This is a genomic window from Alloprevotella sp. Lung230, assembly GCF_014385435.1.
In the GTDB taxonomy this organism is placed as follows: Bacteria; Bacteroidota; Bacteroidia; order Bacteroidales; family Bacteroidaceae; genus Alloprevotella.
In genome coordinates this window covers 1-57671 of record NZ_JACSUD010000008.1, presented here as the reverse complement: position 1 = coordinate 57671, position 57671 = coordinate 1, and the positions used below count along the sequence as shown (strand labels likewise).

Sequence of the window (57671 nt, the reverse complement as noted above, 5' to 3'; positions counted from 1 at the left end):
GGGATTTGTGCGATTTCGTGTCCCGCCGAGCAGAAGCTACTTATGAGTGGGTTGTCCACGGCCTTTTGCGCCTTCTTTTTGCCGGTTATCCGCAGATTTATCCACAGCTGTGAGGGCGATGAAAAAGGCAGGTTCTTTCGCCTGCTTCTCTCATCGTAGTGGGGTGTCCTCTCTGCCGACTTTCGGACTGAGCGCCGGAGATTGGGGAAGAAGAGCGGAATTTCTCTCTCTCAGAGAAATTCTACTCCGGCTGCGTCCTAAACTTCTCTACATGGCTTGCAAACTATAAACCAAACCTTGGTTTATATAATTCAAGGTTTGGTTTATATAAACCAAACTTTGGTTTATAGATTTCGAAGGAGAGCGTTGACTTTTTCCGGCTTGGAAAAGAAAATAAGAGAGAAGCGTCTAAAAAGAAAAGTGAAACTGAATTATCTTATCGTTTTGATAAGTTTAGTTTTCAAAATCGGGGGGGGTAATTATTTTTGTTTGATTTTTGAAGATTTGTTTTGGGATTTTGGGAAGTCTTTTTATCTTTGTTCGCAGCACAACCCTGCCTTTGCGCAGAGGACAAACCGAAAAATTGAATCGAAAACCGATATGAAACACTCCTTCTTTCTTCTTGCGCTCCTTGCGACGTGGTTCGCCCCGAGCGCCCTGGCTCAAACCGAGCGGGTGGGCATCAACACCCGCACGCCGGTATCGACCCTCGATGTCCATGCCACCAACAGCAGCACGCCGCTGCAATACTGGCGCGACAACTACTCCAACATCCTCGTTTCCATCCTCTCTTCCGGCAATGTGGGCATCGGCACCTCTACACCCACCACCAAACTTGAGGTACAGAGCAACACGCAAGGTGCAGTGAAAATTATCGACGGCACGCAAGGCGATGGGAAAATTCTAACCAGCGATGCCAATGGAGTAGGCACTTGGCAGGCGGCGAAAACGGATATTATATTGGGAACTTTGGGAAGTGGTCAAAATATACCGGTAGCAAGACCTGAGTGGTACTACACCAATAGTTACATAGACCTTCCACCGGGAAGGTGGATAGTATATGTAACGATGGTCTTAGATTGCCGAAGCGTGCCGAATCGTAGCTTTGACATATGGTTGCGTTCTACCTTTCAAGACAACACCTTTTCTAGTACCCTTCAGGCAGGGATTACTCATCGTTCATCGGATATTAAGACCAATGCTTATCTTATTTGTGGATTTATCAAAGCAAATTCAGGATATGGACTTGTCACTGGAAGTGTATTAGTGGACAACACTTCGACGGCAATCAAAAGATATTACTATGTAGCTGGTTACAGTGATAGATTCGGTGATCCTTTTACTCCTATGGACATTCCCTATTTTGGAGGTGGTTTCGCCGGTGAAAACATCATGTACGCCACTCGCGTCAACTAAACTCGCTACACATTATATTCTATAAGGTTGAACTTCTCAAGCAGAAGTTCAACCTTTTTATGTACTGGTGGGTATATACTTGTCTACTCTTACCCATTTACTCATCATATCCAATAGAAATGCAACTTTTCTTCTTTTCTTCTGACAATCTGCTTTAATTTACCTAAAAATAGGTATTGTCGCATCAATAAGAAGAATGTAATTTTGCATCGTTATTTAAGGTTGCGAGCAATGAACTTGGCTTTTGGGCTACTTTCTATCTCATATTTACGTTTGGAACGCCGATAGTTCACCCGATATTCGCCCCCTTCGGGGACGCTCCGCTGTGCACTTGTGTTCCGTAGGTTCGTCGCCTTTCGTCCTCCTCACCTACGGTTATTGAGAGAAGCCCCCTTCGGGGACTGCCCCGCGGTTCATTACGTGACAACCGTCCTGCGATATTCGCCCCTTTCAAGGATGCTCCGCTGTGCACTTGTGTCCCGTAGGCTCGTCGCCCTTCGTCCTCCTCACTTACGGCTATTGAGAGAAGACCTCTTCGGGGACGGAAGTAGCGACAGGTACGACCTCTACACCGCAGGGGAGGAGAGTAATCCCGATGCCGCAGGGTTGCCCCCGAAGGGGGTGTCTTTTATTAACCGTAGGCGAGGAGGGCACAGCCCGACGAACCTACGGAAAGCCCAATACTGCAGAGAACGCCCCCGAAGGGGACGCCTATCGGAAAAAAAAGCTGTCGGATTTTGAATATCAGAAAAAAGCATTCCACAAAAAAATCAGACCAATATCAATTTATAAAACAACTTTCAAAAGTATGTATCTACAAAAGACCTTTTTCTCCCTTCTTTTAGGGGGAATCCTGCTTTGCCTCTCCTCTTGTGCAAAGGAAGACGAATTTGAGTTGCCTACGTTGGTGCTTTCGGAAAATCAAGTGACGTTTGACAAAGGCGTCAGCGAAAGAAACATCAGCGTCACCACCAACCAAAGCAGTTGGGTGGCATCCTCTCCCCAAGAAGGCGAATGGCTCTCGCTCGTGCAAGAAGGCAACCTGCTCAAAGTGAAGGTGGGAGAAAACAAGAAGGGAACGGAGCGCACAAGCTATGTCCTCGTCAATGCCAATGGGGCTGCTGGAAAAATCGAAGTCAAGCAGAGTGCGGCAGACGTGACGCTGGACGTCATCCCGGGCGAAATCTATCTCCCGCAGATGGGAGGCGAAAAGACGGTGGACATCACCACCAATTCATCGGCTTATACCGTGACCCCGAGCGAAGAGGTCGACTGGCTCAAAGTCATCCCCTCGGAAGAAGAGGTGAAATTAGTGGCCGAACGCAACGACACCTACCAAAAGCGCGAAGTGAAACTCTATGCCAAGAGTGGCAACGTGACGCGTGAGATTGTCGTGTCGCAGTCGGGCATCCAACGCTATCTTCTCCCCATCAATCCCGGTGCACCGCAGGATGTGCACAAAATCATGGAATTTGAACTTGGACGTGGCAGTTACCTACGCGAATATCAGTCGGCCATGCCGGCTTATAGTATTGAGGAAACGTATACTTTCATTACAGCTTCTCCTATATTCACGCTGATGCAGTATTGCAGTCCCGACGGCATCACCCCTTCGCAAATCATCACCATCGGCGACGGCAACAAAGCCATTGCCGCTGTCAAGGACAAGGCGTTTGAGAAATTTCTCACCGACAACGGCTATGTGCGCAGCAATTCTGAATCGAACAAGGAATACCGCAACGAAAAGGAACTGCTGTCGCTGAAAATCTACATCTCCGAAAAGGCCAACAATGAGGGCGTCAACCTGACTTTCACACCCATTGTCAAGCAGGTGGGCACCTACAAGACTTTCGACAAAATCCCTTACTATCCGCTCGAACTCCTGCAATCTGACAAGGTGAAGTTGGCGCAAGTGGAGGACTACGAGAAGCAGGCAGGAAGCCAAGAAGAAGAGCGCACCATGAACGAGACGAAGAACACGGAGGTGTCGCAAATCCAGTATACGCTGAAAAAGACTTCCGATGCCGAAGCGGCTTACGGACGCATCCACATCTTCTATACCACTGACAAGGATGGGAAAGCTCCTGCCAAGTTGGGAAGTGTGCAGATTGGCGCACTACTTTTCAAAGACACGGGCCTCGGCGTGTGGAAGTATGGAAACAAATGGCTCTACACGCAAGAGATTGCCAAGAAATTGGGAGAAGAAGGTTTCTCTTTCCTCCGCTCTTCGGGCAACAATCACTTCTTTGTGCGTGAGCGCGACCACTTGGTCATTGCGGTGACCTGCGTCGTGGACAACAATGTGCCGGTTCTCGCTTTGCTCTACAACTATGATGCTTCTGTGTCGGGTGCAGGCCGTAAAGCCGTAGAGGCTCAAAATCGGATGGTCAAAAACTTCTTGGCCGCCAAGAAGGCTTTGAAATTGTAGTCAAGTGATTGTACCTTTACTTAATTCTTTATCCGATATGTCTATCATAAAATTATATCAGTGGTTGCGACTCTCCCTGACGACTATGGTTTTGGCTATCGTGGCGGGATGTGCCGACAACGACGTGTTTGAACAACCGCAGTTGACGGTCTCTGCACAGGAAATCTCCTTTTCCAACCAACTCGGTGAGCAAACCCTGACGGTGAGCACCAACAGCAAAGAATGGATAGCCACGACCCCTAAGGCGTGGATTCACCTCCGCCAAAGTGGCAACGAAATCTCCGTGCAGGTCGATGCCAACAAGACCGGTTTGGAAAGAAACAGCTATATCCTTGTAGATGCTGGGCTGGCCGTTCGGAAGGTTGTGGTCAAGCAGAGTGCTGCCGACCTTGCGTTGGATCTTGCTCGTGGGGAAGTGGTTTTGCCCCAAGCAGGCGGCACGACGACCGTAGATGTCAATGTCGAAAGCAGTGCCTACGAACTCTTGGAGTATCAGCAGCCCGAATGGTTGCAAGTGGTCAAGAAAAAGCATGGCTTGAAGTTAATGGCCAAGCCCAATCATAGTGTGGCGGAAAGAAACTTGAGCCTCACCCTCTCCTTGGGCGGCAAGACCCACAATATCGTGGTCAAGCAGCCGGGCATCTCCACCTTCATCTTGGCTTGCAATCCGGGCAACCCTTTCAGTCTTCATAAGATGATGGATTTTGAGCATCGCCGAGGCAGCCTACTTAAAGAATATGGTGCTCCGGACACAACAAACGGAATATATGAAGAGAGCTATTTCTTCAAAACACCTTCGCCCTTGTTCAAAGACGTTGTTTATGTTCATGATACGCAGCACTTCACGCCTACCCGCATCTATACACGTTCGCTCGTTAAGGAAGGGGTTGATGCAGTAAAGTCGCCGGCTTTCCAAGATTTTCTGAAAGCCAACGGCTATGTACGGGACGAGAAAGACCCCAATCACTATGTCAATGAGAAAGAACTTTTCACCATGGACGTCGACATCTTGGAAAACAACAACAGTGTTGTCTTGTTCTTCAATCAGATGCACGTGCAGGACCGCGACTATGAAACGTTCAAAAGTCTCGATTTGGGTCCGTTGGAACTCCTGAACAAAGCCGACCAGAAGATAGCCGCTGTTGAATCCTACGAAAAACTGCAAAACAGTGAAGAGACGCAACGGCAGATTTCCAAAAACCGGGAAATCGAAGCCATCGTTTACAAAACGACCGACCCAACGTTGGTGGCGCGCACTTACTACTTCTACACACGTGGTGGAGAGAAGCCTGCCCCTCAAGGCATGCTGGGAAGTGTCGAACAATATAGTATGAGTTTTAGCCGCCCGAATTTAGGGATATGGCAACACGGCAGAGAATGGTCCATCACTCGTGAGTTTGACCGACTCCTCACTTCCCACAACTTTGAGTTTGTCGGTTATAGTGGACAGCACCATGTCTATGCTCGGCGCTCTGATTTTCTGACTTTGGCCATTTCCGGCGGTAAGTTTTCCGATGTCAACAACGGACAGCCGGTCATGCAGATGAGCGTACTTTACAAGCCCTCTGTGTTTGAAGGAAGTAAGCAGGAAAGGATGGCAAAGGTGGAACGCCTGCTGAAGAAACACAATCCCAGCCAATCACGTTGAAATAAACAACCATGAGAAAAACAACCATATACCTATCGGCGTGTGTCCTCTCCGGTCTGATGCTCGCAACATCGTGTCAAGACAACTTGGAGATGGAAGCCACTCACGCCAACACACGCTCCGTGAGCCTTGACAAGGATATTTTTGCCGTGAAAGGCTGCATTCATCTGAAGCTCGCAGCGAGCGCTCAGCAAACGATATCCACCACCCGCAGCGGCAACGTAGAGATGCAGAGTGTGCCATCGGCCATGGCCTCGGCCCTGCAATATGCTTCGGCCTACAAGATGGAAAGAGTCTTCAAGCCCGCAGGCATCTATGAAGCCCGAACGGTGGCCGAAGGTCTCGACCGCTGGTACACCCTCTATTTCGACGAGAGTAAAGATGTGGCAACGGTGTTGCAACAGTTCAACAAGGTGAAGGGCGTAGAGTGTGCAGAGCGCGTCCTCCCCATGGTGCGCCCCGCAACGATGGTAAAGTCCTATGCCGATGCGACGACAAGCAGTGCACCCCGAAAGGCGGCTCCCGGCGGTTTTGACGACCCTCTTTTGGCCAAGCAGTGGCACTATTATAATGACGGCTCGGTCAATGCACGTGCCGTCAAAGGAGCCGACTGCAACGTCAAACCCGTGTGGGAGAAGTACACTACCGGCAAGAAGTCGGTCATTGTGGCCATTGTCGATGGCGGTATTGACACGACCCACGAAGACTTGGTGGACAATCTCTACATCAACGAAAAGGAAAAGAACGGACAGCCCAATGTCGATGACGACGGCAACGGATTTGTCGACGATGTCTATGGCTATAACTTTGTGGAAGCCAAAGACGTGGTCGGGGGCAAAATCGAGCCCGATGATGAAGGACACGGCACCCACGTGGCCGGCACGGTCGGTGCACGCAACAACAACGGAAAGGGTGTGGCCGGTGTGGCCGGTGGCAACGGCACGGCTGATAGCGGTGTGCGCCTGATGAGTTGCCAAATCTTCCGAAAGAAGACCGAACAAGGAGATGCCGCCGCTGCCATCAAATATGCCGCCGACAATGGAGCCGTCATCTGCCAGAACTCTTGGGGATATTCTTCTACATCCGGTGTCACGGAAATGCCCCAATTGCTCAAAGAATCCATCGACTATTTCATCAAGATGGCGGGCTGTGATGCCACGGGACAGCAACGTGCAGACTCTCCGATGAAAGGCGGTGTGGTCATCTTTGCTGCCGGCAATGAAAACAAAGAGTTTTCGGCCTATCCGGCTTGCTATGCGCCCACGGTATCGGTGTCGGCCATGGCTTGGGATTTCACCAAGGCCAGTTACAGCAACTATGGCAAGTGGCTGACCATCATGGCCCCGGGTGGCGACCAAGACCGCTTCGGGACGGAAGCCGGTGTGTTGAGCACTGTGCCGAAGAGCAAAGTCGCTTCGGGCTATGCCTTCATGCAAGGAACGTCAATGGCTTGTCCCCACGTTTCGGGCATTGCGGCCCTTATCGCTTCCTACTTCGGGCGGCAGGGCTTCACTAACGAAGAGTTGAAATCGCGTCTGATTACTGCCTATCGGCCTTACAACATCGACGAACAAAATCCGACCTACAAAGCCAAGTTAGGAAGAGGCTACATCGATGCTGAGGCGGCTTTTGAGACCGACACTAAAATTGCGCCCGAAAAGGTGGGAGCCCTCACTCTCACCCCCGACTTTGTGGACATCACTGCCGAATGGAACATTGCGAAGGACGAGGACCAGACCGCGGCTTTCTATCGCCTCTACATCAGTTCCAACGAACTCACGGCCGACCAGCTCCAAAACATGAACTACACCGAAATCAACGGTATGGGCCATCGTTTGGGCGAAACGCTGAAATATACTTTTGAAGGGCTCAAAGACAACCATATATATAGTGTTGCCGTGGTTGCCGTAGACCGTTGGGGACATCTTTCCGTCCCGGCCATTCAGAAATGCACGACCAAACTCAACCACGCTCCCGAGGCCACTGACTTCCCCGAAGGCGTGATGGAAGTGAGCGAGGACGACAACAAAACCTTCACTTTCCAAGTGGCCGATGCCGATGGACACAACTGGGACGTCAAGGCCGTCGGCGAGACCAAAGGAGTGTCTTACACCGTGAAGGGCAACACCGTGACCGTGCGCCTTGTGCCGGTGCTGGCAGCCGGCACTTACACCTGTACGTTTGTGATCTCCGACGATTTGGGGGCAAGTGTGGAGAAGGCGTTCACCTTTAAGATTCTCCCCTATCTCCCACCTCGCCTGGAGAAGCCCTTCGACGACTATATCATCGGCTTGGATGAGGGTGTGGTGACGCTGCCTTTGCAGGGACACTATGCGCATAGTGGTCGCAGCACGCTGACTTATAAGGCACAAGCCACCAACAGTAGCATTGCCACGGTCGCCGTCAGCAATGACCATCTGCAACTGAAACCCCTCGCCAAGGGCATCACCCGCATCAACGTCTCTGCCTCAGATGGCCGACAGACGGCCTCCGACGGTTCTTTCCAAGTCCGTGTGGTCGAAAAGAAGTCGGCTCCGGTTTATGCCGTCTATCCCATTCCGGTGAAGAGAGACATCAACGCTTTGCTCAATCCCGAAGTGCAGCAGGCTGAGTTCTTGATTACTTCCACCGTAGGCGAGCGCGTGATGACTGCTACTGCAACGCCCGACAAAAATCATGTAGCCACGCTCAACCTTTCTAAATTGTCTCCGGGAACTTACAAACTTACGGTACATACCAATAAGGGCAAGCACACCCAGATGTTCATCAAACGATAATGGCCAAAAAAATGAACCTAAAACATATCCTCCTTATCGCCGGTGCAGTACTTTTAGGTGCTGTGCAGGTTGATGCCCAAGGGCAGAACCTCTCCATCTTCACGGCAAATCCCGATGCACGGACTGCGGCTATGGGCAACGCCTCGGCAGCGGCCGAAGGCCTGTACCTCTACAACAACCCTTCTGCTTTCTTGACCACAGACAAGAAACTGACGAGCGATGTTGCTGCCTCCCTCTATGCCAAAGAAACAGGCATTGACGGCACCTTCGGCCTCTACACCGCTACTGTGGGCTACCGCTTGGCCGCGCGCCATGCTGCATTTGCCGGTTTCCGCTATGCCGGCGGATTGAAGTTGAAAGGATTTGACTTGCTTGGCAATCCCACCAAAGACTATCTCCCCTACGACTGGACCATCGACTTGGGCTACGCCTATCAGATGGGTAAAGGTTTTGCGGCCTATGCCATCGGAAGCGTCATTTTCAGTCACCTTTCCAAGAATGCCACCGGTGGTGCCTTCACGCTCGGGGCTTCCTATCAGAACCGCGCGGTGTCCATTGCCGACAAGCCGGCCCACCTCGTGCTTGATGCCAAAGTGGGTACCATAGGGCCTCGTCTCGACTACGGAAACGGCAGCAAGGCTTCAATGCCCACGCATGTGGCTGTGGGCGGTGCTTTGTCAGTTGATGTGGCCGACCGTCACCAAGTCGGGACAGCCTTGTCCACCCGCTACTTCTTCCAACCCTCAGATTCTAAAGTATTCATGTTGGGCGGCGGACTCGAATACACCTATAATAAGAGCGTAGCCCTCCGTGCCGGCTACGAATATGGCGACCACCAGCTCAGCCACTTTACGATGGGGGCAGGCATCCAATGCCACGGCTTCCGCCTGAACGCAGGCTACCTGTTGAAAACGACCGACCAAGGCAGCAACTATTGCACCATTGGTCTCGGATATGATTTCTAATCAAACATCATTTATTTCATCTAACATTTCAGATTATGAAAAAAACTTTACTCTCTCTTTGTGCTTTGGCAATGAGTCTTACGGCTTCCGCACAGCTGACGACCACTCCCGAAGGAAAACTCATCGACAACATGTATCGTTCCAGCGACTCTTGGGTCAAGAAGGGATGGATTGGCAAAGAACCCGGTAAGTACGAAGGATTGGTTTCCAAAATTGTGGAAGGCAAGGACGGTAATATCTATGTCTACAATCCTCTTTCAGGACTCAACAGCAAGTCGTGGTTGAAACTCGAGAAGGGTAGCAACGGCAACTATAAGGCTGTTTTGCCACAGGCCATTGACAAAGACAATTACGGTGGCGACGATGACGACGAGTCGGCCAACACAGAGCGCATCTTGATGCTCAACCGAATGATCAACAACGGCAGCGACAAGTACGAAGTTGTTTCTTCCGACAAAAACTTCATGGAATTTTCTTGGGATGGTAAAACCCTCAAAATGCTGGGTGTCGGGACAAAAAACGAAATGTTGGCTTTGACCTATAATAATGTGTTGGAAGGTAATTATGGCGACTGGGGTTTGACCATCGAAACGCTCACCACCCCCCTCATCACACCGCCCGAATCTGCTGAAAAGAAGCAATACACCCTCACTTCTAAAGAGGGTACCTCACCCCGAATCATCGATGCCGCCATTAGTGGCGAGGACATCTACTTGAAGGGGGTATTCAAAAGTGCTAAACTCGCCAACATCTGGGTGAAACTCACCAAAGAAGGCAATAAGGCTGTGATGCTCACTAACCAATACCTCGGCACAACCGTCAAGACGGATTTCATGAGCTATTCCAGCGACAAGTCGGAATACCACACTTATGCTGCCGCTTTTAGTGATGACAAAACCGTGGCCGATCGTCTCGAATTTACCATCGATGCCGCCACAGGTGTGCTGACCACCGACAAAATCCTCAAAATTGTCATGGGAAAGAGTAGTGCCGCCAATCTTCCCAAAGACGACCTCGAAAGTCTTGAGAATATCGTGCTGACTCCCTACCAGCAAAAGGCCGGAAAGCCCGCGACTCCCAAACTCCACTACTGTTCGTCCACTCCAAGCTACGACTATACGACGACCACCATCACTTTGGCTTTCTATGCAAAAAATGTAGATGTTGATGGCAACTACCTCAATCCTGATAACATGTACTACAATGTCTATATCAACGAAAATACAGAGCCTTTCAAGTTTGAAAAATCTAAGTTCTTCTATTTGGAACAGGATATGATCAACATTCCTTTCAACTATAAAGACAAGAAGAACGACGACATCAAGATTGTAGACGACCAGCGCATCCTCCACTTCTACGACACTTCCATCAAGAAACTTTCAGTAGTGATGGTTTACGAAGAAGGTGACAAGAAATATGTAAGCGAACCTATGACGGCTCAACTTCCTGCTACCACCGGCATCGACGCTACGACCAACAAGAACGCTGCCGAGCAATACTTCTCCATCGACGGCCGCCGTCTCCAACACTTGGAGAAGGGCTTGAACATCGTCAAGTCGGCCGACGGAACCACTCGCAAGGTGATGGTCAAGTAAGCCGCCTTATCCTAAGAGCATGAGGACATCTCACAAACGAAATGCCCTTTCTACAAACTAAAAAAAGAACAGCCATATCAAAGCATCATCTGCTAAGATATGGCTGTTCTTTTGGTTGTGATTGAGAGGGGCGAGTCCGCGACTTAACGCTGATGGCTTTCCACCCAACGGCGGGCATTGACAAAGGCTTCGAGCCAAGGTGTGCAGTCGTCGTTGCGGCGGTCGGCAGGATAGTAAGGCGTTTGCCAGGGAAGGAAGGCACGTTCCAAGTGAGGCATCATGGCCAAATGGCGGCCGTCGGCACTGACGATACCGGCCACGCCATAGTCCGAACCATTGGGATTGGCGGGATAACCCTCGTAACTGTATTTGAGTACCACGTTATACTGATCTTCGGCAAGGGGAAGCGAGAATTTACCTTCGCCGTGTGCCACCCAAATGCCCAGTTCATCGCCCGAGAGCGAAGCCAGCATCACGCTTTGATTGGGCTGTACCTTCACGCCCACAAATCCGCTTTCAAACTTGTGGCTGTCGTTGTGGAGCATGTGAGGACGGGGCGAATGGTCGGGATGAATCAGACCGAGTTCGATCATCAATTGGCAGCCGTTGCACACACCCAAAGAGAGGGTGTCGCGACGGGCGTAGAAGCGGTCGAGAGTGGCTTTGGCCACGGGGTTGTAGAGGAATGCACCTGCCCAGCCTTTGGCCGAACCCAGCACATCGCTGTTGGAGAACCCGCCGCAGAAGACAATCATGTGGATGTCGTCGAGCGTTTCGCGACCGGTGATGAGGTCGGTCATCGTGACATCTTTCACGTCAAATCCCGCGAGATAGAGTGCATAAGCCATTTCACGTTCGCCATTGGTACCCTTCTCACGGATGATGGCGGCTTTCACACCCGACGGCGTGCGGCGGTCGGGGCTGATGCCAAGACTTTCAAAACTGCCGTTGAAAGCGGGATGGAAATGGGTGTGGAGAGGCTGCTGCTTATAGTTTTCAAAGCGTTCTTCGGCCTTGCCGTTGAAACTCTGTTTGGTGTCGAGGAGGTGGGAAGTGCTGTACCAAACGTCACGCAACCGGTCGATGTCGAAGGTATGCGATTGGCCGTCCTTTTCGACAAAGATGCGGCGTTCGGCACAGGGGCGGCCGATGGGGGCAAAGGCAATGCCTTGAGCTGTGAGCAGCGACTCAAATGCACCCCGCTGCGCATCGCTCACCTGAACGAGCAAAGCCGGATTTTCGGCAAAGAGAACTTTCACCAAGTCATGGTCGGCAAAGGCATCGAGTTGCAACGACAAACCGCCTTCGACGTTGGCAAAACACATTTCGAGAGCGGCTGTGATGAGACCACCGGCGCTGATGTCGTGGCCGGCGAGAAACACACCCTCTTGCACCAACTGCTGGAGGCTGTTGAAGGCATCGCGGAAGTATTCGGGATTTTTCACCGTGGGAACGTCGCTGCCCACCTTACCCAAACTCTGAGCAAAGGCCGAACCTCCCAAGCGAAGGCTGTCGAAGGAGAAATCAACGTGGTAGAGGGTGCTGGCCGAATCATTCACCATGACAGGACGCACCACCTTGCGCACATCGTTCACTTCGCCACCGGCGCTGACGATAACCGTACCCGGGCTGATGATTTTTTCGCCCGAAGGATATTGCTGGGTCATCGAGAGGGAGTCCTTGCCGGTAGGAACATTGATTTGGAGCGCGCAACAGAAGTCGCTGAGGGCTTCCACTCCGGCATAGAGGCGCGCGTCCTCACCCTGCTGTGAGCGGCAGGGCCACATCCAGTTGGCAGAAAGGCTCACGCTGTCCAGACCCTCTGCGAGAGGAGCAAGAACGAGGTTGGTGAGCGACTCTGCCACGGCGAGCACAGAGCCTGCGGCAGGGTCGGCAAGGCCGGCTTGTGGGGCGTGGCCGATGGCGGTGGCGATACCGGCGCGTCCTCGGTAGTCGAGCGCCACGATACCGCAGTCGGCGAGAGGAAGCTGCAAGGCACCTTGTGTCTGTTGGTGCGCCACTTTTCCCGTGACAGAGCGGTCCACTTTGTTCGTCAACCAGTCTTTACACGCCACGGCTTCCATTTGCAGCACTTGGTCGAGGTAAGTGTCGAGTTGTGCCGGATCATAGTCTACGTCTGCATAGCGGCGTTCGACAGTCTTGTCCACCATCACCGTCTTGGGAGAGTGTCCGAACATCTGTGCCACATCAAGGTCGAAAGGACGCACGCCGTCGGCTTGTTCAAAGGCAAAATGCGCATCGCCGGTGGTTTCGCCCACTACGTACATTGGTGCACGTTCGCGCTCGGCAATGCGGCGCACGTGGTCAAGGTGTTCCTCTTTGATGAGGAAGCCCATGCGTTCCTGACTCTCGTTGGCAATGATTTCTTTGGCGGAGAGGGTGGTGTCGCCGATGGGGAGTTGTGCCATGTCGATGACCCCGCCGCACTCCTCGACCAACTCAGAAAGACAGTTGACGTGTCCCGCACTGCCGTGGTCGTGGATGGAAACCACAGGATTGATTTCTTCTTCGCAGAGGGCGCGCACCAAGTTGTTGGCACGTTTCTGCATTTCGGGGTTGGCACGCTGCACGGCATTCAGTTCAATGCCCGAAGCGTAGCGACCGGTGTCTACACTCGACACCGAACCGCCGCCCAATCCGATGCGGTAGTTGTCGCCACCCACCACAACGATTTTGTTACCTTTTTCAGGTGTGCCTTTCAAGCAGTCGCGCTTTGTGCCGTAGCCCACGCCGCCGGCCAGCATAATCACTTTGTCGTAGGCATATTTCTCACCATTTTCTTCATGTTCGAAGGTGAGTACGGAGCCTGTGATGAGGGGCTGACCGAACTTGTTGCCGAAGTCGGAAGCACCGTTGGAGGCTTTGGTGAGGATTTGTCGGGGTGTTTGGTAGAGCCATTCACGTGCCGGCATTTGGTTTTCCCAAGGACGGCCTCCTTCAAGGCGGGGATAGGCCGTCATGTACACTGCCGTTCCGGCGATGGGCCAACTTCCGACACCGCCCCCCATACGGTCGCGGATTTCACCTCCCGTACCGGTCGATGCTCCATTGAAAGGCTCGACGGTGGTAGGGAAATTGTGGGTTTCGGCTTTGAGGGAAATGACGCTTTCGATGTCGCGAATCACGAAGTAATCGCTGGTGGCGTGTTCTTTCGGAGCAAATTGTTCTACCACAGGACCTGCTGAAAACGCTACATTGTCCTTGTAGGCCGAAAGAATGTGATGGGGATTTTCCTGTGTGGTCTTCTTGATGAGGGCAAAGAGGCTTGATGCTTTCTCCTCGCCATCGATGATGAAAGTACCTCCGAAGATTTTGTGCCGGCAGTGTTCGGAGTTGAGTTGGGCAAACCCGAAAATTTCAGAGTCGGTCAGCGGACGTCCCAACTGACGTTCCACGCCGTGGAGATAGTCGATTTCGGCAGGAGAGAGGGCAAGTCCTTCCTGTTCGTTGTAGGCTTCCAAGTTTTCTACGGTCTGGATTTTGGCCGGTTCGTGATGGATGGTGAAGATGTCTTGATCCAGTCCGTCGTACATACGTTGCAGCATCGGGTCGTGGTCGGCCTCGGCAGATTCCACGGGGAAGAATTCCTCAATGCGACTGATGCCGGTGAGGTTCATGTTTTGCGTGATTTCCACGGCATTGGTGCTCCACGGCGTGATCATCTCGCGGCGCGGGCCGACAAACCAGCCGCTGAGCACAGACTCGCTGCACAATTCGGCCTCGCCATAGAGCCAACAGAGTTTTTGAACTTCATCGCTCGAGAGTGCGTGGTCGACACCGGTGGCAATGATGCTTTTCGTAGGAGTACGGAAAAAGAAAATCATGGGGGAAGGATTTTGATGAATGATAGCGCAAAGGTACGCATTTTTGAGTGTTTAGAGAAATGCCGTGCCTTTCTTTTGCATTCTTCTTAGGGAAAAAACAAATCTGCGATGGCTGGACTTTCGCCTACAAGGCTTCGCGTTGTTTTTTTCTTCTGAGCCGGTGGAGTTTTCACCACGTTGAAAATTCTTTTTCACCACGTTGAAAACTCTTTTTCACCACGTTGAAAATTCTTTTTCATTACGTTGAAAATTCTCCGGGATAACGATGCGGCACCGCTGCCTCTATACAAAAAGTGTTCCGTAGGTTGGTCGTCCTTCGTCCTCCTCGCCTACGGAACACGAGTGCATAGCCGTGCGTCCCCAACGGGGGGAGAATATCGGTTGCATGGTCGATAAGGATATGGTCGAGACCCTTCCTTTTCTTCTATTACAAAAAAAGAAGCACCCTGAGGTGCTTCTTTTGAAAAAGGGGCGGGGGCGGTCAGCCCCAAATGTGTCGGAAAATGATGTCGCCGGCACCGGCATTGTCGTGGATGTAGGTGCCGGCAGCATGGCCGGCAGCATCGACGCGATCGGGATGGGCGGAGAAATCATCGAGGAGGGCGTTGAAATCGTCGGCCGTATGGATTTCAAACGCACCGCCGAGGGAGAGAAGGTCTTGGGCCTCGCGAAACTTCTTGTTGTTCGGCCCGAACACCACCGGCACACCGTAGACCGCCGCTTCGGGCACGTTGTGGATGCTCACGCCAAATCCGCCGCCGATGTAGGCCACGCGGGCGTAGCGATAGATGGAGGAGAGCAGTCCGTAGTTGTCGATGATGAGGCAGTCGTAGTGGGCGGCTTCCTCGGGTGTGGTGTGGGAGTAGCGCACCACGGGGCGCTCCATCTTTTGTTCGATTTCGGCAAGGTGCTGTTCGCTCACCACGTGGGGGGCGATGACAAGGCGCAGTTCGGGATGGCGGTTGAAATAGTCGATGATGATGTCCTCGTCGGGCGCCCAGGTGCTTCCTGCCACCAGCACGCAGTGGTTGGCGGCAAAGGCTTCGACGAGCGGCAGGGGGCGTGCAGCGCGGTGGATGTCGAGCACGCGGTCGAAACGCGTGTCGCCCACAATGGTCACGTTGTCTGTCACACCGATGGTGGCGAGGAGGCGGCGAGAAACCTCGTTTTGCACGAAAAAGTGGGTGATGCGGCGCAGGCAACGGGCGTAGTTGCGGCCGTACCAGCGGAAGAACACTTGGTTGGAGCGGAAGATGCTGCTTACGCTGTAGATGGGGATGTGGCGGCGGTGGAGCACATCGATGTAGTTGCGCCAGAACTCGTACTTAATCAGCACAAGCATTTCGGGTTGTGCTGCTTTGATGAAACGACGTACCGCCGTGGGGGTGTCGAAAGGCAGGTAGCACACCACATCGGCCACATCGTAGTTTTTGCGCACTTCGTAGCCCGAAGGGGAGAAGAAGGTGAGCAGGATTTTGCAGTCGGGTTGCTCGCTGCGCAGGCGCTCCATGAGCGGCCGCCCTTGCTCAAACTCGCCCAGCGAAGCGGCATGAAACCACACGTAGCGTTCGTCCTCGCGGATTTGGTGGCGGAGGATGCGCCACGTCTCGTGCTGGCCGCGCACCATAAGTCCGGCTTTCCGATGGCCGAAGCAGGCGAGCAGGCGCACGATGAAGGCATAGAGATAAATGCCGAAACTGTACATAGACTGAGGAGAGGGGTTGTCGGGAATTAGAGGTTGTCGATGGCAAAGCGGATGCGGCGGAGCGTTTCTTCTTTACCCAAGAAGGCCGACAACTCATACATGTCGGGGCCTTTGCCTTCGCCCACGAGCGCCACACGCCATGCGTTCCAAGGTTTGGCTCCGGTGGCTTCGCACCAAGGGTCGATGACGGCCTTTTGCGCTTCTACGCCGAAGTCGTCGAGCCCTTCGAGCAGACGGGCCACTTCGCTCATCACGGCGGCCGAGTCGTCTTTCCAGTTTTTCTTGACAAACTTGTCTTCGCGGTCGAATGACGTGGGGGCGATGAAGCAGAAGTCGCAGAGCGGCCAGAGGTCGGCAATGAAGCTCACGCTGCGCTTTTTGGTCTGTCCGCTTTGGGCGTCGACGTACTCCACATTTTTCGTCTTCATCATGTCGATGACGGCTGCCGCACGTTCGGCAGTGGTGGTGATGCCGTGCTGTGCGAGGAGGTCGACGAAGGAGGGGGCCAACTTCAAGGCCGGCGTGGCGAGGAGGTATTCGCGGTTGAACCACCAACCTTTCACATAGTCGAACTTTGCACCGGCTTTGGAGCATTTCGACAGGTCGAACTTTTGGATGAGTTCGTCCATTGAGAGCAATTCGGTGTCGTCGCCGGGATTCCAGCCCAGCAGGGCGAGGAAGTTCACCACGGCCTGTGGCAGATAGCCGCTTTCACGATAGCCCGCGCTGACGGTGCCATCTTCGCCGTGCCATTCGAGAGGGAACACCGGGAAGCCCAGTTTGTCGCCGTCGCGCTTCGATAGTTTGCCGTTTCCGGTAGGCTTGAGCAAGAGGGGCAGGTGAGCAAATCGGGGCATTGTGTCGGCCCATCCGAAGGCGCGATAGAGGAGCACGTGGAGGGGAGCCGAGGGCAACCATTCTTCGCCGCGGATGACGTGGGAGATTTCCATCAAGTGGTCGTCCACAATGTTGGCCAAGTGATAGGTGGGGAGTTGGTCGGCACTCTTGTAGAGCACTTTGTCGTCGAGGATGGAGGAATTGATGACGACATCGCCGCGGATGATGTCGTCGACGTGGACGTCCTCTCCGGGTTCGATTTTGAAGCGCACCACATACTGCTCGCCGCGGGCAATGCGGGCTTCCACCTCGGCCGCATCGAGCGTGAGGGAGTTGGTCATCATGCCGCGCGTCGTGGCGTCGTATTGGAAGTTGGGGATTTGTTCGCGCTTCTCGTTGAGCTGTTCGGGGGTGTCGAAAGCGATGTAGGCTTTTCCTTCGGCCAGAAGTTGGTCGACATATTTCTTGTAGATGTGACGGCGTTCGCTTTGGCGATAAGGGCCTTTGTCGCCGCCGAAAGTTACGCCTTCGTCAAAGTCGATGCCGAGCCAGCGGAAGGACTCGATGATGTATTCCTCTGCACCGGGGACAAAGCGATTGGAGTCGGTGTCTTCGATGCGGAAAATGAGTTTGCCGCCGTGCTGGCGGGCAAAGAGGTAGTTATAGAGTGCTGTGCGCACCCCACCGATGTGGAGCGGGCCGGTGGGCGAGGGTGCGAAACGCACGCGAACGTTGCTTGCTGACATATTCGTAAGAAAAAGATTTTGAGTTCAATGTGCAAAATTACGTTTTAATCAGGGAAAGGACAAATTCGGGCTAATGAATACCGAGTTTTTCTTCCACAAAAGCAGAGATGAAGCGCACCGTGGCGTCAAGTCCGAGGGCCGAAACGTTGATGCAGAGGTCGTAGGTGTCGGCGCTGCCCCACGTGCCGGAGGAGTAGAAATTGTAGTAGTCGGAGCGTTGCTCATCGCTGTCTTCGATGATGTCGCGCGCTGCCTTCTTGTCCACCCCACAGCGCTCCATGATGCAGCGCAGGCGGTCGTCGAGGTCGGCGGCCACAAAGATGTTTACATGGCGTGGATGATGGCGCAGGATGTAGTCGGCCACGCGCCCCACAAAGATGCACGATCGGTCGGCTGCCACTTTCTGGATGACGCGGCTTTGGAGGGTGAAGAGATTTTCGTCGCTCAGTTGGTTGTTGTAGAAGTCGCCCCCACCACCGATGAAGGGCTGCACCACACTGATGACCGAGCGGAAGAAACCTTTCTTCTCGTCCGACCGCTCAAAGACGTGGGGACTCAAGCCGCTTTCTTCGGCCGCTTTGGAGAGAATTTCTTTGTCGTAGCAGGCAATGCCGAAGCGCTCGGCAAGGCGTTTGGCAATCTCGGAACCGCCGCTGCCCAGCTGGCGACCAATGTTGATGACAAAAGGCGTGTTGTCCATACAAAAAGTGAGGATTGAGGGTTGGAGAGAAGGGAGAAAGGCTACGCAGCGCTCCGCTTGAATTGGCGGATTTGGCGATAGAGCAAGAGACCGGAAAGGAGCGTCGCCACCAAGTCGGCAATGGGCATGGAGAACCACACGCCCAGTTCGGGGTCGTCAAAGAAGTGGGGCAGGATCAGCAGGCAGGGGATGAGGAAAATCATTTGCCGTGTGAGCGAAAGGAAGATGCTCTTGCCGGGCTGACCTATGCTTTGGAAAAAGGCGGTGGAAACAATCTGCATCCCGACGAAGGGGAACATAATCATCGCGATGCGCAAACCCGTGGCCGCGCGCTCCACGAGTTGCGGAGCGTCCTTGGCAAAGGCCGAAACGCAGGTTGTGGCAAAGAGTTGGCTCACGACAAATCCCAGTGTGGTGACGCAGGTGGCAGCGATGATGGTGTACTGCACCACGCGCGCCACGCGGTCCATCTTCTGCGCACCGAAGTTGTAGCCGGCAATGGGTTGCATGCCTTGATTCAGTCCAATCACAATGAAGACAATGAGCGTGAGCAGACGGGCGATGATGCCATAGGCACCCACGGCAGTGTCGCCACCATATTCGGCCATGGAACGAGTGATGATGATGCCCACCAAGGCTGTGCAGGAATTGACCAAAAACTGCGGCAATCCGATGAGGATGGACTCGCGCATGATGCGCCAGTGAGGGCGGAGGATGTCGAGCGAGAGATGAATGGGGTCTTTCTTGTTGGAAAAAAGATAGATTTGCCAGCAGAGCATCGACACCTGCGCCAGCACCGTGGCGAGGGCAGCGCCCGAAATGCCCCAGCCGAAGCCGAAGATGAAGAGGGCACAGAAAGCGGCATTGATGAAGACACTGCCGAAGGTGGAGTACATGGCCAGTCGGGGGCGGTTGGTGGAGCGCAGTTGGGCGTTCAGTCCATAGAAGAGATGGGTGAAGACGTTGCCCAGAAGGATGATGTGCATGAACTCCCGCGCATAGGGCAAGGTGGCATCGCTCGCACCAAAGGAGCGCAAGATGGGGTCGAGAAAGAGATAGACACCCACCTGAAAGAGGAGTCCGCAGAGGATGTTGAGCAGCACCACGTTGCCCAAGATTTTGCGCGCCGACTCATAGTCTTGCTGACCGAGGCGCACACTCATCAGCGTGGCGCCGCCCACACCCACCATCGCACCAAAGGCGGCCGAGATGGCCATGAGCGGATTGGTGAGCGCAAGGCCGGTGATGGCATCGGCACCTACACCCTGCCCGATGAAGATGCCATCGACAATGTTGTAGAGCGACGAGGCCATCATGGCGATGATGGCCGGCAGGGCATATTGGAGCAGGAGGGCGCCCACGGGCTTTTCGCCCAATACGGTGTATTGTTCGGTAGAGGACATGGGAGGCGAAATCAGCAGAGTTCGTGTTCCTGCATGAAGCGGTCGATGAGTTCGATGCCGCGTAGTGTGGCACAACCGCGCAAGGTGACGATGACCAAGCAGAGAAAACAGTGGTTGAAGGTTTGGTCGGCAAAACGCTCGTCGTTGAGGACATTGCGCACCTGGGTGTGCATGGTTTCCAATATAAAGCGGTAGTCAAACATCGGCAGGAACAAACCCTCTTCCACACCGCGCAACAAAAGTTTGAGGTTGGATTCGATGGCCAATGCTTGTTTGCTATCGAGGCATTCGACCAAGCGCGGATATCGGTTGAGGTCGCTGAAGAAGCAGGGCGAACAGTCTTTGACGCTCTTCATGCGATATTCGATGATGCAGAAGAAGAGTTCGAGCACGTTCTGTGTCTCTTGCGTCTTCGCTTCCATAAACTTTTCAAATTCGGCGTGGTCGTGTTCGATGGTGGCAATGACGAGCGCTTCCTTGTCGCTGAAGAGCTGATAGAGTGTGCGCTTCGAGATTTTCAGAGCATGGGCAATGTCGTCCATGCGCACGTCTCGCAGCCCTTTTTCGCGAAAGGCTTGCACGGCTTGCAGAATGATGCGCTGCCGCGTTTCGACAGCGTGTGGAGTGAGTTGCGGCATAATAGTTGTACTTTTGCTGCAAAATTACAAAATTCTCGGCAATGGAAACGCTCATCGGCGCTTTGGTTTTGAGTGTGCACGGTATTTTTTGACATTTCGCAAGGCTTCTCGAGGAATGACACACTTATTTATAAGAGGCTTTCCACAAAAAATAGTACTTTTGCACTCAATAATATAGCACAATCCTGCAACAAACACTGAAACTATGGTAAAAGTGACCAAAGAAGCTGCCTTGGCCTATCACGCACAAGGCAAACCAGGAAAGATTGAAGTCGTTCCCACCAAGCCTTACAGCACACAGACCGACCTTTCGCTCGCCTACTCCCCCGGAGTGGCCGAACCCTGCCTCGAAATCCAAAAGAACCCCGACGATGCCTACCGCTACACCAACAAGGGCAACCTCGTGGCTGTCATCTCCAACGGCACTGCTGTGCTCGGACTCGGCGACATCGGGGCCGTGAGCGGCAAACCCGTGATGGAGGGCAAGAGCCTGCTGTTCAAAATTTATGCCGGCGTTGACGCCTTCGACATCGAAGTGGACGAGAAGGATCCCGAGCGCTTCATCCAAGCCGTCAAGGCCATCGCCCCAACCTTCGGAGGCATCAACCTCGAAGACATCAAGGCGCCCGAATGCTTCGAAATCGAGCGCCGACTCAAAGAAGAACTCGACATCCCCGTGATGCACGACGACCAGCACGGCACGGCCATCATCTCGTGCGCCGGGCTCATCAATGCCCTCGACGTGGCCGGCAAGGACATCAGCCGGGTGCGCATCGTCATCAACGGCGCCGGGGCAGCAGCCATCAGTTGCACACGCCTCTATTGTGCCTTCGGAGCGAAGAAGGAAAACATCGTGATGCTCGACTCCAAAGGCGTTATCCGTGCCGACCGCACCGACCTCAACGCCCAGAAGCGCGAGTTTGCCACCAGCCGCACCGATGTCACCACCTTGGCCGAGGCCGTCAACGGAGCTGATGTCTTCGTCGGCCTTTCCAAAGGCAACGTCCTCTCGCAGGACATGGTGCGCTCCATGGCCGACCAGCCCATCATCTTCGCCCTGGCCAATCCCGTGCCTGAAATCACCTACGAGGCCGCCAAAGAAGCGCGCCCCGATGTGCTCATGTCCACCGGCCGCACCGACTATCCCAACCAAATCAACAACGTCATCGGCTTCCCCTACATCTTCCGCGGAGCGCTCGACACCGCCGCCAGCGCCATCAACGAGGAAATGAAGCTTGCCGCCGTGCAGGCCATTGCCGACCTCGCCAAGCGTCCCGTGCCCGACATCGTCAATCGTGCCTACAACGTGCGCCACTTCACCTTCGGACCGGAATACTTCATCCCCAAACCCGTCGACCCCCGTCTCGTCACCGAAGTGTCGATGGCCGTGGCCCGCGCTGCCATGGAGAGTGGCGTGGCGCGCAAGCCCATCACCGACTGGAAGGCCTACCGCCAGCAACTGCGCCAACTCATGGGACAGGAGACGAAGTTTGCCCAAAACCTCATCGACACCGCCCGCACCAATCCCCGCCGCGTCGTCTTTGCCGAAGGCACTCACCCCAACGTCCTCGAAGGCGCCATCCGCGCCAAGGAAGAGGGCATCTGCCACCCCATCATCTTGGGCAACGTGGCCAAAATCCGCCAACTGGCCGACGACCTCAACCTCAACCTCGACGGCTGTGAAATCATCGACATGCGCGAACCGCAACACGTGGCGCAGCGACAACGCTACGCGCAAGCCTTTGCCGACCACATGCAGCGCAACGGCTACAGCCTCCAAGAGGCCATCGACAAGATGTACGAGCGCAACTACTTCGGTATGATGATGGTCGAAATGGGCGATGCCGAAGCCCTCATCACCGGCATCTACACCAAATACTCCAACACCATCAAGGTGGCCAAAGAGGTCATCGGTGTGCGCGCCCCCTACCACCACTTCGGCACCATGCACGTGGTCAACACCAAGAAGGGCATCCTCTTCGTGGCCGACACCCTCATCAACCGCCACCCCTCCAAAGAGGCCCTGCGCGACATCGCCCTCCTTTCGGCTTCGGCGGCCCGCTTCTTCAACCGCACGCCTGCCATTGCCATGATCAGCTACTCCAACTTCGGCACGGACAGCGAAGGCAGCGCTGCCCAGATGGCGCAGGTGGTGGCCGAACTTCAAGCCGAACACCCCGACTTGGCCATCGACGGCGAAATGCAGGTGAACTTTGCCCTCGACCGTGAAGCACGCGATGAGAAATATCCCTTCACCCGACTCAAAGGGCTCGATGTCAACACCCTCGTCTTCCCCAATCTCTCTGCCGCCAACTCGTCCTACAAGATGATCAAGTCGCTGGCCGACGACGGCGAAGTGATTGGCCCCATCCAGATGGGACTGAACAAGCCCATCCACTTCACCGACTTCGACGCTTCGCCCCGCGACATTGTCAACATCGTGGCCATTGCCGTCATCGATGCCCTCGTCTTGAAGCACAAGCAGCAAGCATAATTCGAGGGGCTGAACGCCTCCTCTCGCTGCCGACATCGACATGCCGCGTAGCCACTCCTCTTCTTCTCCCGCCGACCTTCTTCCCGATGGTCGGCGGGATTTTTTTGTCCGACAGACGTTACTCAAGAAAAGAAACCGAGGCCGCTCCTTTCCGTAACGATGTACTCTCACACATATTGCTATAACTCATAATAGCTATACATCGTTCGGGGCAGGAGGGCCTCGGCCAAATAACTACGTACACTTACGCAGTTGTAGAGAAAAGTAAGTTTATCACTCCGTCAGCACACGCTGGCGCAGGTGGGGATTCACCATGGCGGGATATCGCTTCTTGAAGCGCACCGTGATGATGGGACTTTCCGTAGAGCACCCTGGGACAGACGTGATGCGACGATAGTAGACTATTGCAGCATAGCGTTCTTTCTCCGTGTAGGTCACATCATTACCATTCGTTGTAATGTTGCTCCATGTTGTCTTGTCTACACTACGCTGCCACTGATAGGTGCGGCTCGGATTACCAGTTAGGATTCCAGCTGTGAGTGTAAAGGGATTCTTGTGTTCGATGAGGACATTGAGTTCATCGGAAGACACAATAGAGTTGAGACCTGGGGAGGCTGTTAGCATAGATACCTGGGAGTAATCCGAACATCCATCTAGAGTAGTCACGCGACGCAGATAGAAAGTCCCGGTGTAGCGCGGCACATATTCCAGTTGCTCTTCGGTGGCACCATAGATTCCGCGCCATGAGGTCGGGTCGGATGCATCGGTGGTCATCTGCCACTGATACTTATGCAAGTTCGTGGCCTGCCCATTCAAGAGTACCGTAGGACTGCCGATATTGACTATCGTCTTTTCACCTACACATGCTGTTCGACTTACTCCGCTGTTCACTTCTTTAACATTGGCCACCACAACTCTGATGTCAGCTTCCAATGTTGTGCTACACGTGGGAGGGTGTACGACTACATGATAGGTGCCTGCCGTCGTGTTAGAGGTGAGAATCTCCACCTCTCTTGAGTGAGAAGAGTAGCCATTCGGGCCTGTCCAATCGTAGGTAGCTCCCTCCCAGTTGATAGCACCAAACTTGGCCGTTTCGCCATCGCAGAAGTAGCGAGTTGTACTCATATTGTAGCCAATCTTCACCAAATCGTTGAGGACAGCACGCTGCTTGATGTGTACAAGACCACAATCGTCCGTAATGTCTATCCAGTAAGTTTCTCCCAAAGTACCATGTTCAAAAGTAACTGCACCGGTTGAGGTCTTCGTTTCCAAATCTGTGCCATTCAGTTCTTTGAGGGTATAGGTGTAGGGTGGATGTCCTCCTGTGGCACCTATAGAGATAATGCCCTTGTTGCTATCGGTACAGAAATAACTGATGCTCTTCGCATTGTCCACGGCGAGGAAGAATTGGTCACCCTCGAAATCCCAAGTTCTCTGGCACCTCTCTCCATCTGGGAATTTGAGCGTCAGAATCATTTTGCGCTGCTTCATGTAAGTAGAGAAACCTGTGCCCCAAGGATAAGATGTGGTCAAGTCATCTTCAAACTTATAGCCCAGGATATCTATCGTTTCAGTACTGCCCTCAATATAGGCACGTCCGGACGGCATAATATCCAAGCGATTGTCACATTGCAGTGTTCCTGTAGTCTGAATGTCGAGTATCACAGGCTTATAGCCAATCTTAAATGTGCTCGTTTTTACACCGCAGTCAGTGGTCACACTGAGTGTATAGTTGCCGGCCGTTAAGTCGGCTCCTTCGGTGATTGTGCCATCAGTGGCTCGTGTCTGCCAGTGCTTTCCCCAAATCTGTTGTGAGCCGCACGAAGGCGTCTGATTCCATTCATTTTGTGTCGAGAAATAGATAACACCGGTCGTATTATTGCGAGCTTCGATACGTAAAATCTGAGGGATGCGCTGAGTGCTGCTTCCACTGGAGCCAAATACTGACTGGATGGGATAAACATCATCTGTTGGCGAACATCGAGAATCTGAATATATACCAATTTTCACTGTGCGCTCATTGGTTCGGCAGTAGTATCCAAGGTCTATATCGTCCACCTTATACGAGGTCGCTAGGTCGTAGGAGACCGTATGAAAATGAGGCGTTTGGAGAAGAGGTCGCCCTAAATTATCATACAATTCCACACGATAAGTCTTGCCAAGTTGATAGTGGTAAGTGCTCTCATACTTATCAGAATAAACGCCGGCAGGACTCTCTGCGACTTTATTATTGGTGGCGTCCTCATAGATGACAAATCTAGCTTTAGGATCGCATAAGGAGTTGTTACTTATCATATTCCAAATATATTTTTCACCATTGCAATCGGTTGACATAGCTTTTACCTCTGCACTCACCCTTGTTGGGGCACATCCGACACCCTGAATCCCATAATCGCATACTTTAGAGTAAGTAAGTGGTGGAATGGGTGTAACCGACAAACCATAATTTTGACAATCGTTTGGCATATCAAAATCTGCATCGTAGTAACTCTTTTGTGTGGGAGTAAAATTGATAATTTTGTCTGCAATGATGGTCGCTCCTTTTTTTAGTACATAACGATACTTTTGACAACCACTATTGCTGACAACGACAAATCTCTTAGAACCACACTGGTCGCTGATATCAGTGAAGTTAATATCGTATACACACTTGGGTTGCACATGAAAGCGACGCATTGTAGCCGGACATCCTTTTTGACGAATAAGGATGTCAGCCCCGGAACTAAAGTCTATGTTGGACAAGGTATCCTTCAGATAACTATACGAAGGTACTCTCTCATAACTATGTGTGATAGGATTTAGAATATATTCTTCAGAAACACTTGACCATACTGATGCCCAACGTTCTGTGGTTCGATCACCTCCCGTTGGAACAAGAGCTACTTCATAATTTTCTGGAACACCATATCGTTGCGTGGCTATAGAAATTGGTTTGAGGTCAATTTTAATGTTAGCGATAAGTTTACAGCCCTGCATTGACATTAGCGTCTCACTATTAAGGCTGGGTATTGCTATATCGGGTACTTGTGGTATTTCCACTGGCACATCAAAAGTGGAGCAATCGGCATAGTCTTTGACACGCAACTTATAATTTCCGGCAGCCAGATTTTCTCCATAAGTGCGATCGGCATAGTATGGAGAATTCTTATAGGCATCCGTACGGGGAAGCAATGTTTCTGGAACAGGTCCCAATGGCGTTTCGATGAGATAAACTCTATAATCATCTTTATAATTTGGTCCTTTATATCCTCCATTGATGGTTATGCCTAATTTACCTCGTGGAGTACAAGAAAGGGTCGGAACCGTAAATTTTGGATTTTGTATGGCTTGCAATGTCTGATAACTTTCTGTCACAATGAGAGGACTACCACCATTATTCCATACCTTTTGTGTGCCATCACTACAAAAAGCGGTAGCTGTGACATTGTAACTTCCCGAAGAAACCCTCATCTCAAAAGGATCTTTTAGAGGATGTCCGAGGGTCGGTACATCGGCTTGTGTAGGAAGACCTATAGGATTTCCCATAGCATCAAGGCGTGTCAAACTATAGCTTACTTTTTGAATGCCCCCACGTGCATTATCTGGTATAGTGAATTTCACGCCTCCGCTGTTGTAACAAACTGTGCTGGGCAGTATCTCGATTGCTGGAATAAAAGCACTAGGCCGAATGGTGACTACAGTGTGGTGCTCCTTTTCAAAACAAGGATATTTAGCCACAATACTTACATCCCAATCACCTTCTGCCAAATTCGGAATGACAGGAAGATTTGCAGCTGTGACTTTTCCTGTCACCTGCACTCCAGTAGATTGGTGTGTCAGTTTATATTCAAGCACTAATCCCGCATCAAGAGGCATTGTGAAGAATTCAATTTTACCATTTTCACAAGGAGCTGGATCAACAGGATTCAACCAAATTTGCATTATACCATTAATTCCACCATAGTAATAGGGGTTGTCACGAGGGCCAGAGGGGAATACAATACTATATATATCGTAAATTGCACCATTCATTTTCATATGGCTGGTTTTATCGAAGATATCTTCCTGTGTATAGATTTTCCCGTTATAATGATATTCAATTTTTTGATAATTATTATCGGCATTAATTTCAAACGAGCATTTCTCAATGATGCTGGTTGAAACGACGGAGTCTACACGCTGAAAACTATTGTTGATGAGGTATACCTTTGTAGGGCCTTGAGGATATCCTTTTTCAATAAAATGTGATGTCACTGTAACTTTTCCTTTTCGACAACCCGCGATGCTATTATATTCATCAATGGCGACAAGAGATCTATCTGTTATTTGCGTTATTTCATCTGAGCTAGTAGTTCTATAGTCAATGTTAACTCTTTGCTGTGCTGTACCAATAGTCACTATAGCATAGAATTGTTTGGGAAGAGAGTAGAATGTAGGTTCTTCAGATATGCTACTGGCCACATAGTGGCGTAATTCGACATTATTCATATCGTAAATCTTCCAGTCCACAGGACCAGTAAGACAGTCAGCTGAAAAGAGTGCAAAGGTGACATCGTCTACAATTGGAGACTGTCGTTTTACATGGAACTTCTTTGCGTAAGGATTAAAGGCGAAATCAGAAGATTTTATCTCATAAGGCCCGAAAGTTTGAGAACAACCCTCACTGGGCGAACTGATTCTAACTTGGTATACATCAGCAGGTAATCCTGGTGTGCTCCACATCACACGTCTATCTTGATAGGTAGCTACAATATCTCCCGAAGAATTAAGGACATCTATCACATATATATTGGGGCTAGAGGGGTTGGGACCTCTGATATCAAGTGTTCCCAAAGGTGCACTACAACTGGGAGGTGAAACTCTTACATCTAGTGGATAGTAATTGGGTGGTAAAGGTATGTTAAAAGTCTTAGAAATGCGATTATTCGGAGCACAATCATAATATACATCTATCTTGTAATTACCGGGAACAAGTCCTTTTAGAGAAATTGAGCTACTACCATAAGGTTTATTATAGATTATCGTATTATTGTCTGTATTAGTAACAGTTACGGTCTTCTCTTCACCTACTGTCGTGGCATAAACAGAAACTTCTACAGCCGCAGAAACAGAGCACAAATACTCATATGTTATAGATCTAATATCCTGTATGATTGCCCAAGACCCTCTTTGTATCCTGGATTCTATAACTGGACTTCCACAAGAAGCAGACAATCGAATGATGATTTCTTTGTCAGTTTCGGGGATTTTGGTCAGCGTGTAGATGCCCTTAGTAATTCCCTGCCAGTCTGTCTCTGTTGAGGTTGGCGATGTGGGCATCATTCCATTGGCCACCATAGCACCTTCCACAAAGACTTCATAACGGCCTCCATTCATAAATTGACGAAAGCCTTCATCTGACGGATCCAACGTATGTGTGAAAAGTATAGTTCGTGTAGTTCCACAATCTGTTGATTTATGTTCAAATAGTAATTTCCCTATAGGTTGCTCCATCGGCACAGATCCCTCTCCCTCTATGCGTTCACCACACTCGGTGATGAGAGTCATCTGGTAGGCATTGGGAGCAAGTCCGGTAAGGATCTTCTCACGTTCAGTGCTACCTAGGGAGACTGTGTGAATGGGAGTGCCGTTGATGGACAAGAGCAAGGTCATGGGTTCTAAATATACCCCGTTCTCCAACTCAACTTTTAGTGTACCTGTGGGGTCGCAGGAATACCGCGCCCGAGTGGAAGTGGCTTTGAGTGTGCCGAGACTGACAATGGGCACATTGATTGTCACGGACTGGTTCTGTGCAGCCCATGAGGCCGAAACAGTATAGTTGCCGGCCGGTAATCCCTCAAAGACAACGCTCTCCGTAGTAACACCTGTCTTTGTGATGGGGCTGCCGACATCTGGCGTGAGGACATAGTCCACAGGGCAGGCTGCGGTTGTGCCCGGCACCGTGGCCGAAATCTTACCGATGGAGCAATGGGCGTACGTGCCTTGCAGAGTACTCGCTGAGAGCGTGCCGACGCCACCAATGGGGACGGTGAAAGGCACCGTCTCCACCGTACCGCAGTCGCTCGTGGCTCGGAGTTCATAGTTGCCACTGGGCAGATTGAAGAACGTATGTGTAAAGTTCGGATAGACAAGCTGTTCGGTTTGCAAGGCAGCACCGCCACCCGAGGGAAGCACTTCGTACTTCAAGCCGTTCACGCCCATCACGCGGGCCACGGCCACGCGAACACCTCCGGCACAAGCTGTGCCGCGCGTGGGAATGGGTGTGGGCAGGATAGAGAAATAGCTCACTTTGACCATCTTTTCCACTTCGTAAGCCCCGTTTTTGAAAGTCGCACCAGGAGAAGCGGGGGTACACGCCGGAGTGGCGCGCATCACCACCTTATACGTGCCCGAAGGGAGGTTGTAGAACGTGCTCTCAGCATAAGGCGTATTAGAGGTGATGGAATTCAAAAGTGTCGTACCTTGATAAAGGAAATACTCCGCTTTGGTGAAGCCCGAAACCTCGCCCACCGAAACGTCGATAGAACCGGCCGTGGCCGAGCATCCACCCGCAGGCGTAGTCTCAAATACCGGCGCCACAGCGTGGGGCTGTTCGGAGCGGTGCGTGAGCGTGGGGAACGTCACTTCCTGCGTGCCGGAGGGACAAGTGCCGGTGACACGCAGGTGGATGGTTTGCCCCGCTGTCCAACCGGTGAGGGGAATGGTGGTGGGTACGGACAGACTGGTCTGCTCCACGGGATTGCCCCATGTTGCGCCATCGGTCGAGGTTTCGTAGGTGAGCTTCGAGAAGCCCGCCACGTTGTTGCGATAGGTCACGATGATTTGGCCGGCTGTGCCACAATCGGCATTGGCGGCGTAATAGTTGACCTTGAAATCGCTCACTTTCAGTTCCGGACAAGTGCTTTGTGCAACAGCCAGAATGCTCCACAGTCCGGTGACGAGCAGGAGTGCCCAACGGATTGGGAGCGCAGAGAGAAATCTTTGCATAGTGTGAGAAATTATAATGTTTAGTGTTTATATTTTATGCAGAAAGGAGAATAGGGACTCCACAAAGGTAATGCGCATAAAAAATATAAACAAAAGAAACGGCGAAAAAGTGAACAAATCGAATTACCCCCCCCGTTTTGAAAACCACGGCTTGCAAAATACAGGTTAAGTCAAAGAAAGCAGCGCTCAAAAGTGAGTCGGCAGATGCTCTGTCCGATGGATTTTTATTGCGCTGCCGATATTTGCCCTCTTCATAGAAATTGTGTACAGGCAACGAAAATCGGGCTGACCTTCAGTCAGCTTGCTCACGGATGCATCTCTACCCCACGAGGACGTGGGGTTATTCAAAGATGTCGCCTTCAGCGACATCCGTCTATGAGCACCCTATTCCGCAGGGTAGTCCGCGGCCAAAGAAATCTTGGCAACTATGATTTAATTCGGTCTATGAGCACCCTATTCCGCAGGGTAGTCCCCGGAGGGGGCTTCTCCCAATAACCGTAGGCGAGGCGGGCTTGCCCGACGAACCTACGGAACACGGGTGCACAGCCGTGCGTCCCCAACGGGGGCGAATATCGGCCTCAATGTGGAGCACTGCCCTCGCGCGCGCGTTACCCTACAATAGAGGCTGTTTTTTGCCTTCATTGCCTTCACCAGAGGTGAAAGTGCTTGAAAATCTTAGGCTTATGGGTGAAGGCAAAGGTGAAGGCAAACGGCAGATGCAGGGAAACGGGGAGTGCACATCGGCGGGGGTGGTGAAGGCAGTGAAGGCAAAAAACGTGAGTATCGTGTAGTGTATACGCGCGCGAACCGAGGCGTGTACCGACTTCCCTCAGAGCAAAACAAAATTACCTCAGAGAAAGATAAAACTATCTCTGAGGTAATTTCATCTACTTCAGAGAAAAACAAAACTACCTCTGAGGTAAATGTGGCTCGCTCCTTGGGAGGCGAAGTGGCTGGGTACTTCTTGACTCTCGATGTTCGTGTTCTGCCTTTAGAGGCTGTGCCGGACTTTCGCCCGAAGGTGTTAAATCCGTGTTAAAGTCGGGGCAGAGTGGCGCTTTTGGCCGGCGAGATGTCTATATACTTAAGTAGGGGTTCCATCTCACGGGGCGGCTTCACTTCACTTCGATGCGGGAGCGGCCATCGCCGCCGCACTTGATGACGCGGATTTGGGGCGAAATCTGGGAGCGGATTTGCTCGGTGTGGCTCACCACACCTACTTTGCGGCCTTGATGGGCTTCGAGGGCGGAGAGGGTGGTGAGCACCTGGGCGAGTGAGTCTTGATCGAGGTTGCCAAACCCCTCGTCGATGAAGAGGCTGCCGATGTTGAGGGTGTGGCAGGAGAGAGAGGCCAGCCCGAGGGCCAAGGCGAGGGAGACGATGAAGGTTTCGCCGCCGGAGAGGGAACTGACGTAGCGGTGCTCGTCGAGCATGTCGTGGTCGATGACTTCGAGCACGAGGCTGCCTTTCAACACTTGGAGCTCGTAGCGGGGCGAGAGTTGGCGCAGGTGGTAGTTGGCGTGCTCCACGAGGATGGCGAAGGTGAAACTTTGCGCCATGTCGCGGAAGCGCTTGCCATCGGACGAGCCAAACATCTCGTTGAGGCGGTTCCACTCGGCGGCGTTGTCGCGAGCCTTGGTGAGCTCCTCTTCGAGGGTTTGGATGGCCGAGAGGCTGTCGTTGTGTCGGGCGATGTGCTGACGCTTTTCGGCAAGTTCGTTGTCGAGTTGCCGGATTTCGACTTCGAGCTGCTCGCGAGTGGCACGGAGGGCATCGGGCCGGTCTTCTTCGCGCTCCGAAGGTCGTGTGGGTTGTGCGGTGAGGGCGAGGTAGTCGCGTTCGACCATGTCCTTGTCCTGCCGGGCGAGGAGGAGCTGTCGGCGACATTGGCTGAGCCGTTGGCGCAGGGCGTTCCAGTCGCGTGGGTCGGCAAAGATGTCGGCGAGTTGTGTCGTCTGGAGCGGGGCGTGGGAGAGGTTGTAGCGGGCAATCTCTTGGTCGAGACGGGTGGAGCGCAGGCGGAGGGTTTCCTCTTGTGCTTGTCGGGTGGCGATGAGATTGTCGCGCTTGCCTTGGAGGTGGCGCAGGGCGAGGTTGAGCTGTTCGCTCCTGCTGAACATGTTGTTGTGGTGAGTGGTGGCGGCATCGATGGCCGCTTGCAACGCCTGTGCGACAGCCGCCGGCGAACTGTCGCCGAAGAGTCGGCGCAGCTGTTCGTGCTTCTCGTTGAGTTGCTGGTTGAGTCGGTCGCGCTGTTCGCGGTTGAGATTGACCTCGGTGCGCATTTCCTCCGTGCCGGCGCGGAGGTTGTCGATGTGGGAGGTGGCGAGGGTTTGGTCGTTTTGAAGCGTGGTGAGTTCGGCATTGGTGCTCTTCCACTCGGTGTAGATTTCGGTGAGGTACTTGCAATAGTCCTCAATGTTCTTGTCGCGCCATCCGCTCACGGTGAGCACATCGTCGAGGTCTTTGTAGAGCTGTTCGAGGAGGGCATCGCTTTCGGCCATCTGGCGATGGGTGAGGGTGATGCGTTCGCGGGCAATTTTGAGTTGGAGATGGAGCTCGGAAAATTGCTGTGCGCCAGTGGCGATGCGCTCTTCGAGTTGGGCCATCTGCCGGTCGTCTTCTTGGATGAGCTGCGTTTGGTAGTCGTAGACCTTGATGTTGTTCAAGATGGTGTCGAGACGTCGGTTGGCAGAGTCGATGAGCATTTCGATGGTGGTGGCTCGGGCGTCTCTGTTGACGGTGGGGGTGCATTCGGCGAAGGAGTCGTCGAGGGGGGCATAGAGTTTCCAGTCGGCCTCGTGCTGAGTGAGCTGCTGCTTGAGGAGGGCAAAAGTGCTGCGTTCGGCTTCGAGCACCCCTTCGCTTTGGGAGATGTTCTGCCGGAGTTGTGCCACGGCTTCCTGCTTTTGTTCGTAGTCGTGTTCGGCGGCGAGGTAGTCCTTCTCGAGCTGGCTTTGGGTTTCTCCGGAAGCCTGCTCCACTTCGGTGTGATAGGGGTGGTGAGCACTGCCGCAGACGGGGCAGGGGGTGCCCTCTTTGAGCTTTTGGCGCAACTGCTTGATTTCCTCTACCTGCGAGAGAGTGTATGTTTTGCTGAGTGTGAGGTAGCGGCGGCGGAGGGCGGTCTCTTCGTGGAGGAGGCGCTCGAGGTCTTCGCGTTTCTGCTCGAGCTTACGGGTTTTTCGTTCGATGTTGGCGCGTCGTTCTTCGATCTGTGTGTAGTTGTCGACGAGGCGTTTCCAGAGTCGGCGTGCCTCGGTGAGGGCTGTGAGGCGTTGTTGGGTGTCGCTTTGTGCAGCGTGGAGGAGCGTGTGGTCCAGTTCGTTGATGGTCTGTCGGTGCATCTCCTTTGATGCGGACAGCGTGGTTCTCTTTTCTTGCAGCTTTTGAACTTCCTTTTCGGCATTTTCGCATTGCACGGCGAGTCGGCTCTGCTGCTGGGTGTAGCGGGTGTAGTCGGCGTGGAGGCGCTCGTTTTTGTTCATCTCGGTGTTGTAGAGTCCGAGTTTGTCGGTGACGGCTTGGAACTGCTCAAAGATGCTTTGGTGCACCGCGAGTTCCTGCCGCCGGAGGCTGAGGGTTTCGAAGCGCTGCTTGAGTTGTTCGGTCTCGGCCTTTTGGCGTTGCAGAGCGGTGGTGCGCTCTTCCAGGCGCTGTTGGGACTGGGCCAACTTCTGCTGCGCCTCGTTGAGGCTCTCGGTGATGGTTTTGATTTCGCCGTTGATGGCATGGCCCTGTTCGATGTCGGGTTGCTTGATGCGCAGTTGGGTTTCGGCTTCAGCTTTGCGCTCTCGGGCAATGAGGAGCTGCTTGTCGGCCTCGGTCAGTTGGACTTGTTGCTCCTCCATTTGGTGGGTGAGGGTTTGCTCCTCGCTCTTGAGCCGAGCAATGCCGGTGCGGTTTTCGTTGATTTGCTCAAAGAGGGAGCGAAATTCCTGCACGGAGTCGAAGCGTTCGAGTTTTTCCTCTTCACCGCGCTGTGCGAGGTAGTTTTTGTTGATGTCGGCAAGGGTTTCGTTGGCGGTGTCAAGCCGTTGTCGCAGGATTTGGTGCTGATGGTGCCAGTCGAGGAGGGCGTCGATGTTCTGCTGCTGAGAGCGGCGGTCGGCAATGGTGCTGGTGAGGTGGGCGATGCTCTCTTGGTACTGTTGCACCTCGGGCTCGCAAAGGCGCCATCGGGATGCCTCTTCGCGGCGTGCATCGAGTTTGGTCACGGTTTCTCCGGCTTCTCGGGCGAGGGCGAAAATCTGCTTGGAGATGTTGCCGTAGATGTCTGTGCCGGTGAGCTTTTCGAGGAGTTGGCTCTTGTCTTTGCTGTCGGCTTGGAGGAAAGTGGCGAAGCTGTTTTGCGCGAGGAGGACGGTGCGGACAAACTGGTCGTAGTCGAGCCCCACGATGCGCTGCACTTCTTGGTCGACCTCCCTGATACGATCGGCGAGGAGGGTCTCTTTGCCCTTCGGCAGGAGCTGGTAGAGGGCGCGTGTGGGGCGGGCGAAAGTGCCGTTGCGCGTGAGGCGCACGCTCCAATGGGCTTCGTAGCGCTCGCCGGTGGGCACGACAAAACGCACACGAGCGTAGCCCTCCTGTGCACCGCGTCGCAGGAAGGTGCGCGGATCGGAGGGATTGAGCTCCTGTGGCTGTTCGTCGGGACCGGAGGGGAGGTTGGTGCGCACGCCTTCGAGGCGCGGGGCTTTGCCGTAGAGGGCAAGGCAGATGGCATCGAGGAGGGTGCTTTTGCCGGCTCCTGTGTCGCCGGTGATGGCAAAAAGTCCTGCCGAGCGGAGCGGTTCGGCGGTGAAGTCTATGAGGTGTTCGCCTCCGATGGAGGTGAGGTTGCAGAGGGTGATGGTTTCGATGGTCATGCGGCGAAGCGGCTATAATGGAGGAGAGGTAGATTATTGTGCGTCGGACTGTTCGGCCTTTTCTTCGGCTTGGTGGAAGCGCCGGGCGAGTTGGGGTGTCATGGGGCTTCCGTAGCGGTCGGTGTAGAACTTCTGGGCGATGTCTAATGGGGACAAACCGCTGAGGCTGCCTTCGAGGGTGGGGAGCTGCCGGAGTTGTGTTGCAGCATGTCGGCGGGCGGTGTCGGTGGTGATGCGACAGAGGCGCACGGCCTTGTGGCGCACGAGTTCGATCAGTTCGTGGCGAAGGTCGGGCTCGGGCTGCGAGACTTGGAGATTGACTTCGAGATAGGGCCACTCTTCGCGATTGGGTTGTCGGTCGGCATCGGGGAGTTCGGCCAAAAGTCGCTTCACCTCCTCGGGCGTCCCTGCTCCGCGTTCGGGCACGCTGAGGAGTGTGGCGAGGGGGCGATAGGGGAGGACGTGATGGCTCGTGCGCCCCCTGTCGTCGATGTCGATGCACATCACGCCGTGGCGGTAGTGGCGTTCGGAGAAGGAAAGTGGGATGGGACTGCCGGCATAGTAGATGTTGTCGCGACTGCCCACCGACTGGGCTTTGTGGATGTGGCCGAGGGCAACGTAGGCATAGTCGAGGCCGAGGGCATCGACATCGATGGCATCCTCGCCGCCCACCACAAGGCGTTCGCTGTGTTCGTCGCTCGCAATCTCAGCGCCTGTGGCGTAGAAGTGAGCCGCCACAACGACGGGGAGCTTACGGAAATCGCTCTTTTTGAGTCGCTGGTCGAGTTGCCGGAGGTAGTGCTTCAAGCCTTTGGCAGCACTCAGTCCGGAGGCGTAGTCGTAGGGGCGGAGATAGGGTAGGGCATAGCAAACGACCGCTGCTTCGCTCGTGCCGCGCGGGGCGAGTGGGAGGAGGAGTTGTTCGAAATCAGGCTCATGGTCGGCATCGCGAGCGATGGTGCCTCGAACGTAGATGTTGTGGCGGCGCAACAATTCAGTCGCTGCTTCGAGACGTGCACCCGAGTCGTGATTGCCGGCAGTGACGACCACTTGCAAACCCTCGTTGGTCTCGACGGTGTCAATGAGAAAATCGAAAAAAAGACGCTGTGCTTCGGCACTCGGATTGTGGGTGTCGAAGATGTCGCCGCTCACAATGAGCGCATCGGCTTGTTCGTCGGTGATGGTTTGTTGCAGCCAATGAAGGAAATGCCGATGTTCGGCCGTGCGCGTGTGCTGATGGAAAACGTGTCCGAGGTGGAGGTCGGCGGTGTGGATGATTTTCATCGTGGATGAGAAGTTAGGGGGGTAAGCAGTGGCGAAATTACGTCTTTTCTGTGGGAGAAGGATGCTTTTCTCTTCAAAAAAAGAAAAGCCTGAATTTATGGGGTGGGGTAGTGGGGAGAAGGGTCAGTGGGCCACGAGCCAATTTTCCCCATTTCCACATTCGGCCAAAAGAGGGACGCGCATGGCGTAGGCACGCTCCATTTCCTCGATGACGAGGGTGCGGAGGGCGTCAAGTTCCTCGGGCGGCACAGAAAAATTGAGTTCGTCGTGCACTTGCAGTATCATCTTCGAACGGAGTTGCTCCCGACGCAGACGGCGGTCGATGGCAATCATGGCCAGTTTGATGATGTCGGCCGCCGTACCTTGAATGGGGGCGTTGACGGCGTTGCGCTCGGCATATCCACGCACTGTGGCGTTTCGCGAATTGATGTCGGGCAGATAGCGGCGGCGCTGAAATTGCGTGACGATGTAGCCCATTTTTCGGGCACGTTCGATGCTCTCGTTCATGTACTCCCGCACCCGAGGGTAGGTGGCAAAGTAGTTGTCGATGAGCGCTTTGGCTTCGCCGCGTGGGACGCCCATTCGTTCGGCCAGTCCGAAAGCCGAAATACCATAGATAATCCCGAAATTGGCCGTTTTGGCTTTGCGGCGCTCGTCGCGATCCACCTCCTCCAGCGGTTTGTCGAAGATGCGTGCCGCCGTTGCGGCGTGGATGTCGCGCCCGGCGTTGAAGTCGGCAATCATGTGCTCGTCGCCACTGAGGTGAGCCATGATGCGCAGTTCGATTTGGGAGTAATCGGCACTGAAAAAGGTGCACCCCTCTTCGGGGATAAAGGCACGGCGGATTTCGCGCCCGTCTTCTCCCCGCACGGGGATGTTTTGCAGGTTGGGGTTGGACGAGGATAGACGCCCCGTAGCCGTAACGGCTTGATTGAAAGACGTGTGCACGCGTCCTGTCTCGGGCAGGATGAGGCGGGGTAAGGCTTCTACATAGGTAGAAAGGAGTTTTTTCAAACCGCGATGTGCCAAGATTTTCTCCACGATGGGGTGCTTGCTGCGGAGCGATTCGAGCACGTCTTCCGAGGTGGAATATTGGCCGGTTTTGGTCTTTTTGGCTTTTTCGCTGATGCTGAGTTCGTCGAAGAGCACCTCCCCCACTTGCTTGGGTGAGGTGATGGTAAATTCGTGGCCGGCCAGGGCGTAAATCTCCGCTTCGAGTTGCTGCATGCGCTCCTGAAATTGCCTTTCGGTCTCTTTGAGCGCCTGTGTGTCGAGACACACCCCGTTCTGCTCCATTCGTGCCAGCACCGGCATGAGTGGCATTTCGATGTCGTGAAACACACTCTCCACCTCGTTCGTCCGCATCTCGGCTTCGAGGAGCGGTTTGAGGGCGAGGGCGATGTCGGCATCTTCGCAGGCGTAGTCGACGATGGCTTCTGGTTCGATGTCGGCCATGTTTTTCTGCGTGCGTCCCGTCCCAATGAGTTGGTCAATGTGGATGGTGCGATAGTGGAGGTAGATTTCGGCAAGGTGGTCGAGGTTGTGGCGCTGTTCGGGCTGCACCACATAGTGGGCGAGCATCGTGTCGAAAAATGGTGCGCTCACCTCCACCCCATAATGAGAGAGCACCGTGAGGTCGTATTTGAGATTTTGCCCCACTTTCAAAATTTTGTCATTTTCAAAAACCGGACGCAGGGCATCGACAAATTTTTGGGCTTCGTTTGTTTCACGTGGAACGCTGACGTACCAAGCTCGTCCGCCTTCCACCGCAAAACTCATTCCGACCAATTTTGCAGCCATCGCATCGATTGAAGTGGTCTCGGTGTCTATTGCTACTTCTGTAAATGTCAACAGATTTCCACATAAATCTTCTGTATCTTTCAGCGTATCAATGAGATGGTAGTCGTGAGGTCGGGTAGAAATGTCTTCATAGTTTGCCTCTGAAACATTTTCTGTGCCGTTGGTCGTTTGAGAGGCGGTGTATGAGCCGGCAGAAGAGAACAAATCCGGTTCGGAAGCGACTGATTTCTTTTCCATCGTCTCGCTGTCGATATATCGGGAGATGAAACTCCGAAACTCCAACTCTTCAAATATCGCGCGCAATAGTTCTTTGTCGGGTTCTTGCCGAGCAAGTGCCGACAGTTCCCAATCGATGGGCACATCAGTCTTGATGGTGGCGAGCTGACGGGAGAGCCGAATTTGCTCCACATTTTCTTCCACCTTCTTTTTCAATGCCCCTTTCAGTTGGTCGGTTGCGTTGAGGAGGTGATCGATGGAGCCGAATTGTGCGATGAGCTTCACTGCCGTCTTCTCTCCCACACCGGGACAACCAGGGATGTTGTCGGCACTGTCGCCCATCAGCCCGAGCAGGTCGATGACTTGTGAAGGACTTTCGATGCCATATTTGGCACACACTTCCGCCACGCCGAGCCGTTCCAGCCCGGCTGCACCATTGCCCGGCCGGCACATCGTCACTCCCGGACGCACCAGTTGTGCATAGTCCTTGTCGGGCGTAATCATATAGACATCCAGCCCGGCTGCCGCTCCTTGCACCGCCAGTGTGCCCACCACGTCGTCGGCTTCATATCCGGCCACCTCGATGAGGGGGATGCGATAGGCTTCGACAATGCGCTTAATCTGAGGCACCGCCCAACGGATGTCTTCGGGGGTGGCTTCGCGCTGCGCCTTGTAGGCCGGAAACATTTCGTGCCGGAAAGTCGGTCCGGAGGGGTCGAAGCACACGGCCATCAAATCGGGTTGAAGGGTGCGCAGCAGGTCTTCAAGGGTGTTGACAAAACCGAACACTGCCGATGTGTTCTGCCCTTGGGAATTGATGCGCGGGGAGCGAATCAGACCGTAGTAAGCCCGAAAAATGAGGGCGTAAGCGTCAAGGAGTATTAATTTTTGCATAGGGGGAAGTTTTTGAACTTCAAAAGTAGCAAAAATAATCCGTATTCTCCTCTTTTTTTTGTACTTTTGTGCAGTATTTTCTGCGAATTTTCGCCACTTCTTCTTGATTTCTACCCGATGGATGCACTCCTTCAAATCCGACAACCCATTGCTGCTGAACTTGAGCAGTACATTGCCCTCTTCGACCAAGTTCTGGTGCATGATGAACCCTTCATGGACCAACCTTTGGCCCATGTGCGCAGTCGTAAGGGGAAGATGATGCGCCCCATCCTCGTGCTCCTGTTGGCGCGCGAACTGGGAGAAATCGGGGTGTCCACCTTGCGCAGTGCCGTCACGCTCGAACTGCTGCACACCTCTTCCCTCGTCCACGATGATGTGGTCGATGAGAGCAACGAGCGCCGAGGAGTGGCTGCCGTGCATGAGATCTACAGCAACAAAATCGCGGTGCTCCTGGGCGACTATATGTTGGCGCAAACCCTTCGGCAATCGGCCCTCACCGGCAATCTGCACGTCGTCGAAGCTGTTGCCCAACTGGGAGCTACGCTCGCCGAAGGAGAGATTTTGCAACTCTCTCATGCCGAGGGTGAAGAGATTTCAGAAACCACCTACTACCGCATCATCCGTCGGAAAACTGCCGCCCTCTTTGAAGCCTGCGGCACCCTCGCCGCGCTCTCCATGGGGGGAGATGCCGCCTATCTTGAGCGCGTGCGCCGCTTCGGCGATAGGGTAGGGATGTGCTTCCAAATCCGCGACGACATCTTCGACTACTATGACGATGAACGCGTGGGCAAACCCAGCGGCAACGACATGCGCGAAGGAAAACTCACCCTCCCCATCATCTATGCCCTCACCCACACGGCCGATGCCGATGCCCTCGCCATGGCGCAGCGTGTCAAGCAGGGTGAAGCCACATCCGCCGACATTGCCCACCTCATCGAGTTTGCCAAGCAGCATGGTGGCATTGACTACGCCCACCGGCGTATGGAAGAACTGCGCGCAGAATGCCTCGACCTCATTGCCGACTTCCGCCATATCGGAGTGCGCACCGCCCTCACACAATATGTCGATTTCGTGATAGGAAGAGAATTGTAAAATACGCTTCGTGCCGACTTTTTGACAAGAATATACTTGCCAAAAGTCGGCACGAAGTGTGTTGTTTTGTATTTATTGAAAAAGAGTAGGTTTGATTATTGTAGTGAAAATCCCGCAATGTTACCTTCCCACCAACCAGCGGCCGCAAAGTTAGCCAAATCAAGCACAGGACCGTTGGAGGTGATACCTCCTGCCATAAGATAGTAGGTCTTCGGGGCAGGATTGGAATTTTGGAGAATAATAAAACCCGTTAGCATATTGAATGGGCTATTGGGAGGGAGGAGACCACTGACGGCAAACTTTCCGCCTACATTGTCTGCCGATTGGGTGGGTGTCGAGGGGGCATAGGCGGGTGAATCGGAGAAATAAGTGCGTAGCCACAATGAACCAGAGGTTACTGTGTAGTTGTTGCCATACGTCATCAGTAGAGAGATATTGACGAGATATTTCGATTTTGGAGGAAGGGTAATCGTTGCTCCGGTATAGACATACCCGGTTTCAGTACGAGAGATGGTAACACCTGTACCGAAACTTCCCACAATGTTGTGAGCCCCTGCGTTCTGCCACGTGCCCACCCCTGTCGCATTGGAAGTAAACACTTTGCCTTCTCCTTGTGTTCCATCCGTGATTTTCACGGCTCCGGCTGCGTTGCTGTTCACTTCCAAGGGGGTAGAGGGGGTGGCTGTCCCAACTCCCATATTCCCATTATTGAGCACAGTGACCAAAGACGTGCCCACATTATTTTTGAGCTGTAAATTGCGGTCACTCGGATTGCTCGTTTCCGATTTTACTTCAAGAGTGGAGAGCGGAGTACGAGTGTTTACCCCAACTCTTTGGGCACTCCCACTCGTGGTGACCATAAAAATAAAACTGAATAAAGGGGTAAATTTTTTCATAAGTGTGAGGTTTTCTGCAAATTTACGCATTTATTTCAGATTACCCTCCCTGGAAGATTTAATAAAGATAAAATATTGTGTAAGGTGAACTTGTTCTTGTGTTAGTCGCGAAGTAGAGTGTCCTTGATGAGGGCAAACATCGACGAACCTACGGTAGGGTGGCACACACAGCATAGAATCTCCGAAGGAAGCGAATATCGGTTTGCATCAGACGTTTTTTTAGGGGGTTACCCAATCTGGAAAACTTCAAACATAACGAATCAGAAACAACAAAGCGCGGAAGCCGTAGACATTCTACAACTTCCGCGCTTGTTTTTGTAAAATCGTGGTTTAGTAGTTGCCACTCATGCCGAAAGGAGCAATCTCCCGGCCTTCGATGGCCGAAGCGAGGAGGTTGGCCAGACGGCTCGTGCCGATGCGGAAGTGGCCGTCGCGGCAGAACTCTTCGCCGAGGGTTTCGGCCACGAAGAATTGCGCGCAGAATGCCTCGACCTCATTGCCGACTTCCGCCATACCGGAGTGCGCACTGCCCTCACGCAATATGTCGATTTCGTGATTGGAAGAGAGTTGTAACAACACACTTCGTGCCGACTTTTGACAAGAATATACTTGCCAAAAGTCGGCACGAAGTATGTTTATTGAAAACGAAGAGTTTCCTGTAACATTCCCCATGACGGGTTTAGACAGATTGTGTAAGAATACCTATAAATGGGTATTGTGCACCTTCTTTCGATGGTCTACCTTTGCACACGATTATAATTTAACTCTAAAAACCTCTTATGCAAACCAAACTTCTTTTCTTTTCCCTGATTATGGGAAGTGCGAGCTACGGGAGATTTCTCTCGTGAAGTAGATTCTGTACTTGATCTTTCGACACTCCCTAAAACTCGTTCAACGACTCCCTTTGTAGACGGAGTGGGTAAAGACTTTTATGTGGTTACTTTCAAAAATAAGAAAATGGATTATGATGCTAACCCCTCCTATTTCGTTGTACGCCCTAAATAAGCGATTTATGAAGTCACGGTTTTCTCTCTTTTCCCTGCTTGTCTGCTTGCTCTCCTTGTGCTGGTCTTGTGTGGACTCTCATGAATCGGCCTATCCTCAGAAAAAAGAATTGCAGTTTACTGCCGAAGGCGGTCAAGAAAAGGTGGCATTTAATTCTACTCGTACAGACAAACTGGTTAATAAAAAGGTTGATTGGAACTTTGATGGTGTGTACCTCTATACAAATAAAGGAACTCAGGAAGAGCTGACTATGGGCGGGTATACTCCCTTAAAACTAAAAGAAGAAATGTTGTCGGATGGTTCCTACAAGGTAGATGCAGGCTGGGTGAAGTTCTACTATCCCAATACAAAGCACATGATGCGGGTCGAGGTAGAACCTAATCCTACCGACCAACCACGAAAAGTATACTTTTACGCACACTGGTATGAAAATGGTTTTTCTTTAGGGATTACCCAATCCGGAAAGCTTCAACCATAACGAGTCAAATATAACAAAGCGCGGAAGCCGTAGACATTCTACAGCTTCCGCGCTTGTTTTTGTAAAATCGTGGTTTAGTAGTTGCCACTCATGCCGAAAGGAGCAATCTCCCGGCCTTCGATGGCCGAAGCGAGGAGGTTGGCCAGACGGCTCGTGCCGATGCGGAAATGTCCGTCGCGGCAGAACTCTTCGCCGAGGGTTTCGGCCACAATGGTGTAGAAGTCGATGGCTTCGTCCACCGTCTTGATGCCGCCCGCCGCCTTGAAGCCCACGAGACGGCCTTCCTGCTGCTGGTATTCCTGGATGGCGCTGCACATCACGAGCGCTGCTTCGGGCGTGGCGGCCACAGGCGTTTTGCCCGTAGAGGTCTTGATGAAGTCGGCACCGGCATACATGGCCAGGAGCGATGCCTTCTTGATGTCGCCGGCGTGGACGAGTTCGCCCGTTTCAAGGATCACTTTGAGGGCGCGGTCGCCGCACACCTCTTTGAGTTCCGTGATTTCGTCGGCGCAGGTTTCGTAGTCGCCGCTTTGGAAAGCGCCCACCGAGAGCACCATGTCGATTTCGTCGGCACCATCGCCCAGCGCAAGCGCCGTCTCCACGGTCTTCACTTCGAGGAAGGTTTGCGAGGCCGGAAATCCACCGCTCACGCAGGCCACCTTGACGCCGTCGGCTTCGAGATTTTGACTCACCGTAGCGGCAAATCGGGGGTAAACGCAGATGGTGGCGATGGGCGGAAGGTCGGGGTGGCTGTCGCTCCAGCGATTGACACTCTCGGTGAAGTTGAGCACCTTTTCGTGCGAATCGGTGACGGTGAGTGTGGTGAGTTCCACCGTGCTGAGGAGCGTGCGGAGCACCTCGGGCGTGTTGTACTTCTCGCGATGGGTGGCAATGATGTCGCGCACCGTTTCGGCCACGCGCTCGTCGCTCAGATTGAGTTCATACTTGGCAAAGGCCTGTTCGTACTTGTCGAGCTGTGCTGAGTGCTCGTGGTGGTCATGGTCGTGACCGCAGCAGTGGTTGTGTTCTGCCATAAGGGTAGGGGAGTCTATCGCCGTCCTTCTGCCCCCGTGTGAGAGAAGGAAGGCGATGTGCTTTTGAAGTTGAAGATAGGGTTTCCGCTCTTCCCACGGGGGGAGAGAAGGGTGGGGTTTAAGGTTTCCTCTTTGTTCGGTGGAAGACCGAAAGCCGGCCTTCCATTATGCTGTTCGTCCGCGCCCCTGGAAAGAGGGGCAGACGGGGACTATTCGCGGTGGCGCGAGTCGATGCAGATTGTCACCGGACCGTCGTTGAGGAGCGACACCTGCATGTCGGCGCCAAATCGGCCCGTCTGCACGCGTTTCTCCATTGCAGTGGAGAGTTGCTCCACGAAGGCTTCGTAGAGCGGTTCAGCGACGGCAGGAGGCGCAGCGTGGATGTAACTGGGACGGTTGCCTTTGCGCGTGGAGGCCATAAGCGTAAATTGGCTTACCACCAGCACCTCGCCCGTCACATCGCGCACACAGAGATTCATCACTCCCGCCGCATCGTCAAAGATGCGCAGGTGGGTGATTTTCTGCACCAGATAGTCGATGTCGTCCTGCCCATCGGTGGGCTGAATGCCCAGAAGGACGAGCAGACCGTTGCCGATTTGGCTGTGCACTTCTCCGTCAATGCACACCTTGGCGTGTGCCACACGTTGGATGACGACTCTCATCTTTTCAACAGTCAATAGGTTTTCTGGGAGCAAAGTTACTGATTTTCTTCGATACGGACGTCGCTTTCGGAATGTTTTCGTTCAGGTGTGGCTTACCGATATCTACAAAAAATGCCGCACCGGGGATGGACGTAGCGACATGCGCGACCTCTACACCGCAAGGATACGCCCCCGGAGGGGACGCCCATCGATATTGCCCCATTTCCGACAAAACAGTCGCTGAAAGATGATAAAATAACAGTATATTGTAAATCGTAGTTTTCAAAATGGGGGGGGTAGCGCGTTGCTTACCGATTTCATCCTATTCATTTTGTACATTGCTGCCTTTTCTTTATATTTGCTCACACCATAGTCGTTTAAATACTTGCATATATGTTCTCTCACCTCTTTTTGCGCTGCTCTTGCTGCGTTTTTCTTCTCACCCCATCGCTCTTGTCGGCACAAAACGGGGCTAATGTCGGAGTGAACACCCGAACACCGGAAGTCACGCTCGATGTGCTCCCCTCACGCGCCACAGGCAACACCAACGAGGGCATTCGTGCACCTCGACTCACCAAAACACGATTGGCTGCCATTTCTGCTCCCAAGGAAGGGACGATGGTCTATGTGGTGGCGCAAACGTCGAGCATCTTCTCCACCTATTCCGGCAGCAATGTGGCGGTGAGTGATGTCACAGCCGTAGGTTACTATTACTTCAACGGCACGAAGTGGGTGCAGATGCGTGGGCTATGGATGAACGACCCTGCCAAAAATATGGTGCAACTGCGCAACCTTTCCGACAACAACACTACGCGCTCCATCACCAACCAAGTTTTCATCAACGACCAAGGAAACATGGGCTTGGGCTACAACGATCCTCGCCAAAAGCTCATTGTTGAGGGGAATGTGTGGGTCGGACGACCGATGAAGAGTACTGACTGGGCCAATAATATCCCCTCTTATCCCCAGTGGGGCCCTTATTTGGCTTTCGAGGGCACATATTCCAGCGCTTGGTCGGGGATGATTGTCAGTAACTCCGACCCAATGGCTTTCTACCGCTATGATAGAGCTTTGGATGAATCTGAATTGCGTTTGGTGATAGGCGACAACATCAATAGTTATGACGCTTTTGTGATAGGACCGGAACATGGAGGGTGGGTTGAGGGTGCTCTTGGGACGCTGTCCTCGGTCAATCAATTTGATGAGGCTTTCCGCTTTCGTGCCAATGGCGAAGCGTTTAAAAAGGGTGGAGGCACGTGGATTGCTGTTTCCGATGCCCGTACCAAAGAGCAGGTGGAAAACTATCACCGCGGCTTGACCGACTTGCTTCGCATCCGCCCCGTTTCTTTTCGCTACAAACCTTTTATGGGCACCGGCGACAAACGCTATGTCGGGGTGATTGCCCAAGAAGTGGAACAGGTGGTGCCCTCTATGGTGACGGTGCAAAAGAAGAAAATGGGTGATTTGACCGACATTAAGGCCGTTGATCCCAACGAGTTCACCTATATGCTCATCAATGCTGTCAAGGAACTCAAAGCCGCCAACGACGATCTGCAACAACAAATCAACGAACTCAAGCAGCAAGTCAAGGCTTTGCAAAAGTGAGACAAAAATAGGTTCAAACCGAACTGAACCCTACGGCTCGGGCAGCCACGATTGATTTTGAACAACACTTGGCCGATGTCTCGGCCGTCCTTTCTTGGTCTTCTCCCCACTGATATATAGACATCTCGTCGGCGTTTTCAGCCACTTGCACTCGGTTTTAACGCGAATTTAACACTTCGGAGGCCTGTGCCGGGGCTTTTTGCAGAGGAGATGGCGGAAGGAGGGAGTGCTCTATCAGACGGAGCATCCGCTCATCTGTTTTTTTACAAAGGAGGTGGTTTCATTTACCTCAGAGGTAGTTTTATTTTTCTCTGAGGTAGATGAAACCACCTCTGAGTTGTGTGTGGCTGAACCCCATCTTTTGTGTATTGCCCCTCGCGCACGCGTATACACACTACACATATCCATGTTTTTTGCCTTCACTGCCTTCACCTCTTCGCTGATTTTTCAGAAGTTCTGCTTTTTACGAGGTGAAGGTTCTAGAGAATTGCCTTCACCTGTAATCCTTTGATTTATAACGCTTTATTTTCTGTGGTGAAGGCGTGAAGGCAAAAAACTTGCACTATTGTAGTAGGGTATGCGCGCGCGAGAAGGTCAAAAGAGTAGGAGTGAAACGACACCCGATATTTGCTCTGACATAGATGTTTTTTTCGATGGGTGTCCCCTTCGAGGGCATTCCGCAATGCAGTGTTTCGGCTTACTCAGTGTTAAATCCGTGTTAAACTCCGAGGCGAGTGGCGGTTTTGGAAGCTGAGATGTCTATATGTGAGTAGAGGGTTTCATGCCTTCCCCTCTGTGTGCAGTTGTTCGTAGAGGCTTTCACCGCGCTTTTCGCCGATGACGGCTTGGAGTTCGGGGAGAGAGGCCGACTTGATTTTTTTGACGCTGCCCAGGCGGGAGAGGAGGAGGGCTTTGGTCTTCTCGCCGATGCCCTTCACGAGGTCGAGTTCGGAGGCTACCTGGCGCTTGGAGCGCTTTTGGCGGTGGAAGGTGATGGCAAAGCGGTGCACCTCGTCCTGCATGCGCGTGAGGAGGTGGAAGAGGGTGCTGTCGGGCTTGACGGCGACCGAGATGGGAGGGTCGCCAAAGAGCATTTCGCGTGTGCGGTGGCGGCTGTCTTTGGCCAGTCCGGCAATGGGGATGTCCAAGTGGAGTTTGTCGACCACCACGCTGCGAATGGCTTCCATCTGTCCCTTACCACCATCGGCAATGATGAGGTCGGGTAGGGTATCGTTTTCTTCCACCAAGCGGCTGTAGCGGCGTTCCACCACTTCGCGCATTGAGGCATAGTCGTCGGGGCCGATGACAGTTTTGATGTTGAACTTCCTATACCGCTTTTTTGCCGGTTTTAACCGCTCAAACACTACGCAGGCGGCTACGGCATCTTCGCCGGAGATGTTGGAGTTGTCGAAAAGTTCGATGTGGATGGGGAGTTTCGGCAGGCCCAGTTGCGTTTGGATTTCCTTCATCAGCCGCACCTGCTTTTGTTCGGGATTGAGCTTTTCAGCCTGTTTGAGACGATCGAATTTGTATTGCAACACGTTCTGCCGCGAGAGGTCGAGGAGCGTCTTCTTGCCGCCCTGTTGGGGGACGACCTGTGTGGCATAGTTTTCGGGCAGTTCGATGGGGAAAGGGAGTACAATCTCTTTGGAGTGGGAATCGAAGCGTTTGCGCATCTCCACAATGCCGAGGGCGAGAAGATCGGCATCGCTTTCGTCGAGGCGCTTCTTGAACTCGAAGGTGAAGGATTGCGTGATGGCGCCATTGACCACGTGGAGGAAATTGATGTAGGCCACCTTTTCCGCACTTTCGATGGAGAAGACGTCGATGTCGTAGCTCACATTGCTGATGACTTCCGATTTGGCGCGGAAGTTTTCGATGAGATCGTATTTTTGCTTCAGTGCTTGTGCTTCTTCAAAACGCATCTCGGCTGCCAGTTGGGTCATCTCTTCGCGCAGTCGGCGTGCGACATCTCGGGTGTTGCCTTTGAGAATCTCACGGCAAGCCTCAATGTTGGCCATATAGTCGGTGTGCGACTGTTTGCCCACGCAGGGGGCGGCACACTTGTGGATGTGGTAGTCGAGGCAAACGTCGTATTTTCCGCTCTCCACCCCTTCTTGTGACATCGGAGTGTGGCAGGGGCGAGGGTGATAGAGGCGGCGACAGAGGTCGAGCAGCGCGTGCATCGTGGGCACATGGCTGTAAGGACCGTAGTAGGTAGCACCTTTGCGGTCGATGTGGCGAGTGGGGAAGATGCGCGGGAGATATTCCTTGGTGATGGCAATGGAGGGGTAGGTCTTGTCGTCTTTGAGGAGTACGTTGTAGCGCGGGCGGTATTGCTTGATGAGGGAGTTTTCGAGCAAAAGCGCATCTTCTTCGCTGTTGACGACGGTGTAGGTGATGTTCCTGATTTTGGAAACGAGCATCCGCGTCTTGCTGCTCTGTTGGTCTTTGTTGAAATAGGAGGCAACGCGACGCTTGAGGTTCTTTGCCTTACCGACATAGATGATGGTGCCCGTATCGTCGTAATACTGGTAACTTCCGGGCTTTTCGGGCAGATTGAGCACGATGCCTTTCAGGTGTTGCTCGATGGCGTTGCGTTCTTCAGCAGTCATATAAAGCGAAAGAGGTGCGGCGATGGAGCATCACCGCACCGGAAGAAAAAGAAATCAACGGATGTGGATTATTCGAACAGCGTGAGTAGGGTAGTGATGTCGGCGCGGTTGCCGAGAAACTCGCGACCTTTCAGCCCTTCCATGCGCAGTTCGATGATGAAATTGACGTAAATGTCTCTCACCCCGAACGAATCGACAAGATCGATGGCGGCTTTCATCGAACCGCCCGTGGCGAGCAGGTCGTCGTGGATGAGTACGACATCTGTGGGGGAGAAAGCATCGGTGTGGATTTCGATGGTGTCTTCGCCATATTCTTTGCCGTAGCTCATTTTTCGCGTGTTGCCCGGGAGCTTTCCGATTTTTCGGCACATCACAAATCCTGCACCGAGTTCGGCAGCAAGGATGGCACCCATCACGAAACCGCGGCTTTCGATACCGACCACTTTGGTGATGCCCTTGTCTTTGTAGAGGCTCACCATTTCGTCAAGCATTTCGCGGATGCAGAGTGGGTTTTTGAAAAGAGTGGAAACGTCCTTAAACTGGATGCCTGGCTTCGGAAAATCGGGGATGTTTCGCAGATGAGCCAGTAGCAATTCTTTTTTCATAAAGGTTTGATATTTCGACTTATAGATAGGTTTTGTTTCACGTGGAACGTAATCAATTTCTGTGGTTTTAACGAGGTTTTCTCCTACTTTTTGCTGAGGCGTAGTTTCCTCCGTCAGCGGCCGAGCAATACCAAGAGCACGGAAATGTCGGAGGGCGAAATGCCGGGAATGCGCGAAGCCTGTGCCAGCGTTTCGGGATTGATGTGTTCGAGCTTTTGGCGGGCTTCGGTGGAAAGTTGTTGGAGCGAAGCGTAGTCGAAGCGGTTGTGAATTTTGATGTTTTCGAGGCGCTGCATCTTGTCGGCCAGTGCGCGCTCACGCGCGATGTAACCATCGTATTTGATGAGCACTTCGGCGGCTTCCAGCACTTCCTCTCTATCGGTGTCGATGGCTTGGGCGATAGACTGAAAACTGTCGAGTGCACCGTCGGCATTGAAATTGATGAAGTCGGCCAGAGAGAGTTCCGGACGCGCGATGAGTTCGAAGAGTTTGGCACCGCGCATGAGGGGCTGCGATTGCTTTTGCTCCAAAAGTGCGTTGATGCTTCCCGGCTTCAGATTGCAGTGGCGAGCCGCTTCGATGAGTTGCTCAATGCCGGATTTCTTCTGATGAAATCGAGCGCTGCGCTCAGAAGTGGCGAGGCCGAACTTCTCGGCATAGGGGGTGAGACGCATGTCGGCGTTGTCCTGTCGGAGAAGAATGCGATATTCAGCGCGCGAGGTGAACATACGATAGGGCTCGTCGACCCCTTTGCTCACCAAATCATCGATGAGTACGCCGATATAGGCTTCGTCGCGGCCGAGGGTGAACGTGTCGCTGCTGGTGCAGTGAAGGGCAGCGTTGATACCGGCGATAATACCTTGACCGGCCGCTTCTTCGTAGCCTGTGGTGCCATTGACTTGTCCGGCAAAGAAAAGACCGCGCACTTTCTTTGATTCCATCGTGGGATGGAGCTGTGTGGGCTGGAAGAAATCATATTCGATGGCGTAGCCGGGACGATAGATCTTAATGTCGCGGAAACACGGCATTTTTTTGAGAGCTTCGATTTGGATGTCCATCGGCAGGGAGGACGAAAAGCCGTTTAAGTAAAGCTCGTTGGTGTCGATACCTTCAGGTTCGAGGAAGAGGGGGTGGCTGTCGCGTCCCTCAAAAGTGACCAGTTTCGTCTCGATGGAAGGGCAGTAGCGCGGGCCGATGGATTGGATTTGTCCGTTGTAAAGCGGAGAGTCTGCCAGTCCGCGGCGCAGCACTTCGTGCACTTCCGCGTTGGTGTTGCACGTCCAGCAGTTGAGTTGGGGAAGTGGGCGAGCGGGACTGATGAAGGAGAAGCGGTGGAAGTCGTTCTCGCCGGGTTGTACCTCCATCTCGTCAAAATGCACCGAACGCGCATCGATGCGAACGGGTGTTCCGGTCTTCATGCGCTGGTGCTCGATGCCGAGCGACTGTATGGAGGCGGAGAGTAGGGTAGAGGCCGGTTCGGCACAGCGTCCACCGGGTACCATCTTTCGTCCGATGTGCATGAGTCCATTGAGGAAAGTACCGGCAGTGATGACGATGGATTTGGCGCGAAACTCTGCGCCCCAAATGGTGCGTAGACCGATGATTTCGCCGTTCTTAGCCAATAATTCACTCACTTCGTCTTGCCAGATGTCGAGGTGTTCGGTGTTTTCCACCCGACGACGCCATTCGGTGATGAATCGCGCACGGTCGCATTGGGCACGAGGACTCCACATGGCCGGACCTTTGGAGCGGTTGAGCATGCGAAACTGGATGGCGGTGGCATCGGTGACCTCCCCCATCTGACCGCCCAGGGCGTCGATCTCGCGCACAATCTGTCCTTTGGCAATGCCGCCCACGGCAGGGTTGCAGCTCATTTGCGCAATTTTGTTCATGTCCATTGTGATGAGTACGGTCTGAGCGCCCATTCGTGCAGCTGCCGTTGCTGCTTCACAGCCGGCATGACCTGCACCCACAACAATGACGTCGTAGTGAAAAATCTGTTCCATAGACTGCAAAGATAGTCATTTTGTGGCAGATAGGCGAAGTCCGCTTCCGCTTTTCGGCCACAAAAAAGCACCTTCGTTGCCCACGATCGCTGGCTGCAACAAAGGTGTAATTTGGAAAAAACGCGATGAAATCGCTCAAAATAAGACTTTCGTTTCCAGGAAAGGTAAAAACGGTTTTGTCTGAGAAAAATGTGTGCTTTTTCTTATTGTTCGGTCGCCAAACCAAATTTTTCGTTCAATTCAGGGCAGTCGGAGAGGCGTCCGTTGACAATCGCCACAATGTCCGTCTTCGCACGGACGCAGAGAGCTTCTTTGGCATAAGATGGGTCTTTCTCTGCTCGTGCAGTATCGACCAGGCGCACAATGTCTTGGTGGAACACGTAGCGCAGCCCATTTTTTTCCATCGAGAGACGTACTTCAAACCAGTCGCGAGGGCGAAGGGAAGTTTTGAAGCGCATCTCCAGATTGGCGACCACCACATCGATGCCGCGGTCGTGGAGTTCGGCAAATTCGATACCTTTCGTCTCGATAAATTCGTGGCGGCATGCCTCGGTATAGTGTTGATAGATGGCATTGTTGACGATGCCTTGCAGGTCGCATTCGTAGTCGCGCACTCGCATTTTGTAAACAAAAGTAGGTTGCATCTCTTGTTAAATAGTTGGGATTGAATGGTTAAGTGGATTTGTGTCGGAGATAGAAAGAGCCGAGGCGGCAACGGAGGCAATCGCGCCGATCGCAGTAGCGCGTTTTGAGGTGAAGGAGTGCTTGTGAGTCAGCGGCATGTTGTGCGGTGATGTCCACTCTCTTCCATTCGCGGATGATGGCGTTCTGTTCCGGTGCGATGCTTTCGAGCCATTCGATAGCGCGCTCGATGAAGGTCTCGTCGCTGTGTCGGCGGCCGTAGCTGAAAAGGATGGGGATAACAGCGTTGATGAGCAAAAGGTCGATGGTCGCGTCCGAGAGTTCGGTGGACGACGTTTTTGCCCTTTTTGCTCGCTGTTGAGGGGTGACTTCGCTTTCGGTGTCTGTTTTCGCGCTGGTTTCAATTTTTGATTTGTCCGCGTATTTCGCAGTTATGTTCACTTTCTCGCCAAAACGATAGTGGGTAGACCAATAGTCTATTGTTTTGATTTTTAGTAGTTTGCGAACTTCTTCAAGGCGGTCGGTAGTTTTGATTTTTGAAAAATTGAGTTGCGCAGTGCTGTACAATAGCGCCAGTTGCGCGAGCCGACGATGGGGGAAGTTCTGCGGACGCAGGCGTAGAAAGCGCCAATGTGCGTAACTGATGGGTGTGAGATTAAACTTCTTTTGCAAAAACTGATATTCCTGTTGTAAGCGATGGAAGTGTTCGTCCTGGCGCTCGGGTGGGGTGGTGTGCTCGTCGAGCAACCCCGCCTGTCCGAAAAAGAAGGCTTCCACCTGCATCGGGTTGTCGCGGTGTTTACCGATGTGCTGTGGGTCGATGGTGGCCGCCCAAAGTTCAAAAGCATCGGTGTTTTTGCCAAAACCAAAAGCACGTGCCAGCGTGATGAAGAAAGTGCGCTCCCAGTCGTCGGTGGTTTGTGCAAGCCAACGCTCAATGCGCTCCGTCTTCTGCTGCAATCGTTCCCGCGCCAACGCATCGAGCCAACTGTGGATGTGGAGGGCAGGAATGTCCGGAATGACTTTGTGGCACGGCGGATATTGCGCTTCCTGTTGGAGCGCCTCAAAGGAAGAACGGAGGGTGTCGGGGATGGACAACTGCAGTTGTGGTGGAGCATTGCCCGCGGCATTTCTCGCCACACCGTCTAAGGTTTCGACCACGTGCAGCACCACATTGTTGTAGTGGATGTCCGTTTCGTGGTGATGCCGATACCAGTCGGTGGCGTGAAGATGGATTTCCACATTTCCCACCCACAATTGGCCGTCCAGTCGGATTTTGGCGTTGAAAAAATCCGGTCCGGCGTCGGTGTTGTGCAGACCCGGGTCAATCACTTCTACCACCTGACCTTGGTCGGTGTGGAGCGTTCCGAGCGGGAAAATGCGGTGCTGCCAAACGTAGTGCAGAAGTTGTTCCATGGTGTCGGCCTGTGAAATCCTTATTTTTGCAAATGTATGACTTATTTTGTCGATAACCAAATTTTATGCTGGATAAAATCGCTTTTAATACGTTCTTTTGTCTTCTTCACTTGCTTTTTCTGCCTTTTCCTCTTTTCTGAGGTTGGCTACCTCAAAAGATATTCGTATTTTTGCTGCACTTAGTCATTCATCGTAAAATCGCTAAGTTAGACAAGCCTCAAATTTAAGCAAATCAACATACAAAACCATGAATCGTAATCCAATCTATGCCTTGCTGTTGATGGCGTTGGCGACTGGGACTCCGGCACTGGCCGACCAAATTCCCCTCTCGGGCTACGCCTACCAGCACCAAGTCACAGCCCCTCAGGGCAATGAGTGGGAGAGTCCCGACAAGGTGGCGCTCAACAAAGAGCAACCCCATGCCTGGTTCTTCTCTTTCGCCAACGAAAAGGAAGCGCTCAACGTGCTTCCCGAAAGTTCCTCTTACTGGAAAAGCCTGAACGGAAAGTGGAGTTTCCACTGGGTGGGAACGCCCGACAAACGCCCCGTCGATTTCTATAAAACCAACTACGACGTGTCGAAGTGGGACAAGGTCGAGGTGCCGATGAACTGGAATATCGTTGGTGTGCAAAAGGATGGTACGCTGAAATATGGTACGCCCGTTTACAGCAACCAGCGCGTCATCTTCCAGCACAGCGTAGCCGTGGGCGACTGGAAGGGCGGCGTGATGCGTGAACCGCGCAAAGACTGGCCTACCTATCAGCATCGCAACGAAGTGGGCAGTTATCGCCGCACTTTCACCGTTCCTGAAAACTGGAAAGAGCGCGAAGTCTACCTCAATTTCGATGGCGTCGATTCGTTCTTCTATCTCTATATCAACGGCCGGTATGTCGGTTTTTCAAAAAACTCCCGCAACCTCGCCTCCTTCAACATCACGCCCTACCTCGTCAAGGGCGAAAACGTTGTGGCGGTTGAAGTGTATCGTAACAGCGATGGATCGTTTCTCGAGAGTCAGGATATGTTCCGTCTTCCCGGTATCTTCCGCACGGTTTCGCTCACGGCAAAGCCCAAAGTGCAGGTGCGCGACCTCGTTGCCATTCCCGACTATGACGACCGCTTTGTGAATGCCTCCCTCCGCATCACCGCCTCTGTCGCCAACCTCTCCAAGAAGAATCTGAAAGACCTCACCCTCAGTTACAGCCTCTTCCAAAAGGAACTTTACGGCGAAGCCACGACTTCCGCCGGCATCGTGGGCAACACGACCCCCATTGCCGTGAAAGGCGGCACCGAACAAGACGTGCAATTCATCCTCAACGCCGGCAACGGCGTGAAGCCTTGGAGCGCCGAAGCCCCCTACCGCTATGTACTGGTGGGCGAACTGAAGGACAAGAAGGGAAATGTGCTCGAAACCTTCTCCACCATCGTCGGCTTCCGCAAAATTGAAATCAAAGACACCCCCGCAGCAGCCGATGAATTCGGCAAAGCCGGTCGCTACTATTACCTCAATGGGAAGACCATCAAGATGAAAGGGGTGAACCGCCACGAAACCAACCCCGAACGCGGGCACGCCATCACGCGTGAACAGATGGAGCAAGAGGTGATGCTCATGAAGCGCGCCAACATCAATCACGTCCGCAACAGCCACTATTCCAACGATCCCTATTGGTACTATCTGGCCGACAAATACGGTATCTATCTTGAAGATGAAGCCAACATCGAGAGCCATCAGTACTACTATCTCGATGCTTCGCTGAGCCACGTCCCCGAATTTCGCGATCAGCACGTGGCGCGCAACATGGAGATGGTGCACGCCACCGTCAACCACCCCTCCGTCTGCATCTGGAGTTTGGGCAACGAAGCCGGCCCCGGCAAAAACTTTGTAGAGGCCTACAACGCCATCAAAGCCTTCGACACCAGCCGCCCTGTGCAGTATGAGCGCAACAACGACATCGTCGATATGGGCTCCAATCAGTATCCCTCCATCGGTCTGACCGAGTATATCGCTCAGGGTACGGATAAGAGCATCAAATACCCCTACCACATCTCCGAATACGCCCACTCGATGGGCAATGCCGTCGGCAACTTGGTCGACTATTGGCGAATCATCGAAAGCAACAACAACATCATGGGCGGTGCCATTTGGGATTGGGTCGACCAAGCTATGTTCAACTACACCCCCGACGGCACGCGCTATTGGGGTTATGGTGGTGACTTTGGCGATAAACCCAATGACGGCATGTTCTGTATGAACGGTGTGATGCGCCCCGACCTCTCGCCCAAAGCACAGTATTTCGAGGTGAAGAAAGTCTATCAGAACGTCGGTGTCAAAGCCGTTGACGCACGTACCGGCCGCATCGAGATTTTCAACAAAAACTACTTCGAGCCTCTCACCGACTATGAGGTGCGCTGGTCGCTCTATGAAGACGGACACCCTGTTCCTACCCTCACGCAACAATCCCTTGCAGCCGAACAAACCGCCATCAAGGCGCGTGAACGCAAAACCCTTCAGCTCGACTACCGCGGCTATACGCTCGATCCCGCTAAGGAGTACTTCCTCAAAGTGCAGTTCCTCCAAAAGGCCGACAAACCTTGGGCAAAGCGCGGCTACGTCCAGATGGAGGAGCAACTTCCCGTGCAGACGCCCCAGCGCCCGGTCAATGTGCTGGCGCAGCAGAGTGCACAGCCCGGCCGCGTGACGAAGTTGGGCAATATCGTCACAGTCGAGGGCACGGACTATCAGGCCAAGTTCGACCTCACCACCGGCGGCCTCTCCGCCCTCACCTATGGCGACCAAACCATCTTTGCCGACGGCAACGGACCGAAGCTTGATGCCTTCCGTGCCCGTACCGACAACGACAACTGGATGGCCGACCGTTGGCCGAAATCCGGACTCCACAATCTCCGCCACAAGGCCGTGAGCGAACACATCCAGCAGCTCAAAGATGGGCGCATCATCCTCGCCTTCACCGTCGAGAGCCAAGCCCCCTATGGCGGCCATGACAACTACAGCAACCGCGACCGCAATCCCGGCGATGTTCACCACATTGTCGAAGACACCAACAAGCCCTTCGGACCGGACGACTTTAAGTTTGTCACCAACCAAATCTACACCGTCTATCCCGATGGGACCATCGAACTCCACACCGCGGTTTCGGCCAATCAGAGTTATATCAAGCTCCCTCGCATCGGCTACGCCATGCAGTTGCCCACCTCGATGAAGCATTTCACCTACTACGGCCGCGGCCCCGTCAACAACTACAACGACCGCAAAACGGGGCAGTTCATCGAAGTGCACCAAGGCGTTGTGGGCGAACAAGACATCATGCTGCCCAAACCCCAATCCATGGGCAACCGCGAGGAAGTGCGCTGGTGCGCTCTCACCGACGATAGCGGTCGTGGTGCAGCCTTCATTGCCGACAGCACCATGAGCACCTCTGCTCTGCCTTGGAGCGCCCTCGAACTCTTTGGCGCTGCCCATCCCCACCAGCTTCCGCCCAGCACCGCTACTCATCTGCACATCGATGCCAAAGTGACGGGACTCGGCGGCAACAGCTGCGGACAGGGCGGACCTCTCGAAGGCGACTTCATCCGCTCCGGCGACTACACCTCCTTTGGCTTTACCATTCGCCCCGTTACTACCGCCACACTGCCCACGGCGGTGAAGGTGAGCCCCTCCGGAGAGTGCCCCATTGCCTTTGAGCGTAAGCCCTTCGGCGACCTCTCTCTGACCACCACTTCGCCCAATCGCACCATCCTCTACACCCTCAACGGCAGCAAGCCCCAGACCTACACCTCCCCCATCCCCCTCCGCGAGGGAGGCTACATCAAGGCTTGGTACAAGGACAACCGCCGCCTCACCTTCTCGCGCTCCTTCTCACGCATCGAGCAAATGCCGCTCAAGGTGGTGTTCTGCTCCAGTCAGGAGTACAACGAAGGCGATGCCGACAACATCCTCGATGGCGACCCCATGACCTATTGGCACACGATGTATTCCGTCACGATGGCCAAATATCCCCACTGGATTGATTTCGATGCTTCGGAAACGAAGACGATGAAGGGCTTTGTCTACATCGGTCGCGAAAACAACCCCAACCGCATCAAGGACTATGAGGTCTATGTGAGCCAAGACGGCAAGGAATGGGGCGAACCCGTGGCCAAAGGTACGCTCGACAACAACAGTACGCCGCAGCGCATCCTCTTTGCTGCTCCCGTTTCTGCCCGCTACATCCGCTTCAAGGCCATCAACAGCCACACCGGCGTCGACTATGCCGTTGCGGCCGAGTTCGGCCTGATTGCCGACTAAGGCGTCATCCTCTTATTGCCCTCATCGGCACGCTTTCCTTTGCACCGCAGTGTGAGCGATTTTCCCGCTCCGCTGCGGTGCTTTTTTTTGTGTTTCGTCTGCTCCCTACTG

At 53.3% G+C, this 57671-nt stretch carries 30 protein-coding genes; 11 read left to right on the top strand and 19 right to left on the bottom strand.

Translation table 11 applies throughout. The features are described 5' to 3' along the window. Positions 1–276 precede the first annotated feature (276 nt). The 6 genes from H8527_RS05990 to H8527_RS05965 all read left to right on the top strand — a co-directional run bounded on the left by H8527_RS05990 (position 277) and on the right by H8527_RS05965 (position 10829). Complete coding sequence (locus tag H8527_RS05990; RefSeq protein ID WP_222935119.1) at positions 277–1416, top strand: hypothetical protein; 1140 nt, start codon at positions 277–279, stop codon at positions 1414–1416. 808 nt (positions 1417–2224) lie between these two features. Then, the gene (locus tag H8527_RS05985; RefSeq protein WP_187546491.1) at positions 2225–3844 is read left to right on the top strand and encodes a BACON domain-containing protein; all 1620 of its coding nucleotides are present in this window, start codon (positions 2225–2227) and stop codon (positions 3842–3844) included. Positions 3845–3881: 37 nt separating this feature from the next. Next, positions 3882–5492, top strand: coding sequence for a BACON domain-containing protein (locus H8527_RS05980; RefSeq protein ID WP_187546490.1), 1611 nt, complete (start codon positions 3882–3884; stop codon positions 5490–5492). 11 nt (positions 5493–5503) lie between these two features. Further along, positions 5504–8269, top strand: a complete 2766-nt coding sequence (locus tag H8527_RS05975; RefSeq protein WP_187546489.1) for a S8 family serine peptidase — start codon at positions 5504–5506, stop codon at positions 8267–8269. A gap of 11 nt (positions 8270–8280) precedes the next feature. Beyond that, entirely contained in the window at positions 8281–9234 is a 954-nt protein-coding gene (locus H8527_RS05970; RefSeq protein ID WP_187546488.1) for a PorV/PorQ family protein, read from the top strand. A 35-nt stretch (positions 9235–9269) separates the two neighbouring features. Next, positions 9270–10829 (top strand): hypothetical protein, encoded by a 1560-nt coding sequence (locus H8527_RS05965; RefSeq protein ID WP_187546487.1) that lies wholly within the window; start codon positions 9270–9272, stop codon positions 10827–10829. A 143-nt stretch (positions 10830–10972) separates the two neighbouring features. On the opposite strand, the gene purL is transcribed toward H8527_RS05965, so the two are convergent. The 6 genes from purL to H8527_RS05935 all read right to left on the bottom strand — a co-directional run bounded on the left by purL (position 10973) and on the right by H8527_RS05935 (position 20703). After that, positions 10973–14674, bottom strand: coding sequence for a phosphoribosylformylglycinamidine synthase (gene purL / locus H8527_RS05960; RefSeq protein WP_187546485.1), 3702 nt, complete (start codon positions 14672–14674; stop codon positions 10973–10975). A gap of 481 nt (positions 14675–15155) precedes the next feature. Beyond that, positions 15156–16379, bottom strand: a complete 1224-nt coding sequence (locus H8527_RS05955) for a 3-deoxy-D-manno-octulosonic acid transferase (RefSeq protein WP_187546484.1) — start codon at positions 16377–16379, stop codon at positions 15156–15158. A gap of 26 nt (positions 16380–16405) precedes the next feature. Continuing rightward, positions 16406–17962: a glutamate--tRNA ligase gene (gene gltX, locus H8527_RS05950; RefSeq protein ID WP_187546482.1), complete on the bottom strand. Its 1557-nt coding sequence runs from the start codon at positions 17960–17962 to the stop codon at positions 16406–16408. A gap of 70 nt (positions 17963–18032) precedes the next feature. Then, positions 18033–18662 carry an AAA family ATPase gene (locus H8527_RS05945; protein ID WP_187546480.1) on the bottom strand — a complete coding sequence of 210 codons (630 nt, stop codon included), beginning with the start codon at positions 18660–18662 and terminating at the stop codon, positions 18033–18035. Between the two features lie 41 nt (positions 18663–18703). Next, positions 18704–20065 carry an MATE family efflux transporter gene (locus H8527_RS05940; protein ID WP_187546478.1) on the bottom strand — a complete coding sequence of 454 codons (1362 nt, stop codon included), beginning with the start codon at positions 20063–20065 and terminating at the stop codon, positions 18704–18706. A gap of 11 nt (positions 20066–20076) precedes the next feature. Continuing rightward, positions 20077–20703 carry a TetR/AcrR family transcriptional regulator gene (locus H8527_RS05935; RefSeq protein WP_187546476.1) on the bottom strand — a complete coding sequence of 209 codons (627 nt, stop codon included), beginning with the start codon at positions 20701–20703 and terminating at the stop codon, positions 20077–20079. 205 nt (positions 20704–20908) lie between these two features. Between H8527_RS05935 and H8527_RS05930 the strand changes: the two genes are divergently transcribed. Beyond that, positions 20909–23197 carry an NADP-dependent malic enzyme gene (locus H8527_RS05930; protein ID WP_187546474.1) on the top strand — a complete coding sequence of 763 codons (2289 nt, stop codon included), beginning with the start codon at positions 20909–20911 and terminating at the stop codon, positions 23195–23197. 273 nt (positions 23198–23470) lie between these two features. On the opposite strand, the gene H8527_RS05925 is transcribed toward H8527_RS05930, so the two are convergent. The 4 genes from H8527_RS05925 to polA all read right to left on the bottom strand — a co-directional run bounded on the left by H8527_RS05925 (position 23471) and on the right by polA (position 39222). Further along, positions 23471–30163, bottom strand: coding sequence for a hypothetical protein (locus H8527_RS05925; RefSeq protein ID WP_187546472.1), 6693 nt, complete (start codon positions 30161–30163; stop codon positions 23471–23473). Between the two features lie 1115 nt (positions 30164–31278). Beyond that, on the bottom strand, positions 31279–35028 hold the full coding sequence (locus H8527_RS05920) for an AAA family ATPase (RefSeq protein WP_187546470.1): 3750 nt from the start codon (positions 35026–35028) through the stop codon (positions 31279–31281). A gap of 33 nt (positions 35029–35061) precedes the next feature. Continuing rightward, complete coding sequence (locus H8527_RS05915) at positions 35062–36312, bottom strand: exonuclease SbcCD subunit D C-terminal domain-containing protein (protein WP_187546468.1); 1251 nt, start codon at positions 36310–36312, stop codon at positions 35062–35064. A gap of 123 nt (positions 36313–36435) precedes the next feature. Then, on the bottom strand, positions 36436–39222 hold the full coding sequence (polA, locus tag H8527_RS05910; protein WP_187546466.1) for a DNA polymerase I: 2787 nt from the start codon (positions 39220–39222) through the stop codon (positions 36436–36438). A gap of 117 nt (positions 39223–39339) precedes the next feature. Here polA and H8527_RS05905 point away from each other — a divergent pair, with 117 nt between their 5' ends. Next, positions 39340–40314 (top strand): polyprenyl synthetase family protein, encoded by a 975-nt coding sequence (locus tag H8527_RS05905; protein WP_187546465.1) that lies wholly within the window; start codon positions 39340–39342, stop codon positions 40312–40314. Positions 40315–40409: 95 nt separating this feature from the next. Here the strand turns inward: H8527_RS05905 and H8527_RS05900 are convergent, their stop codons facing one another. Continuing rightward, a complete protein-coding gene (locus tag H8527_RS05900) occupies positions 40410–41210 on the bottom strand; it encodes a hypothetical protein (RefSeq protein WP_187546463.1) in 801 nt (266 codons plus the stop codon). Between the two features lie 330 nt (positions 41211–41540). Beyond that, positions 41541–41789: a hypothetical protein gene (locus H8527_RS05895; protein ID WP_187546462.1), complete on the bottom strand. Its 249-nt coding sequence runs from the start codon at positions 41787–41789 to the stop codon at positions 41541–41543. Between the two features lie 433 nt (positions 41790–42222). Here H8527_RS05895 and H8527_RS05890 point away from each other — a divergent pair, with 433 nt between their 5' ends. Continuing rightward, positions 42223–42693: a hypothetical protein gene (locus H8527_RS05890; RefSeq protein WP_187546460.1), complete on the top strand. Its 471-nt coding sequence runs from the start codon at positions 42223–42225 to the stop codon at positions 42691–42693. Positions 42694–42767: 74 nt separating this feature from the next. On the opposite strand, the gene deoC is transcribed toward H8527_RS05890, so the two are convergent. Together deoC and dtd are read right to left on the bottom strand one after the other, a co-directional pair. Further along, entirely contained in the window at positions 42768–43727 is a 960-nt protein-coding gene (deoC, locus tag H8527_RS05885; RefSeq protein WP_187546458.1) for a deoxyribose-phosphate aldolase, read from the bottom strand. Positions 43728–43936: 209 nt separating this feature from the next. After that, positions 43937–44389 (bottom strand): D-aminoacyl-tRNA deacylase, encoded by a 453-nt coding sequence (gene dtd / locus H8527_RS05880; protein ID WP_187546456.1) that lies wholly within the window; start codon positions 44387–44389, stop codon positions 43937–43939. A gap of 372 nt (positions 44390–44761) precedes the next feature. On the opposite strand from dtd, the gene H8527_RS05875 reads away from it, so the two are divergent. After that, positions 44762–45973, top strand: coding sequence for a tail fiber domain-containing protein (locus tag H8527_RS05875; protein WP_222935116.1), 1212 nt, complete (start codon positions 44762–44764; stop codon positions 45971–45973). A gap of 779 nt (positions 45974–46752) precedes the next feature. On the opposite strand, the gene uvrC is transcribed toward H8527_RS05875, so the two are convergent. The 5 genes from uvrC to H8527_RS05850 form a co-directional block, all read right to left on the bottom strand. Continuing rightward, complete coding sequence (gene uvrC, locus H8527_RS05870; protein WP_187546453.1) at positions 46753–48588, bottom strand: excinuclease ABC subunit UvrC; 1836 nt, start codon at positions 48586–48588, stop codon at positions 46753–46755. A 68-nt stretch (positions 48589–48656) separates the two neighbouring features. Continuing rightward, positions 48657–49193: an adenine phosphoribosyltransferase gene (locus H8527_RS05865; protein ID WP_187546452.1), complete on the bottom strand. Its 537-nt coding sequence runs from the start codon at positions 49191–49193 to the stop codon at positions 48657–48659. Between the two features lie 113 nt (positions 49194–49306). Then, entirely contained in the window at positions 49307–51199 is a 1893-nt protein-coding gene (mnmG, locus tag H8527_RS05860) for a tRNA uridine-5-carboxymethylaminomethyl(34) synthesis enzyme MnmG (RefSeq protein WP_187546450.1), read from the bottom strand. 203 nt (positions 51200–51402) lie between these two features. Next, positions 51403–51843, bottom strand: coding sequence for a thioesterase family protein (locus tag H8527_RS05855; protein ID WP_187546448.1), 441 nt, complete (start codon positions 51841–51843; stop codon positions 51403–51405). A gap of 28 nt (positions 51844–51871) precedes the next feature. Further along, entirely contained in the window at positions 51872–53257 is a 1386-nt protein-coding gene (locus H8527_RS05850; protein ID WP_187546446.1) for a DUF2851 family protein, read from the bottom strand. A 247-nt stretch (positions 53258–53504) separates the two neighbouring features. Between H8527_RS05850 and H8527_RS05845 the strand changes: the two genes are divergently transcribed. After that, positions 53505–57560 carry a glycoside hydrolase family 2 TIM barrel-domain containing protein gene (locus tag H8527_RS05845; RefSeq protein ID WP_187546445.1) on the top strand — a complete coding sequence of 1352 codons (4056 nt, stop codon included), beginning with the start codon at positions 53505–53507 and terminating at the stop codon, positions 57558–57560. Positions 57561–57671 lie beyond the last annotated feature (111 nt).

What these genes read in the sequence shown, in the direction of transcription:
- H8527_RS05985 (WP_187546491.1), top strand. Translation starts at nt 2,225, where the DNA reads ATGTATCTACAAAAGACCTTTTTCTCCCTTCTTTTAGGGGGAATCCTG.
- H8527_RS05980 (WP_187546490.1), top strand. Translation starts at nt 3,882, where the DNA reads ATGTCTATCATAAAATTATATCAGTGGTTGCGACTCTCCCTGACGACT.
- H8527_RS05975 (WP_187546489.1), top strand. Translation starts at nt 5,504, where the DNA reads ATGAGAAAAACAACCATATACCTATCGGCGTGTGTCCTCTCCGGTCTG.
- H8527_RS05970 (WP_187546488.1), top strand. Translation starts at nt 8,281, where the DNA reads ATGAACCTAAAACATATCCTCCTTATCGCCGGTGCAGTACTTTTAGGT.
- H8527_RS05965 (WP_187546487.1), top strand. Translation starts at nt 9,270, where the DNA reads ATGAAAAAAACTTTACTCTCTCTTTGTGCTTTGGCAATGAGTCTTACG.
- purL (WP_187546485.1), bottom strand. Translation starts at nt 14,674, where the DNA reads ATGATTTTCTTTTTCCGTACTCCTACGAAAAGCATCATTGCCACCGGT.
- H8527_RS05955 (WP_187546484.1), bottom strand. Translation starts at nt 16,379, where the DNA reads ATGTACAGTTTCGGCATTTATCTCTATGCCTTCATCGTGCGCCTGCTC.
- gltX (WP_187546482.1), bottom strand. Translation starts at nt 17,962, where the DNA reads ATGTCAGCAAGCAACGTTCGCGTGCGTTTCGCACCCTCGCCCACCGGC.
- H8527_RS05945 (WP_187546480.1), bottom strand. Translation starts at nt 18,662, where the DNA reads ATGGACAACACGCCTTTTGTCATCAACATTGGTCGCCAGCTGGGCAGC.
- H8527_RS05940 (WP_187546478.1), bottom strand. Translation starts at nt 20,065, where the DNA reads ATGTCCTCTACCGAACAATACACCGTATTGGGCGAAAAGCCCGTGGGC.
- H8527_RS05935 (WP_187546476.1), bottom strand. Translation starts at nt 20,703, where the DNA reads ATGCCGCAACTCACTCCACACGCTGTCGAAACGCGGCAGCGCATCATT.
- H8527_RS05930 (WP_187546474.1), top strand. Translation starts at nt 20,909, where the DNA reads ATGGTAAAAGTGACCAAAGAAGCTGCCTTGGCCTATCACGCACAAGGC.
- H8527_RS05925 (WP_187546472.1), bottom strand. Translation starts at nt 30,163, where the DNA reads ATGCAAAGATTTCTCTCTGCGCTCCCAATCCGTTGGGCACTCCTGCTC.
- H8527_RS05920 (WP_187546470.1), bottom strand. Translation starts at nt 35,028, where the DNA reads ATGACCATCGAAACCATCACCCTCTGCAACCTCACCTCCATCGGAGGC.
- H8527_RS05915 (WP_187546468.1), bottom strand. Translation starts at nt 36,312, where the DNA reads ATGAAAATCATCCACACCGCCGACCTCCACCTCGGACACGTTTTCCAT.
- polA (WP_187546466.1), bottom strand. Translation starts at nt 39,222, where the DNA reads ATGCAAAAATTAATACTCCTTGACGCTTACGCCCTCATTTTTCGGGCT.
- H8527_RS05905 (WP_187546465.1), top strand. Translation starts at nt 39,340, where the DNA reads ATGGATGCACTCCTTCAAATCCGACAACCCATTGCTGCTGAACTTGAG.
- H8527_RS05900 (WP_187546463.1), bottom strand. Translation starts at nt 41,210, where the DNA reads ATGAAAAAATTTACCCCTTTATTCAGTTTTATTTTTATGGTCACCACG.
- H8527_RS05890 (WP_187546460.1), top strand. Translation starts at nt 42,223, where the DNA reads ATGAAGTCACGGTTTTCTCTCTTTTCCCTGCTTGTCTGCTTGCTCTCC.
- deoC (WP_187546458.1), bottom strand. Translation starts at nt 43,727, where the DNA reads ATGGCAGAACACAACCACTGCTGCGGTCACGACCATGACCACCACGAG.
- dtd (WP_187546456.1), bottom strand. Translation starts at nt 44,389, where the DNA reads ATGAGAGTCGTCATCCAACGTGTGGCACACGCCAAGGTGTGCATTGAC.
- H8527_RS05875 (WP_222935116.1), top strand. Translation starts at nt 44,762, where the DNA reads ATGTTCTCTCACCTCTTTTTGCGCTGCTCTTGCTGCGTTTTTCTTCTC.
- uvrC (WP_187546453.1), bottom strand. Translation starts at nt 48,588, where the DNA reads ATGACTGCTGAAGAACGCAACGCCATCGAGCAACACCTGAAAGGCATC.
- H8527_RS05865 (WP_187546452.1), bottom strand. Translation starts at nt 49,193, where the DNA reads ATGAAAAAAGAATTGCTACTGGCTCATCTGCGAAACATCCCCGATTTT.
- mnmG (WP_187546450.1), bottom strand. Translation starts at nt 51,199, where the DNA reads ATGGAACAGATTTTTCACTACGACGTCATTGTTGTGGGTGCAGGTCAT.
- H8527_RS05855 (WP_187546448.1), bottom strand. Translation starts at nt 51,843, where the DNA reads ATGCAACCTACTTTTGTTTACAAAATGCGAGTGCGCGACTACGAATGC.
- H8527_RS05850 (WP_187546446.1), bottom strand. Translation starts at nt 53,257, where the DNA reads ATGGAACAACTTCTGCACTACGTTTGGCAGCACCGCATTTTCCCGCTC.
- H8527_RS05845 (WP_187546445.1), top strand. Translation starts at nt 53,505, where the DNA reads ATGAATCGTAATCCAATCTATGCCTTGCTGTTGATGGCGTTGGCGACT.